This is a genomic window from Massilia timonae CCUG 45783 (assembly GCF_000315425.1).
Lineage (GTDB): Bacteria > Pseudomonadota > Gammaproteobacteria > Burkholderiales > Burkholderiaceae_D > Telluria > Telluria timonae.
Genome location: NZ_JH992923.1, coordinates 1 through 55,442, shown reverse-complemented (window position 1 = coordinate 55,442; position 55,442 = coordinate 1). Strand labels below are relative to the sequence as shown.

52 protein-coding genes, 1 tRNA gene and 2 pseudogenes are annotated in these 55,442 nt (G+C 63.4%); 21 read left to right on the top strand and 34 right to left on the bottom strand.

What is annotated here, in order from left to right:
* A pseudogene (locus tag HMPREF9710_RS10315) lies at positions 1-562 on the top strand (integrase core domain-containing protein); the annotation flags it as partial.
* A gap of 241 nt (positions 563-803) precedes the next feature.
* On the opposite strand, the gene HMPREF9710_RS27080 reads toward HMPREF9710_RS10315, so the two are convergent.
* From HMPREF9710_RS27080 to HMPREF9710_RS10300, 4 genes are all read right to left on the bottom strand, one after another.
* A complete protein-coding gene (locus HMPREF9710_RS27080) occupies positions 804-1,424 on the bottom strand; it encodes a DUF3304 domain-containing protein (protein ID WP_169331321.1) in 621 nt (206 codons plus the stop codon).
* A 56-nt stretch (positions 1,425-1,480) separates the two neighbouring features.
* Positions 1,481-2,308 carry a DUF4123 domain-containing protein gene (locus tag HMPREF9710_RS10310; RefSeq protein WP_005666143.1) on the bottom strand — a complete coding sequence of 276 codons (828 nt, stop codon included), beginning with the start codon at positions 2,306-2,308 and terminating at the stop codon, positions 1,481-1,483.
* On the bottom strand, positions 2,305-4,962 hold the full coding sequence (locus tag HMPREF9710_RS10305; protein ID WP_005666141.1) for a type VI secretion system Vgr family protein: 2,658 nt from the start codon (positions 4,960-4,962) through the stop codon (positions 2,305-2,307). The genes HMPREF9710_RS10310 and HMPREF9710_RS10305 overlap by 4 nt, the downstream gene beginning before the upstream one ends.
* Before the next feature lie 158 nt (positions 4,963-5,120).
* Positions 5,121-5,804, bottom strand: a complete 684-nt coding sequence (locus HMPREF9710_RS10300; RefSeq protein WP_040776078.1) for a Fe2+-dependent dioxygenase — start codon at positions 5,802-5,804, stop codon at positions 5,121-5,123.
* Between the two features lie 397 nt (positions 5,805-6,201).
* On the opposite strand from HMPREF9710_RS10300, the gene HMPREF9710_RS10295 reads away from it, so the two are divergent.
* Positions 6,202-7,455, top strand: a complete 1,254-nt coding sequence (locus HMPREF9710_RS10295) for a DUF2863 family protein (protein ID WP_005666138.1) — start codon at positions 6,202-6,204, stop codon at positions 7,453-7,455.
* Positions 7,456-7,461: 6 nt separating this feature from the next.
* Here the strand turns inward: HMPREF9710_RS10295 and HMPREF9710_RS10290 are convergent, their stop codons facing one another.
* Positions 7,462-8,436: a LysR family transcriptional regulator gene (locus tag HMPREF9710_RS10290; protein WP_005666136.1), complete on the bottom strand. Its 975-nt coding sequence runs from the start codon at positions 8,434-8,436 to the stop codon at positions 7,462-7,464.
* A 134-nt stretch (positions 8,437-8,570) separates the two neighbouring features.
* Here HMPREF9710_RS10290 and HMPREF9710_RS10285 point away from each other — a divergent pair, with 134 nt between their 5' ends.
* Positions 8,571-9,314, top strand: a complete 744-nt coding sequence (locus HMPREF9710_RS10285; RefSeq protein ID WP_005666135.1) for an SDR family oxidoreductase — start codon at positions 8,571-8,573, stop codon at positions 9,312-9,314.
* Between the two features lie 12 nt (positions 9,315-9,326).
* On the opposite strand, the gene glf is transcribed toward HMPREF9710_RS10285, so the two are convergent.
* From glf to HMPREF9710_RS10255, 6 genes are all read right to left on the bottom strand, one after another.
* The gene (gene glf, locus HMPREF9710_RS10280; RefSeq protein WP_005666133.1) at positions 9,327-10,481 is read right to left on the bottom strand and encodes a UDP-galactopyranose mutase; all 1,155 of its coding nucleotides are present in this window, start codon (positions 10,479-10,481) and stop codon (positions 9,327-9,329) included.
* Positions 10,482-10,686: 205 nt separating this feature from the next.
* A complete protein-coding gene (locus HMPREF9710_RS10275) occupies positions 10,687-11,856 on the bottom strand; it encodes a serine hydrolase domain-containing protein (protein ID WP_005666132.1) in 1,170 nt (389 codons plus the stop codon).
* Complete coding sequence (locus HMPREF9710_RS10270) at positions 11,856-12,332, bottom strand: CYTH domain-containing protein (RefSeq protein WP_005666129.1); 477 nt, start codon at positions 12,330-12,332, stop codon at positions 11,856-11,858. Before HMPREF9710_RS10270 ends, HMPREF9710_RS10275 begins: the two co-directional genes overlap by 1 nt.
* Positions 12,333-12,336: 4 nt before the next feature.
* Entirely contained in the window at positions 12,337-13,458 is a 1,122-nt protein-coding gene (locus HMPREF9710_RS10265) for a M14 family metallopeptidase (RefSeq protein ID WP_005666127.1), read from the bottom strand.
* A 139-nt stretch (positions 13,459-13,597) separates the two neighbouring features.
* Positions 13,598-14,002 carry a hypothetical protein gene (locus HMPREF9710_RS10260; protein ID WP_005666125.1) on the bottom strand — a complete coding sequence of 135 codons (405 nt, stop codon included), beginning with the start codon at positions 14,000-14,002 and terminating at the stop codon, positions 13,598-13,600.
* A 149-nt stretch (positions 14,003-14,151) separates the two neighbouring features.
* On the bottom strand, positions 14,152-14,478 hold the full coding sequence (locus HMPREF9710_RS10255; protein ID WP_005666123.1) for a KGG domain-containing protein: 327 nt from the start codon (positions 14,476-14,478) through the stop codon (positions 14,152-14,154).
* Between the two features lie 341 nt (positions 14,479-14,819).
* Here HMPREF9710_RS10255 and HMPREF9710_RS10245 point away from each other — a divergent pair, with 341 nt between their 5' ends.
* The 3 genes from HMPREF9710_RS10245 (at position 14,820) to HMPREF9710_RS10235 (ending at position 17,565) form a co-directional block, all read left to right on the top strand.
* Positions 14,820-15,755, top strand: a complete 936-nt coding sequence (locus HMPREF9710_RS10245; protein ID WP_005666121.1) for a hypothetical protein — start codon at positions 14,820-14,822, stop codon at positions 15,753-15,755.
* A gap of 184 nt (positions 15,756-15,939) precedes the next feature.
* Positions 15,940-16,959: a glycosyltransferase family 2 protein gene (locus HMPREF9710_RS10240; protein ID WP_005666119.1), complete on the top strand. Its 1,020-nt coding sequence runs from the start codon at positions 15,940-15,942 to the stop codon at positions 16,957-16,959.
* Between the two features lie 6 nt (positions 16,960-16,965).
* Complete coding sequence (locus tag HMPREF9710_RS10235; RefSeq protein ID WP_005666117.1) at positions 16,966-17,565, top strand: D-glycero-alpha-D-manno-heptose-1,7-bisphosphate 7-phosphatase; 600 nt, start codon at positions 16,966-16,968, stop codon at positions 17,563-17,565.
* Positions 17,566-17,605: 40 nt separating this feature from the next.
* On the opposite strand, the gene HMPREF9710_RS10230 is transcribed toward HMPREF9710_RS10235, so the two are convergent.
* Positions 17,606-18,334, bottom strand: coding sequence for a cation efflux transmembrane domain-containing protein (locus HMPREF9710_RS10230; RefSeq protein WP_005666115.1), 729 nt, complete (start codon positions 18,332-18,334; stop codon positions 17,606-17,608).
* A 61-nt stretch (positions 18,335-18,395) separates the two neighbouring features.
* On the opposite strand from HMPREF9710_RS10230, the gene cadR reads away from it, so the two are divergent.
* A complete protein-coding gene (gene cadR, locus HMPREF9710_RS10225) occupies positions 18,396-18,803 on the top strand; it encodes a Cd(II)/Pb(II)-responsive transcriptional regulator (protein WP_005666113.1) in 408 nt (135 codons plus the stop codon).
* A gap of 21 nt (positions 18,804-18,824) precedes the next feature.
* On the opposite strand, the gene HMPREF9710_RS10220 is transcribed toward cadR, so the two are convergent.
* Positions 18,825-19,112, bottom strand: coding sequence for a hypothetical protein (locus HMPREF9710_RS10220; protein ID WP_005666111.1), 288 nt, complete (start codon positions 19,110-19,112; stop codon positions 18,825-18,827).
* Positions 19,113-19,362: 250 nt separating this feature from the next.
* On the opposite strand from HMPREF9710_RS10220, the gene HMPREF9710_RS10215 reads away from it, so the two are divergent.
* From HMPREF9710_RS10215 to HMPREF9710_RS26550, 3 genes are all read left to right on the top strand, one after another.
* Positions 19,363-20,382, top strand: a complete 1,020-nt coding sequence (locus HMPREF9710_RS10215; protein ID WP_005666109.1) for a transporter — start codon at positions 19,363-19,365, stop codon at positions 20,380-20,382.
* 129 nt (positions 20,383-20,511) lie between these two features.
* The gene (locus tag HMPREF9710_RS10210) at positions 20,512-22,227 is read left to right on the top strand and encodes an FAD-dependent oxidoreductase (protein WP_005666107.1); all 1,716 of its coding nucleotides are present in this window, start codon (positions 20,512-20,514) and stop codon (positions 22,225-22,227) included.
* Between the two features lie 112 nt (positions 22,228-22,339).
* The gene (locus tag HMPREF9710_RS26550; RefSeq protein WP_051205065.1) at positions 22,340-25,168 is read left to right on the top strand and encodes a PAS domain-containing hybrid sensor histidine kinase/response regulator; all 2,829 of its coding nucleotides are present in this window, start codon (positions 22,340-22,342) and stop codon (positions 25,166-25,168) included.
* 55 nt (positions 25,169-25,223) lie between these two features.
* Here HMPREF9710_RS26550 and HMPREF9710_RS10200 read toward each other — a convergent pair.
* Positions 25,224-25,300 (bottom strand) — tRNA-Pro (locus tag HMPREF9710_RS10200).
* A 90-nt stretch (positions 25,301-25,390) separates the two neighbouring features.
* Entirely contained in the window at positions 25,391-27,280 is a 1,890-nt protein-coding gene (locus tag HMPREF9710_RS10195; protein WP_005666103.1) for an MFS transporter, read from the bottom strand.
* Between the two features lie 267 nt (positions 27,281-27,547).
* Here HMPREF9710_RS10195 and HMPREF9710_RS10190 point away from each other — a divergent pair, with 267 nt between their 5' ends.
* The gene (locus HMPREF9710_RS10190) at positions 27,548-27,727 is read left to right on the top strand and encodes a hypothetical protein (RefSeq protein ID WP_005666101.1); all 180 of its coding nucleotides are present in this window, start codon (positions 27,548-27,550) and stop codon (positions 27,725-27,727) included.
* Positions 27,728-27,784: 57 nt separating this feature from the next.
* Here the strand turns inward: HMPREF9710_RS10190 and HMPREF9710_RS10185 are convergent, their stop codons facing one another.
* A complete protein-coding gene (locus HMPREF9710_RS10185) occupies positions 27,785-29,104 on the bottom strand; it encodes a homoserine dehydrogenase (RefSeq protein ID WP_005666099.1) in 1,320 nt (439 codons plus the stop codon).
* 39 nt (positions 29,105-29,143) lie between these two features.
* Positions 29,144-30,367 (bottom strand): pyridoxal phosphate-dependent aminotransferase, encoded by a 1,224-nt coding sequence (locus HMPREF9710_RS10180; protein ID WP_040776070.1) that lies wholly within the window; start codon positions 30,365-30,367, stop codon positions 29,144-29,146.
* Positions 30,368-30,498: 131 nt separating this feature from the next.
* Between HMPREF9710_RS10180 and HMPREF9710_RS10175 the strand changes: the two genes are divergently transcribed.
* The 4 genes from HMPREF9710_RS10175 (at position 30,499) to HMPREF9710_RS10160 (ending at position 34,091) form a co-directional block, all read left to right on the top strand.
* On the top strand, positions 30,499-30,873 hold the full coding sequence (locus HMPREF9710_RS10175; protein WP_005666095.1) for an Mth938-like domain-containing protein: 375 nt from the start codon (positions 30,499-30,501) through the stop codon (positions 30,871-30,873).
* A gap of 188 nt (positions 30,874-31,061) precedes the next feature.
* Entirely contained in the window at positions 31,062-31,526 is a 465-nt protein-coding gene (locus HMPREF9710_RS10170) for a peroxiredoxin (protein WP_005666093.1), read from the top strand.
* Positions 31,527-31,789: 263 nt separating this feature from the next.
* Complete coding sequence (locus HMPREF9710_RS10165) at positions 31,790-33,622, top strand: PhoH family protein (RefSeq protein WP_005666092.1); 1,833 nt, start codon at positions 31,790-31,792, stop codon at positions 33,620-33,622.
* A gap of 82 nt (positions 33,623-33,704) precedes the next feature.
* Positions 33,705-34,091: a nuclear transport factor 2 family protein gene (locus HMPREF9710_RS10160; protein WP_005666090.1), complete on the top strand. Its 387-nt coding sequence runs from the start codon at positions 33,705-33,707 to the stop codon at positions 34,089-34,091.
* 17 nt (positions 34,092-34,108) lie between these two features.
* Here the strand turns inward: HMPREF9710_RS10160 and HMPREF9710_RS10155 are convergent, their stop codons facing one another.
* Together HMPREF9710_RS10155 and HMPREF9710_RS10150 are read right to left on the bottom strand one after the other, a co-directional pair.
* A complete protein-coding gene (locus HMPREF9710_RS10155) occupies positions 34,109-35,401 on the bottom strand; it encodes a hypothetical protein (protein ID WP_005666088.1) in 1,293 nt (430 codons plus the stop codon).
* An 8-nt stretch (positions 35,402-35,409) separates the two neighbouring features.
* Positions 35,410-36,942, bottom strand: a complete 1,533-nt coding sequence (locus HMPREF9710_RS10150; RefSeq protein ID WP_005666087.1) for an MBOAT family O-acyltransferase — start codon at positions 36,940-36,942, stop codon at positions 35,410-35,412.
* A 410-nt stretch (positions 36,943-37,352) separates the two neighbouring features.
* Here HMPREF9710_RS10150 and HMPREF9710_RS10145 point away from each other — a divergent pair, with 410 nt between their 5' ends.
* The 5 genes and pseudogenes from HMPREF9710_RS10145 to HMPREF9710_RS10125 all read left to right on the top strand — a co-directional run bounded on the left by HMPREF9710_RS10145 (position 37,353) and on the right by HMPREF9710_RS10125 (position 40,929).
* Entirely contained in the window at positions 37,353-37,709 is a 357-nt protein-coding gene (locus HMPREF9710_RS10145) for a YciI family protein (RefSeq protein ID WP_005666085.1), read from the top strand.
* Positions 37,710-37,820: 111 nt separating this feature from the next.
* Entirely contained in the window at positions 37,821-38,231 is a 411-nt protein-coding gene (locus HMPREF9710_RS10140; protein WP_005666084.1) for a YciI family protein, read from the top strand.
* 12 nt (positions 38,232-38,243) lie between these two features.
* A complete protein-coding gene (locus HMPREF9710_RS10135; RefSeq protein WP_005666082.1) occupies positions 38,244-38,660 on the top strand; it encodes a VOC family protein in 417 nt (138 codons plus the stop codon).
* A pseudogene (locus HMPREF9710_RS10130) lies at positions 38,657-39,929 on the top strand (RNA polymerase sigma factor). Before HMPREF9710_RS10135 ends, HMPREF9710_RS10130 begins: the two are co-directional and overlap by 4 nt.
* A gap of 109 nt (positions 39,930-40,038) precedes the next feature.
* Positions 40,039-40,929: an MBL fold metallo-hydrolase gene (locus HMPREF9710_RS10125; protein ID WP_005666079.1), complete on the top strand. Its 891-nt coding sequence runs from the start codon at positions 40,039-40,041 to the stop codon at positions 40,927-40,929.
* 64 nt (positions 40,930-40,993) lie between these two features.
* Here the strand turns inward: HMPREF9710_RS10125 and HMPREF9710_RS10120 are convergent, their stop codons facing one another.
* The 7 genes from HMPREF9710_RS10120 to rpsF all read right to left on the bottom strand — a co-directional run bounded on the left by HMPREF9710_RS10120 (position 40,994) and on the right by rpsF (position 45,787).
* Complete coding sequence (locus tag HMPREF9710_RS10120; protein WP_005666078.1) at positions 40,994-42,004, bottom strand: inorganic phosphate transporter; 1,011 nt, start codon at positions 42,002-42,004, stop codon at positions 40,994-40,996.
* 22 nt (positions 42,005-42,026) lie between these two features.
* A complete protein-coding gene (locus tag HMPREF9710_RS10115; RefSeq protein WP_005666076.1) occupies positions 42,027-42,653 on the bottom strand; it encodes a DUF47 domain-containing protein in 627 nt (208 codons plus the stop codon).
* 90 nt (positions 42,654-42,743) lie between these two features.
* Positions 42,744-44,141, bottom strand: a complete 1,398-nt coding sequence (locus tag HMPREF9710_RS10110; RefSeq protein ID WP_005666075.1) for a replicative DNA helicase — start codon at positions 44,139-44,141, stop codon at positions 42,744-42,746.
* 109 nt (positions 44,142-44,250) lie between these two features.
* Entirely contained in the window at positions 44,251-44,703 is a 453-nt protein-coding gene (gene rplI, locus HMPREF9710_RS10105) for a 50S ribosomal protein L9 (protein WP_005666073.1), read from the bottom strand.
* A gap of 38 nt (positions 44,704-44,741) precedes the next feature.
* A complete protein-coding gene (gene rpsR / locus HMPREF9710_RS10100) occupies positions 44,742-45,032 on the bottom strand; it encodes a 30S ribosomal protein S18 (RefSeq protein WP_005666071.1) in 291 nt (96 codons plus the stop codon).
* 30 nt (positions 45,033-45,062) lie between these two features.
* On the bottom strand, positions 45,063-45,353 hold the full coding sequence (gene priB, locus HMPREF9710_RS10095) for a primosomal replication protein N (protein WP_005666070.1): 291 nt from the start codon (positions 45,351-45,353) through the stop codon (positions 45,063-45,065).
* Between the two features lie 41 nt (positions 45,354-45,394).
* On the bottom strand, positions 45,395-45,787 hold the full coding sequence (gene rpsF, locus HMPREF9710_RS10090) for a 30S ribosomal protein S6 (protein ID WP_005666068.1): 393 nt from the start codon (positions 45,785-45,787) through the stop codon (positions 45,395-45,397).
* 284 nt (positions 45,788-46,071) lie between these two features.
* Between rpsF and lexA the strand changes: the two genes are divergently transcribed.
* Positions 46,072-46,701, top strand: coding sequence for a transcriptional repressor LexA (lexA, locus tag HMPREF9710_RS10085; protein ID WP_005666067.1), 630 nt, complete (start codon positions 46,072-46,074; stop codon positions 46,699-46,701).
* A 47-nt stretch (positions 46,702-46,748) separates the two neighbouring features.
* Here the strand turns inward: lexA and HMPREF9710_RS10080 are convergent, their stop codons facing one another.
* The 8 genes from HMPREF9710_RS10080 to HMPREF9710_RS10045 all read right to left on the bottom strand — a co-directional run bounded on the left by HMPREF9710_RS10080 (position 46,749) and on the right by HMPREF9710_RS10045 (position 55,304).
* Entirely contained in the window at positions 46,749-47,465 is a 717-nt protein-coding gene (locus HMPREF9710_RS10080) for a tetratricopeptide repeat protein (RefSeq protein WP_005666066.1), read from the bottom strand.
* A gap of 120 nt (positions 47,466-47,585) precedes the next feature.
* Positions 47,586-48,827, bottom strand: coding sequence for a cystathionine gamma-synthase family protein (locus HMPREF9710_RS10075; RefSeq protein WP_005666064.1), 1,242 nt, complete (start codon positions 48,825-48,827; stop codon positions 47,586-47,588).
* A 3-nt stretch (positions 48,828-48,830) separates the two neighbouring features.
* Positions 48,831-50,354: an amidophosphoribosyltransferase gene (gene purF, locus HMPREF9710_RS10070; RefSeq protein ID WP_005666063.1), complete on the bottom strand. Its 1,524-nt coding sequence runs from the start codon at positions 50,352-50,354 to the stop codon at positions 48,831-48,833.
* Between the two features lie 64 nt (positions 50,355-50,418).
* Entirely contained in the window at positions 50,419-50,907 is a 489-nt protein-coding gene (locus HMPREF9710_RS10065; RefSeq protein ID WP_005666062.1) for a CvpA family protein, read from the bottom strand.
* Positions 50,908-50,921: 14 nt separating this feature from the next.
* Positions 50,922-51,887, bottom strand: coding sequence for an SPOR domain-containing protein (locus HMPREF9710_RS10060; RefSeq protein ID WP_005666061.1), 966 nt, complete (start codon positions 51,885-51,887; stop codon positions 50,922-50,924).
* A gap of 27 nt (positions 51,888-51,914) precedes the next feature.
* Entirely contained in the window at positions 51,915-53,213 is a 1,299-nt protein-coding gene (gene folC / locus HMPREF9710_RS10055) for a bifunctional tetrahydrofolate synthase/dihydrofolate synthase (protein WP_005666059.1), read from the bottom strand.
* A 79-nt stretch (positions 53,214-53,292) separates the two neighbouring features.
* Complete coding sequence (accD, locus tag HMPREF9710_RS10050; protein WP_005666057.1) at positions 53,293-54,165, bottom strand: acetyl-CoA carboxylase, carboxyltransferase subunit beta; 873 nt, start codon at positions 54,163-54,165, stop codon at positions 53,293-53,295.
* A gap of 125 nt (positions 54,166-54,290) precedes the next feature.
* Positions 54,291-55,304 carry an IS110 family RNA-guided transposase gene (locus HMPREF9710_RS10045; protein WP_005664362.1) on the bottom strand — a complete coding sequence of 338 codons (1,014 nt, stop codon included), beginning with the start codon at positions 55,302-55,304 and terminating at the stop codon, positions 54,291-54,293.
* Positions 55,305-55,442: the final 138 nt, after the last annotated feature.

Genomic DNA, 55,442 nt, shown 5'->3' with positions numbered 1-55,442 from the left:
AGGCTTCGTTCACATCGATATCAAATACTTGCCCCAGATGCCTGACGAAACCTCGCGTCGCTATCTGTTCGTCGCGATCGACCGGGCCACGCGATGGGTTTTCATGCACATCTATGGCGACATGACGGACAAGAGCAGCGTCGATTTCCTGCGTCGGCTCAAGCTTGCTTCACCGATCAAGATCAGCAAGATACTGACAGATAACGGCTCTCAGTTCACTGACCGCTTCGCTACCAAGGACAAGAAGCCGAGCGGCAACCATGCCTTCGATGTGGCTTGTACCGCACTGCCGGCAGAGCATCGCCTGGCACCGCCACGGCACCCGCAAACGAATGGCATGGTAGAGCGCTTCAACGGACGAATCAACGAACTGCTACAGCAAACCCGTTTCGACAGCAGGGCTGATCTGGAGGCGACCTTGATGAACTACTTGAAGCTCTACAACCATCATATTCCGCAACGCGCCATCGACAGCAAAACACCAATTCTGGCGCTCAAAGAATGGCAGAAAAAGCGCCCCGAATTATTTGTCAAACGGGTTTATGAACAGGCGGGACTTGACACATACAGTCGACTATATCCTGTGTCGGTACTGTCTTTATATGTATCATACAATCTTACAATATTAGTATCCGACCGAATTTTTGCATCACGCTCCATATTGTTATTGGTTCCGTCGAAAAATATCCCTATGTTTATCTGAACCTCACATTTCTTAAAATCTGGATCAAACCGTGGCCTGACCAGCTTTATTTTTGATGCTGGAGAAATTTTAGAAGGAGATACAAGAACGTCGCTACGCATCATCGCCAATCTCCGTATTTCTTCCTATCACGATCGATTTCACGCCGGGCCTCAGCGATTTCCTCGTCTGTGAACATTGTTTCGATACGATAACCCATAGTCGCATTCTCGCCAGCATGGGTACCCTCCGTTTTAGCTGGATGTCCTTCGCCATTTGATGGTATCTCACTAACAACAATGCGTACGCGTTTTTCTGGAAAGAAATGCACATAAAAGCTACCTGATTCCGCATAAGGCTCAATTGGCACCTGCGCCCGATATATCCCTTCGACCTCTCCGGTATCGTGCGTAGTGGCATCAGGAGCTCTCAAAATGTGGATAACCTCCCAGCGAACATCCGCCGTCAATTCAGGACTCCACTTTTTTGGCAGGCTCAAACAACAAACGTTACTGCCCCCACCGCCGCCTTCACCTACGCTGTCGTTAATACCTTTATTAATGTAGAATCTCTTGATATAGTAGTCTGACCCAAGATGATGAACACCAGTCAGAGTAGTGGAAAAATTTTTATCCACCGAGAAGGTTTTATAAATCAGCACGCCAATCCCCAACATTGCCCCGATAAATATTAGTAGCACAACAATTCGCCACCAAACGAAACTCGGAATGAATAATTTCATCAGCTGCCCCATTATGACACCGAAGTAAAATTACTTGCCGCAATCAGCAGGCTAGCTCAACGACGCGCTATTCGCGCGACAAGTTCTTTCAATCGAGCAGCGAATGTATCAACATCGATTAGTGCAAGACAGTCTCGAGCCTCCTCCTTATTTAGAATGGTTCCTCGCGTTATTAACGCCGCCTCGGTCAAAAGTGTCAGGAACAGAGGATTCGAGTTGCCTACTGCGCGCCATACCTCAAGAGCGCCTCGTGCCCATGCATGCTGCTCCACGGCATTGCCAGGAAAATCGCCGCCGTGGCGCTTCAATTTCGCTTTCGCGATAAGGTGGTCAGGTTCACTGGCCTCGTCAAGCGCCGCCAACTGTTCCCAATCCAGAATAAAGGGCGTCGGTGCAGGAGCATCCGATTCGATCGGGGGTAACTGAATCATCGCTCCTGATCTATCGTGTATTGTCCAGCGCGCAATCGGCCCTCTCATTTCCGCCCATTGTGCCGACGTCAATAGAGATGCGAGCGGCGCGAGCACCGCACAATCGGCATACCTGAGCGTGAACTGCTTGCCGTTGGGGTCGACAATGAAAATAAAGCGGCGCAGATGATGGGCGAGCTCACCAAGTTTCAAGTTGCACTCGATGATCGACGCGTGCAATGCCGGCCTACCCGCACTCACATAACCCATGACTTTCTCGATGTCTCCGGCTTCATAAGCCGCCTCGACATCGATCAGGAGCGGACTAACCTCCAATGCCCGTTCCGCATAAACTGGTTCCAGCCAGACCGGGCGGCTCTTTGCATCGGCCTCTGCATAACCAGCCGACACGTCCTGCAACAGGCCGTTATCGATCAGAAGATATACGAACAGTTCTCCGTTGCTGGCACTCATTCCGCCTCCACCAGTGGACTATGCGCACGCGCCGCCGCGAGCATGCAGGGAATGCAGATATCGTGGTGCGGCAACTCGTCAGGGAACTGCACCTCGGAAGCCTTCTTCCCAAAGGTCTGATGATCGGCTGCGTACATATGGTTGTTGCCGGTCGTATTGCCGACAATGCCTTCAGCGCTGATCTTCAATTCACTGCCACCGCCGTAAATCCGAACACCCTTTCTGGCCTTGATGTTGATCCAGTCGGTATTGCTGATCAGCTCCATCACCTTCTTTGCAATCAGATTGAGGGCGCCATCCTGCGCCTCGGTTTGGACATCGCCTCGCGCCGCAACCTGCTTGATGCCACCGTCATTCGTAAAAGCGCTGAGCCCCATGGCCGCACGCATCAAGGTCCTGCCGCCGGCAGTCAGATGCGTGTCCGCAGCCGTAATCAGGTCGATATTCTTTTCGGCCCCCAGCGCCATGCTTTCCGAACTCGCCATGACAATTCCCGCTGGTCCGGTGACGGCGACGATGGGTGCGCCGCCCGCACTGCCCTCGGTCACATTGGTTCCGTGATCCAGATGCCTGAGTTTGTCCACAAGCTGATTCAGCAGAGGTCCATTGCCAGGATCCTTGGCATGGGTTTCGGCGAGTTTTGCCAGCTGGTCCGCGATATCGCGCAATCCGTCGGCAAGCCCAATCAGCTCGGCCCGATCCAGTTGATTGCCTTCAGCCTTGGCACTGCCATTGGCACTGATCAGCACACCTTTACCGCCGCGAATCGCCACGGCATGGTCGCTGCGCAGCTCCGCGCCTTCGCCACGGGGCTGGCGGCGCTCACCCCTCGGATGCGTCAGCCACCCCAGATTCAGTTGCGACGTGCCGTCGTCGCTCGCCAGTTGCGCGCTGATTTCACGAGGCGTGTCGTCGAACCGAAGTTGATTGGCGCGCCATCCCTGAATCTCCTGGCTTCGTATGCCGGACAAAAACCGCGTCGTCGGCAGGTTCGCGTTCTTGCTCAAAGGTGGCGGCAAGGCACGCGCGTTGTAAAGCTGAGAGATGATGATCGGTTTGTCCGGGTCGCCGCCGATGAACGCGACCAGCACCTCGGTCCCGACTCTCGGCAGAGTCAGATTGCCGCAATGTGAATCTCCCGTCCCAGCCCATTGGCTTGCCACCCTGACCCAGGCTGAATCCGTGTCCGTGTCCGACGCGCCGGCGCCGCCAGCGTGCTGATGATCAACCGGACGTGTTGCTGGAAACCGGATCTTGACGCGGCCATATTCGTCGCAGTGAACGACCTCGTTCTGTCCTCCGACCACGAGTGCGACCTGAAGACCAGGGTCGCGCAGATCATTCCATGGGTCGAATGCCGGGACAATCGGAATGGCTCGTCGTACGGCTTCGAATCGCATCTGGAATGGATTCGTGCTCCAGCCTTCGGCAGGCTCGCCTTGCTTGACCTCCCAGCCATTGCACGCGAACAGACGCTGCACCCGTTCTTCAAGGCTTCTCGGCAAGTTGTTTCGCGCCCTGACGTCGAGCGCGGTGATGACGAAATCGCGCTCTCCCACGGGATGGCTGTCAATCTCGGGATGATTCATGATCGTGAAGTATTCCCCTACGCGAAAATCGCGCACGGTTCCCTCACCGATAAAGCATTTCGAATCAAGTTCTTTGCGCTGCATGCGCAATAATCCGTGGCGGTACAGTTGGTCGCTGTCCGTTGCGACATGCGGAGATTCGACAATGTATTCCTGCACCGCGCAGGCCAGCGGGTTGCCTGATCGCCCTTGATCGATCTTTCCCGGCACCTCGGTAACCATGACCGGAACATTGCCCGGTTGTTTGTAGTCCCAGCTGAATACACTCGCATTGCCCGCCTGGAACTTGCGCACTGCTCCCCAACGCGTGACGGAATCGCGCTCTTCGGTGGCATCATCGCGGTGATAACGGACTACGCCCGCATCGTTCCGGGCAAGCGTGCTATGGGCGTCGAACAGCACCAGCGTGTGGGCTGGCGTGGATTCGCTCGCCTGACCGTTCTGTTGCAAGACGCGGCTACTGCCGGGTCGGAAGAACCAGGCAATGCCGGAACGGCCGAGAAGCCGCCGCACGAATGCCGCATCGGATTCGTTGAACTGTATTGTCTGCTCACGCTCGGGATAGTTTTCAAGACGAAAACCGTCTGCGAACTCGTAGTCGAAGGCCCCAGCCTGCGCACTATATATCTGAAGCCATTCTTTCAGCACGACCACTACGATTTGAGGCCAACTCAAGCGCCGGAAGACGCGCGTATTGACGCGCTGGTCCATGATCGTCATCACATCGCAAAGGATGACGCGATAGCTGGAGATCGCCCCGTCGGATTCACCTGAACTGGCTTGCGCGATGACCCCACTAACTTGTCTCAGCCGTCCCCGGTCAGTGACGAATTCGAGGGTAGCCGGCAGTCCGATAAATTCCTTCAGTGGGAGCCGGCACGAGCTTGCTACACAATCGATCTGGTATTTGAACCCACCGCATACGGTTTCCGTACCATGAATGGATTGAGGGAGCAGGATATTGCTGTTCTGTTTGTCCTGGCCAAATAGCCTCAGCCTGATTGGACGGTTATCGGCAGTCAGGCCGCTTTCATACTGCAGGAGACTGCTGAGGTCAGGAGCCATGCCCACGCTATCCTCCAGTTATTTCCCACCGGAACAAGCATAGATTCTGGCAACTCCTGAGAGAGCATCTTTGAGAACGGGCAAATTTCTCGACACTGCTTTACAGAACGAACTACCAATGTCTCAAAAACGAGCGGCGAAGGTCCGCCTTGTAGACATCACACCTCGGCCCACATCCTCAGCAGATTGTGATAATGCGCCGTCAGCCCCACCGTAATCTCCGACTCCCCGTGCTGCGCGCGCAGCTTCTGGATCTGGGTATCGAGATCGAACAGCATCGCCCGCTTGCCGTCGTCGCGCACCATGCTCTGGGTCCAGAGAAAAGACGCCACCCGTTCGCCACTTGTCACCGGCCGCACCTGGTGCACGCTGCCCGACGAATACACGATCGCATCGCCCGCCGCCAGCTTGACCTCGTGGGTGCCATAGAGGTCGACCACTTCGAGCTCGCCGCCCTCGTATTCTTCCGGCTCGCTCAGGAACACGGTGGTCGAGACGTCGGCCCGCACCGGCGCCCCCCCGCCGCGCTGGGCGCGGATGGCGCCATCGACGTGCAAGCCGTAGTGCTCGCCGCCGCCGTAGGCATTGAAGTAAGGCGTCAGCATCCGCAGCGGCAGCGCGCTGGAAAAGAACATGGGGTTCGCCATCAGGGCCGCGCTCACGATCTGGCCAAGCTCGACGGCCAGCGGCGTGCCCTCGCCCAGCTGGCGGTTGCGCTTGACCTTCGCCCCTTGCGGGCCGACGCTCTCGCGGCCATCGAGCCATTCCGGCGCGCCGGCCATGCGCGCGCGGAGATGGGCCACCTGGTCCGGCGTCAGCACGCCGGGAATATGCAGCATCATGTCGTTCTTCTTTTGTCGAACCAACAAAAAAATCCCTCCTGACATAGCCAGGAGGGCAGAATCCGGTTGCCCGGCGGGGGTGGTACTCCGTGAGAAACATCCGCCAGCGCTTTCCCGGTCGCCGGCGGCTACTGCAACACAAGCTGGAAACACAACTTGATGAACACTCCAATCGCTCTTCCCAAACATGTTTGAATGAGAATTATTCTCATTATGTACCCTGTTCGCGCATTGTGCAAGCGTTTGCGTGCGCGCCCGTCATATGGCTTTCGTCCTGCCTCCATGACAGCCATTGTTCATGACCTGTGGCCGAATCAACTACAATACCGGGGATATGGGTTTATCATCAACCCCTCGGACTTTCGAAACATTCACTGACAAGAGACCCACCAGCGCCATGCGTCGTCCTTCCAAAGATTCAACTCCAAAACTTTCCGCAGAAAGCCAGCGCCTCGTCAGCCTCTCGCAAGCCCTCATGCAAGCCGCCAGCCGTGCCGAAGAGCGGGCGTGGGAACGCCAACTCGACACCTGCCTGCAAAAGCTGCTCAAGACCAATCATCAGGACAGCATCGATGCCGCCCTGAACGCCCTGTTCAAGGACGACCTGGCCTCCTACGACGTGCTGATGGATACGGTCGAGGCCGTTAGCGAATCGGCCACCATGGTCGAACAAGGCGAGCACGGCGACGTCACGTGGCAGGCGCTGCTGGTCGCGGCGCCGATCCTGGCCTGGACCCGGTTCTCGATCGCCACCGGCGCCATCCCGAACGACCTGCTGTCGACCCTGGGCGCCCACTTCTCGGCGCACCTGCTGGCCGACGGCACCAAGATGGCAATTGCGCCTACCTTATATTCGCTCGACCAGCTGCCGCGCACCCACGCCGAAACCGCGGCGCTGACGCAGAAGCTGGCCGCCGCCGCCCACAAGGGCGGCACCATCAAGCCGGCCCAGCACCTGGACGAAACCGCGCCCTTCCTGGCCGATACCCGCTACCTCCTGATCGCGATCGTGGCCCCGGCCGGCGAGCCGCTGTTCCGCTGGCAAGAGCCGCAGCACCACGTGCGTTTCGCCGAAGAGCGCAATCGCAGCCTCGAGCAGTGGCGCGCCCAGGCCACCGCGAATATCGCGCGCCTGCTGCCGGGCTGCGGCATCGAGCTGCTGCTGCCGGAAGCCTATTACGTGGCCTGCCGCGAAGCCGATAAACTGATCCGCCCGATCTCGATCCGCGCCGCCGTGCACTACCTGACCAATACGCTGGGCGTGGAAGCGTCCGACCTGCGCGCCGTGATCGCCGGCTTCGGCGAAGAGTCGCCGGACATCCAGATCGACGAGTACCGCGTCTCGTTCACCATGCGCCAGAGCGCCGACGTGGTGTATGGCATCGTCTGGCCGCTGTATGGCCAGGAAGACGAGAACGGCACGCCGATGGAAGGCCCGCTGGCGGTCACCGCCACGCCGCTGTCCCCGATCAACGAGATCGCGGCCCACCTCAACGACGCCGGCATCGCCCACATCAAGCGCATTAACGAGCGCTACGTGGCCGAGTACTGCGACGACTGCGGCGCGCCGCTGTTCGCCGACCCGACCGGCGAGCTGGTGCATGCCGAAATGCCGGAAGACGCGCCGGCCGGCACCGAGCACTTCCACTGATGTCGTTCAGGCTCCCGCCGCGGCGGGAGCCTCTCCTCCCTCCCCTGCCGCACGCTCCGGCGTCATGAACTGCCGCGCCAGCCCCTGCTCCTCGAAACGTGCCACGACGAAGTCGATGAAGACGCGCGTCTTGGCCGGCAACAGCCTGCGGCTCGCGTAATACAGGCATAGCGCCCGCCCCTCCACGAACCAGCCCGGCAAGACGTCGACCAGCGCTCTACTGCGCAGGAATGCTTGCGCGTGCGGCAACGGCAATACCGCGATCCCGATGCCAGCCAGCGCCGTCTGCGCCATCGCCTCGGGATCGTCGCACACCAGCGCCGTGCGCAGGTCGACCGGTGCCTGCCGGCCGTCGCCATGGCGCAAGGTCCAGGACAGCAGCCGGCCGCTGCCCACGGCGCGGCGGGCGATGCCGTCGTGTCTTGCCAGGCCGTCCGGATCGTGCGGCCAGCCGCGCCGCTCAAGGTAGGCCGGACTGGCCACGACGACGCTGCGCACCCTGGTCAGTTCGCGCGCCACCATGCCCTCGTTCAGGTCGACGCCGCCGCCGATCGCCACGTCGAAGCCCTCCTTGACCAGGTCGACCTGGCGGTTATCGAAATGCAGGTCGGGAACGATGGCCGGATAGCGTGCGAGAAAATCTTCCAGCATCGGCACGAAATAGGTCCGCCCGACCAGCGGCGCCATGCCGATTTTCAGGGTGCCGCCGGGCTGGCCGGCGCCCTGGCGCGTGGCCTGGGTCGCCTCCTCGATCCGGCGCCAGGGCTCGGCCACTTCGTGCAGATAGCGTTCGCCCTCGGCCGTGAGCCGCAGCTGGCGCGTGGTGCGCTGGAACAGGCGCACGCCCAGGTGCTGCTCGAGGCGGGCGACGTTCTTGCTGACCGCGGCCGGACTCAGGCCGAGGCGGCGCGCGGCGGGCGAAAAGCCGCGCTCCTCGGCGCTGTAGATGAACGAGACGAGGTGACTGATCGATTCCGGCATGGCGGTGTCTGGATGGTGACGATCCGGAGATTTTATACCTCTGGTTGAAAGTCATACGACTTTGGACCGGCTAGTTTCAACTCCTGGTCGGCAGCATACTGCCGACTCGTCCAATCATTCTCAGGGAGTCCATCATGAACAAAGCATTCGAAGGCAAGGTTGCCGTGGTCACCGGCGGTTCGCGCGGCATTGGCGCGGCGATTGCGCGCCGGCTTGCCAGCCAGGGCGCGCACGTGGCGCTGACCTACCAGCAATCGGCCGGCGCCGCCGAGACGCTGGTGGCGGACATCCAGGCCCAGGGAGGCAGCGCCGAGGCGATCCGCAGCGATGCCGCCGATCCGGCCGCGATCGACGCCGCGATCGCCCATGTCGCGCAAGAACGTGGCCGCATCGACATCCTGGTCAACAATGCCGGCGTCGCCGTGTTCGGGCCGATCGACGATTTCACGCTGGAAGATTTCGACAAGACGGTGGGCGTCAACGTGCGCGCCGTGTTCGCCGGCGTGAAGGCGGCGCTGCCGCACATGAAGGAAGGCGGACGCATCGTCAACATCAGCAGCACCAATGCGCTGCGCATGCCGATGGTGGGCGGGTCGGTGTATGCGATGAGCAAGTCGGCGCTGAGCGGCCTGACCCAGGGACTGGCGCGCGAGCTGGGGCCGCGCGGCATCACGATCAATAATGTGCTGCCCGGCCCGGTCGACACCGACATGAACCCGGAAAAGACCGAGTTCGGCGCCGGCCTGCACGCCTATATGGCGATCAAGCGCCACGGCCGCCCCGAAGAGATCGCGGCCATGGTCGCTTACCTGGCCGGACCGGAAGCGGCCTACGTCACCGGCGCCGACCTGCTGATCGACGGCGGTTTCGCTGCGTGAGCTTGACGGCCTTTACGCCATCGGATCGATGGTGAAGGCCGGCATGCGCTCGCCGTTCTTCGCGGTCTCCAGGAATTTGTCGGAAGTGAGCAGCGCTTCGTGGATGGTGACGTCCATGTCCAGGTAGCGGTAGGTGCCCAGGCGGCCGACGAAGGTGACGTTGTCTTCGTTCTTCGCCTTGTTCACGTACAGCTCCAGCTGCGCCTTCTCGCGCGTCTGGCGGATCGGGTAGTACGGGACGTCCTTCTCTTCGCACTGGCGGCTGTACTCGGCGTAGCAGATGGTTTTCTCGTGCTTTTCCCACGGCGAGAAGTGCTTGTGCTCGGTAATGCGGGTGTATTTCTTTTCGTCGTCGCAGTAATTGATAACGGCATTGCCCTGGTAGTCACCATCGGCGCGGAAGGTTTCGAAGTCCAGCGTGCGGTAAGGTAGGCGGCCCTCTTCGTGCTTGAACCAGGCGTCGATCGGGCCGCTATAGAACACGTGGGCGTAGTTGCCCTTCTCAAGCGGGTCGAAGGCCGTGCTCAAATGCACGGTCACGCCCGGCACGTCGAGGATGTTCTGGACCAGCGCCGTGTAGCCGTCGGCCGGCATGCCCTGGTATTTGTGGTTGAAGTAATTGTCGTCGTAATTGAAACGCACCGGCAGGCGCTTGAGGATGCTGGCCGGCAGCTCGCTCGGGTGCAGGCCCCACTGCTTGATCGTATAGGTCTTGAAGAAGGCTTCGTACAGCTCGCGACCGACGAAGCGCAGCGCCTGCTCTTCGAAGGTGGTCGGGTTCTCGATCGACTTGTCGCCCAGGTTCTGCAGGAATTCCTGCGCCTCGGCCGGGCCCATGGTCTTGTTGAAGAACTGGTTGATGGTCAACAGGTTGATCGGCAGGGTGAATACCTTGCCACCGGTGATGGCCTTGACGCGGTTGACGTAGGGCTTGAACTCGGCGTAGCGGTTGACGAACTCCCAGGCGCGCTCGTTATCGGTGTGGAAGATGTGGGGGCCGTAGACGTGGACCATGACGCCGGTCTCGGCATCGCGTTCCGAATAGCAGTTGCCGGCGATATGGGGACGCGATTCGAACACGTCGACGGTATAGCCGGCCTGCGCCAGCTGGTTTGCGATCACGGCCCCGGAGAATCCAGCGCCAACGATGGCGATATTCTTGCTCATTCTTGTGTGTCCTGGTGGTGTTGGCAATGCCGGAGCGTATGCCTGACCTCGACCCGACCGGCCGACTGCAAGAACAAATTGTCGGGTCTAACCAGAGGACACACAACACCGCATCGCGGGTGGGATTAATGATAAAAATATATCATTCAAGTCCCGTTTTGCCCCGCACAATTGGAGCGGCCCACGTTGCGGATATAGAACGTCTTTACTTACGGATCGCGGCGATCACGCGCGTGGCGAACTCGGCCGCGTTACCGGCATGCCAGCGCCATACGATCACCAGGTCATGCTCGGGCGACACGACGATGTCGTTGCTGCCCGCGCCCAGCGCCGCGAAGGCGGTGGCCGGCATGCCCGGCAGGTTCTTGCCCTTGGTATTGAGCCACCATAGATAGCCATAATCCGGGCCGTGGGCGCTCGGGGCGAGCGCTTCCTTCACGTAAGAAGCGGGCAGGATCTGCTTGCCGGCCCAGTTACCCTGATGCAGCCACAGGTAGCCGAAGCGCGCCATGTCCCAGCTGTCGATCCACATGCCGCCGCCCCAGCGCGTGCCGCCGCTGACCGATGGCACCTGCTTGCCGTTCACTTCCACGTAGCTGTTATGGTAAGGAACCCACTTCCAGGTCGACGAGGCGCCGATCGGATCCATGACCTGCTGCTGGAACACGTCCGGCACCGACTGGCCGAACACGCGCAGCAGCGACAGGGCGAAGCGGTTCACGCGGGTGTCGTTGTACTCGTAAAAGCTGCCCGGCGCCTTGATCGCGCGCGGCTTCTTCTCGCCCTTGCCGAAAGCTTGCTTGCCGATGAAATTGGAATGCTTGCCCCACAACTCGCCTTCCCACTCGGATTCCTGCTGCAGGTGCTGCTTCCAGGTCACTTGCGCATTGTGCGGCGTGGCATAACCGCCGTCATCGACCGTCTTCGCGACCGGGTCGCCGACCCCGATGCGGCCGTCGCGCACCGCCACGCCGGCGACGGTGGCCAGCATGCTCTTGGCCACCGAATAGGTGGGGTCGACGAAGCGCGTGTCGCCGAACTCGGCCACCACATGGCCCTTGTAGATCACGACGCCGTTGGTATGGGCGCGCCTGGTGGGCATCGAGCCCAGGCGGGTACCGAAGATGGCTTCCTGGTCGGACAGGTCGAGCGGACGCTCGGTCTCGCGCGATTGCGCGAACTGGACGGCCGCGGCCAGGGCCGCCGGGTCCATGCCCAGCTGGGCCGGGTCCTTGCGGGCCCATTCGCCGGCCGGTGGAAAGTAAGCATTGTCGGCGGCAAACGCGCCGGCGGCCGGCAGCGCCAGGCCCAGTGCGGTGGTGAGGGAGAGTGCGAGCAGGCTGCGGCGTAGCATGGTGGGCGAAGCGGTCGTCATTATTCGGTATCGGTCCAGGTGGAATACGGAGAACGGATCAGGTTGGAGTTGTAATAGCGCTTGTCGCTGGTGACTTCCTGGCCGATCCAGTCCGGCTTGTCGAAGACGGCGTCTTCGGCCGGCAGCTCGATCTCGGCCACCACCAGGCCCGCGTTCTCGCCCAGGAACTCGTCGACTTCCCAAATGAAGCCGGCATGCTCGATGCGGCGCCGGTATTTTTCGACCAGCGGCCGCTCGCACAGGCGGTCGAGCAGCTCGGTGGCGTCTTCGAGCGGGATCGGATACTCCCATTCCCCGCGCGACGCCCCTTCGCTCTTGCTCTTGATGGTCAGGACGCCCTGCTCACCCTCGATGCGCACGCGCACCGTGCGCATCGGGTCGGCAGTCAGGTAGCCCTGGCGCAGCAGGACGGGCGTGCCCAGCTGGCGCCAGGCCTCGCTCGCGAGCAGGAACTTGCGTTCGATTTCGACGCCCATGGAATCAGCCCAGCGCCTGCAGGATCGGCTGCAGCATCGCCGCGCCCAGGCCGGCGCTGCGCGCGCCGTTCCAGCCGACGTGCGGGTCGGGCAGGTTGGCGTTGTCCTTGAACGGCATCTCGAGCGTCAGCGACAGGCATTTGTAGTGGTGGCCGACGTACTTCGAGGCCAGCGTCAGCAGCTCGTCGTTGTACTTGCTGGCGGCGTAACCGTATTCCTTCTGGAAGTCCGGGCTGCACGAGATATAGCGATCGATGAAGGTGCTCTGCTCCAGCGCGCGCTCGGCGGTGAAGTCTTCGAGCATCTCGCAGCCGGCCACGAAGTTGTAGGGCAGCGCCTCGTCGCCATGGATGTCGAAGAACATGTCGATGCCGACTTCCTCGATCTTCTTCTTGACGCAGTACACTTCCGGGCTGCGTTCGAGCGATGGGTTCATCCACTCGCGGTTCAGGTTGGCGCCGGCGGCATTGGTGCGCAGGTTGCCGCGCACCGAGCCGTCCGGATTCATGTTCGGCACGATGTAGAACACCGCGCGCTGCAGCAGCTTGCGCGCCACCGGATTGGCGTTGTCGAGCAGCGCATCCATCATGCCTTCGACGAACCACTCGGCCATCGATTCGCCCGGGTGCTGGCGGGCGATGACCCAGATCTTTTTCTCTGCCTGCGGATTGCCGATCACGACCAGGTTCATGTCGCGGCCGTCGACCGTGCTGCCGATGTCGTGCACGCGCGCGATCGGGTTCTCGGCCACTTCGCCCAGCAGGCGCAGGTGGCGTTCCCAGGTGTAGGGCTCGAAATAGGCGTAGTAGACGCTGTCCAGTTCCGGGGTGTGCTCGACCGTCATCACCTGGCCGTCGAAGCTGGTGGGAACGCGGAACCAGTTCTCGGTATCGTAGCTCGCGACAGCCTGGTAGCCCTCGAAGCCCTTCGGATAGGTGGCCTGGCCGGCGTTCAGGAAGCGCATCGTGACAGCCTGGCCGCGCGCGCCCTGCAGGCGGAAGTGGAACCACTGGTGGATGTCGGCGTGCGAATCCTTGCGCAGGTTCAGGTCGATCTGTTTGGGATTGTCGGCGCGGACGACGTCGATCGAGCCGGAGTCGAACATCGTGCTGATCTTGATGGGCATCGTGGGATCCTTTCATGGCCCGTCGCGGTGGACGGTGTGCAAATATCGGAAGCGTCGGGCGCCAGCCCGACGTTGGCCCGGCCATGATACCGGATCGGCCACGCCGACCGCCGATCCCGGGCCGGGTGGGAGCGCGTGTTTACTGCGCGTCGAGGTCGATCAGGTCCTTGGTGTACATGGCCATGATCTGGCGCATCAGTTCGACGTTGCCGCGGTCGAGGACGACGGTCAGCTCGGGCTTGCGGTCGAGCACGAAGGTCATGCGGATCGCGCCCGGCAGTTCCTTGCAGTTCACGTATTGCGCGCGCGGCACGTAGGGGCTGTCCCAATCGGCCTGGGTGATGCCGGGACCAGCGGGCGGCGCCTTCAGTTGCGGATCGCGGTTGACCGGCAGGTGCTTGAGCAGCCAGAACACGATCGAGGCCGGGATGTGGATGCACAGGTCGCTCGCGCCCTGGCTGGAGAACTTGGTGAGCAACAGGTTGCCGACCCGGTCGCAGGACATGGACAGGCTCTTGACTTGACGGATGACCGCTGGTTTCACGACTTGATCCTTGGGGAAGGTTGAAAAAGGCGCTGCGATTCTAACCTATCCCCTTCCCGTTTTGTGTGTATTAGAGGCAAAACCAAAGCAAAACGGGGAGCCCATGGCTCCCCGTTTCTTGGCTGTCGCCGGCTCAGCCGGCCGCATGCTTACTCTTTCGAGCCGCCGCTGCGGTTGCCGCCCTGGGCGCTCTGGCGGTTGCCGCTCTTGCTCGAGGAGCTCGAGCTGCGCGACGCGCCGCCGGCGCTGGCGTTGGCCGACTGACGATTACCGTGGCTCAAGCTACCGGCGCGGCGTGCTTCTTCCGACGTGAATTCGTGGGCGGTGCCCTTGGCATGGGCGGCCTTGCCGCCCTGGCTGGCGATTTCGCGCTGGCGCGCCGGATCCATCGAGGCGAAGCCGCGATTGCGGGTGCCGCTGCTCTGGCTGTTGCCTTGGTTGCCCGATTGCTTGTTACCTTGATTGCTTGAGGCCATGATGACGTTCTCCCTTATACAGCACTTGTGGAAACCGCCGCGTCCTGCGGCAGGCTTGAGACCCGATCGCCGCCGGCCATTCGCCGGCGAACGATGAGTCGAAGCCCATCTTAGGCAGCCATCTCCGATGCGGCTATAGGAGCATTTCAGATGACTTTGTAGGACTTTGAGCGACAAATAATGCACTTCGAAAAATAACTGCCAGTAGTCAACAAACTCGTCAGGACCAGTCCTACATACCTCCCCTACCTCTTCCTATTCTGTGCCAGGCTGTCGGCGCGCATCATGGTGTTATCCGGCAGGACTTCGACCTGCCCGCTCACCAAGCACAGGAGACCAACATGGACGCGAATCAACGTAGCGAAACCAATAACCAGACCAATAATGGCGCCAATGAAAAATGGACGCCAGGTTCCAAAGGAAATACCCAGAGCGGCCCGATGGACCATACCTACCCGCGCGGCGCCAGCGAACAGGGTGGCCAGTCGGGCACCGGCATGGCGCATGCCGGCGGCCACGACCAGGCCGGACTGGGCGGCAGCCCGGACGGCAGCGGCCAATCGCGCCAGGGCGACCTGCCGGGCGGCTCGATGCAGACCCAGCAGACCGGCGGCTCGGGACCGCAACAAGGCATCACCGACAGCCACCAGCGCCAGATGGAAATGCACTCGGATGCCTGGGGCAAGCTGGAGCAGCCGGTGGGCAACCGCCAGCGCGACACCGGCGTCTCGCTCAACGAAGACGTCGCCAACCGCCAGGGCGCGACCCGGACCACCGACACCCTGAATCCGCAAGACCCGGCGCAGCCGGAACTGCACGGCAACGAGCCGGGCCGCGACGGCCGCGTGCCGGGCACCGTGGCGCCGGACCCGCTCGGCACCGAGGCCGGCGTGCCGGGCGTGCAGCACGGCGACATCTACGGCAACCGCCAGGGCGCCGACGACAACCGCGCCGACACCCAGGACGCCAGCGCCAGCGCAGTCCAGCAAAGCACCGACCGCCAGGGTTCGCAGACCGGCGCCGGCGCGCGCGATACGGGCAGCGAGAACGTGCACCAGTCGAACAATGTGTCCGGCGGCCTGCCGCGCAGCCCGGGCAACTCGGGCCCGCGCACCGAGGGCGAAGGCTACCAGGTGGGCGGCAGCATGCATGCCGATCCGAATCCGGTGCACCAGTCGAACGACGCCGCCGGCGGCTACCCGCGCAGCCCGGGCGGCGCCAACAAGCTGGCGGGCGACCGCAAGATGGACGACGACACCGGGTTCTCGCGCGGCTGAGCGGCCGATCTACCGTAGGGTTGGCGGGTCGCCCGCCGACCCTACGATACCGCCCCTTCCTTGATCCATCTCCAAGCCGTACCGGAGCGCAGGAACCGCGTCGTACGCAAGGCAATCGAACCGCTCGACATCGCCACGCTCGCGCCGTGGCGCGAGACCAGCGGAGAGAACGAGGAGACCTCGCATGCCTGCAACGGACGACACCTCAAATAACGCCACGCCCGCCGCCATCCCCACGGTGTCGGTCGTGCTGCCCGCCTGCGGCCGCATGGACTTGCTCGACCGCAGCCTGGACGCCCTGATGCGCCAGAGCGTCGATCCGCGCAGCGTCGAAGTCATCGTCGTGGACGACGAACCCAACCACAATACGCTGCACCTGGTGGCCGGCTGGCGCACCCGCACGCTCGAACGCGGGCCGCGGCTGGCCTATGTCGCCAACACCGGCCCGCGCGGCCCCGGCGCCGCGCGCAACCGCGGCTGGCGCGCGGCGCGCGCCAGCGTCATCGCCTTCACCAGCGACGACGCCGTGCCCAGCCCCGACTGGCTGGCCCAGGGGCTGGCCGCCTTCGACGGCGGCGCCGCCGTCGTCTGCGGCCGCATCGAGACCCCGGTGCCGGCGCGCCCCACCGACCGCCAGCGCAGCGCACATGCGCACGAACTGGCCGATTTCACCAGCGCCAACTGCTTCTTCCACAAGCCGGTGCTCGAACGGCTCGACGGCTTCGACGAGCGCTTCAGCGTCCAGCGCGGCAGCGACGCCGACCTGCACTTCCGCCTGCTCGAACAAGGCATCCGCATCGTGCGCGCGCCGCAGGCGCTGGCCGTGCACCCGGTGCGTCCGGCGCCCTGGGGCGCGAGCCTGCTGCAGATCCGCCATGCCGTGTTCGACGCGCTGCTGTACAAGAAGCACCCGACGCTGTACCGCGAACGCATCGAGGCGCGTCCGTGCTGGGACCACTACGCCATCGTCGCGGCCCTGCTGCTGGCCCTGCCCTGCTGGGCGCTGGGCGTGCGCTGGCTGGCCCTGGCCGCCACCCTGGTCTGGCTGGCGCTCACGGTGCGCCTGTGCCTGCGCCGCCTGAAGGGCACGGCCCACAGCGCCTCGCACGTGGCCGAGATGGCGATCACCTCGGTCCTGCTGCCGCCACTGTCGGTGTTCTGGCGCCTGGCCGGCGCGGTGCGCTACCGCGTGCGCTTCGCGTAAGCGCGCATGAAAGCCATCTTTCTCGACCAGGAGGGCACGCTGGTCGACGACATCCCATTCAATGCCGAGCCGCGCCGCATCCGCCTGGTGAGCGGCGCCGGCGCGGCGCTGCGTCTGCTGGCCGAGCTCGACTATCGCCTGTTCGTGGTCTGCAACCAGTCCGGCATCGCGCACGGCTGTTTCACCGAAGCGGCGATGGGTCCGGTCTCCGACCGCCTGCACGACCTGCTGTTTCGCGAGCAGCTCGCCCTCGCGGGCTATTACTATTGCCCGCACCATCCGCTCGGCACCGTCAGCGACTATGCCTTCGCCTGCGCCTGCCGCAAGCCCTCGCCCGGCATGCTGCTGCGCGCGGCGCACGAGCATGCCATCGACCTGCGCGCATCCTGGATGATCGGCGACATCCTGCACGACGTCGAGGCCGGCAACCGCGCCGGCTGCCGCACCTTGTTGATCGACAACGGCGGCGAGACCGAATGGCGCCTGGGGCCACGCCGCCTGCCCACGCGCATCGCGCCGGACCTGTACAGCGCGGCCATGCTGATCGCCGAGCACGGCGAGCGCGAGGACCTACGGCCGCAGGCGGGTTCACGGTCGCCGGGCTGACGGGGACTGGCGGCATTTGCTGGCGCCCGGATGCCCCCGTTCAGCGGCGCCGGATCTCGACGATCGACACCGGCGACGACGCCGGCGCTGGTGTGGGCAGGGTCGCTGGCACGGGAATCGGCATCGGCGTCGCCACCGGCGAGCGTGCCGCCGCCTGCGCCCGCAGCTCGGCGCGCGCCTGCCGCATCACTTGGCGCGCCGCCGACAGGCCGAGGCACGCCATGATGCTCGCCACCACGATGTCCGGCCATCCGGCGCGGGCGCCGAACACGCCCAGCGCCGCCAGCATCACGGCCAGGTTGCCGATCATGTCGTTGCGGGTGCACAGCCACACCGAGCGCATATTGGCGTCGCCGTTGCGAAACGCGTACAGCATGGCCGCCACCGCGCCGTTGGCGGCCAGCGCCAGCAGGCTGACGGCTCCCATGGTCTGGGCATGCGGCAGGTGGCCGTCAAGGCCGAGCCACAAGGCGCGCGCCAGCACCAGCACGCCGAAGACGCCCATCACGACGCCCTTGGCGTAGGCCGCGCGCGAACGCCACACCACGGCCATGCCCAGCACGAACAGCGACACCCCGTAATTGGCGGCGTCGCCGAGAAAGTCGACCGAGTCGGCCAGCAGCGACACCGAGCCTGCCGCCAGGCTGCTGGCCAGCTCGACGCCGAACATGATGAAATTGATGAGCAATGCCGCCCACAACACCTTGCGGTAGCGCCCGTCGGGCGGCGGCGTGGTCGGACTGCAGGATCCGGAACAGCAAGCGGACATGATCGCACCTCCAATGGCAATAACTCCATTAGAATCCCTGTAGTAACTACAAGGTCAAGGGATGAACATGCTGATGCGTATTGGTGAACTGGCGAAACTGACGGGCTGCCAGTCCGAGACAGTCCGTTTCTACGAGCAAAAGGGATTGCTGCCGCCGCCGGTCAGGTCGCAGGCGAATTACCGGATGTATGGCGCCGACCACGCCGAGAGGCTGCATTTCATCCGCCGTTGCCGGTCGCTGGGCATGTCGCTCAGCGAAGTGGAAACCCTGCTCGGCTACCAGGACCAGCCGGAACGTTCCTGCAGCGGCGTCAACGCGCTGGTCGACCACCAGCTGTCCGAGATCGACCGCCAGATCCTGGAGCTGAGGGCGCTGCGCGCCGAACTGTCGCGCCTGCGCGCGCGCTGCGATTCGACGCGGCCCGCCGGCCAGTGCGCGATCCTGCGCGAACTGACCGAGCACGCCTGAACCCCGGCTGCAGGCCCTCGACTACATCCTGGGATCGTCGATCACCGCACGATCGTCGAGCGCCGCCCGGTCGCCGAGCGACGCGTGGTCATCCTGGCGCACCTGCTCTCCCAACAGCACGCGGTGGATCACCGCGCCGTGCACGCCATGCTGCTTCAGGAATTCGACGGCGCTGCGGGTGCCCAGGCTCGCCTGGATCAGGATGCCCTGGCGCACCACGTGGGTTGCGCCCGCATAGGGATTGGCAAGGCTATTGTCAGCCATGTCGCCCGGCGCCGCGCCGCGGCGATCGATCTGAGAGATGTGCATCTGTTTCCTTTCCTCGAGACATCCCATGCGCGCCGGGAGCCTCACATAAAAAAAATCCGCCGACCGTGAGGCCGACGGAAAAACGCAGTATCCGGTTGAGGGATCACGCGGAGAGACACAGCGGCAATCTTAGCGGCCCATGGTTTCAACTTGATGACATCGCAAGGTTTCCAAGCACGTCGCCGACAGCCAACATCACGCCGTCAGAACGCTCTACAATTGCCCATCGTTCATTCATCCAGGAAGGTCAATGGCGCAGATGGCGGCTCCCGGCTTCAGTTACGGCTCCGACGATTCGGGCCTGGTATGGGGCTTCCTGTTCCGGCGCGACACGACCGCGACGCCGATCGGCGTGCACGAGGCCCTGGCCTGGATGCGCGAACCGCAACCGGAACAGTTCATCTGGCTGCACTTCAACCTGTCGAATACCGCCAGCGAACGCTGGCTGCGCGGCCACGCCATGCTGGCCGACGAATTCTACGAGACGCTGCACCAGGGTTCGCGCTCGACCCGCCTCGAGCTGGCCGACAATGCCCTGATCGCCGTCGTCAACGACGTGCTGCATGGCTTTTCGCTCGACAGCGCCGAGATCTCGACCTTGTGGGTCCACGTCACGCCGCAGGTCGCGATCAGCGCGCGCAGGAAGCCCCTGGCCTCGATCGAGCGCCTGCGCCAGGACGTGCGCCAGGGCGCCCCGCTCCGCTCATCCAGCGAGTTCCTGATCCACCTGCTGCGCGACCAGGCCGACGTGCTGGTGAACATCGTGCGCGAGGCGGTGGCGCGGGTCGACGCCATCGAAGACCGGCTGCTGGCCGGGCGCCTCACCCGCCAGCGCGAAGACCTCGGCTCGCTGCGCCGGGTGCTGGTGCGCCTGCAGCGATTGCTGGCGCCGGAACCGGCCGCCCTGTTCCGCCTGCTGCAGCGCCCACCAGGCTGGGTCGACGGCGACGACCGCCAGGACCTGCGCCAGGCGACCGAGGAATTCACGGTGGTGCTGAGCGACCTGGCCGCGCTGCAGGAGCGCATCAAATTGCTGCAGGAAGAAATCGCCGCCCGCGTCAACGAGGACAATGCCCGCAGCCTGTACCTGTTGACGATCGTGACCGTGATGGCGCTGCCGATCAACCTGATCGCCGGCCTGCTCGGCATGAACGTGGGCGGCATCCCGCTGGCCGACGAGCGCCACGGCTTCTGGATCGCGCTGGGCCTGGTCGCGGCCTTCACCACGGTGGCCGGCTGGCTGCTGTTGCGACTGCAGCGCCAGCGCTGAACCGGCGGCGGCTTACCAGTAAAAATAAACCATGGCGCACCCACCCCAGGAGATAGCGCACAAAACGGCCCGGCTGCATTACCATGCATTCGCCTGCGTCAGATCCGACGCGACCAGCCGAGAGCCGCCATGAACGACACGCCAGAATCCCTGCCGGAACCGTCCATCATCGATCCGCTCTACCTGATCGACCTGAAGACGCGCGGCCACCAGGTCTATCCCGTCCTCGGCGAAGACGATCTCAAGCGCATCCGCCGTTTCGCCACCGAGCGCGCCTGGCACGACGGCGACGTCGTGTTCCGGGCCCTGGTCGATTCTCCCGGCATGGTCGTGGTGCTGTCCGGCCAGTTGCGCTGCAGCCGCAGCAATGCCCTCGGCCACCGGGTCGAGGTGCACCTGTTCGAACCGGGCCAGTTCACCGGCGAAGTGTCGCAGCTGTCGGGCCGGCCGCCGCTGGTCGACGGCGTGGCGGTCGGCCGCCTGGAAGCCCTGGTGCTCGATCCCGAGGCGCTGCGTGCGCTCCTGATGGCCGAGGCGGTGATGGGCGAGCGCGTGATGCGCGCCTTCATGCTGCGCCGCGCGCGCCTGATCGGCGAACAGCCGACCGGGCCGATCCTGATCGGGCCGTCCGGCCATGCGCGCCTGTTCGAGCTCGAGAGCTTTTTGTCGCGCAATGCGCAACCCTATACCCGGCGCGACCCGGACGCCGACCAGGACGCCGCCCAGCTGGTGCGCGAGCACTGGCGCCAGGAGCACGACTGGCCGCTGGTCGCCATGCCCGACGGCTTCGTGATCAAGAACCCGAGCCTGCTCGAGATGGGCCGCTTCCTGGGCACCATGCCGCGCATCACGCGCGACATGGTCTACGATGTGCTGGTGGTCGGCGCCGGCCCGGCCGGCCTGGCCACGGCCGTGTACGCGGCCTCGGAAGGCCTGTCGGTGCTGGTGCTGGAACAGCGCGCCTATGGCGGCCAGGCCGGGGCCAGTGCGCGCATCGAGAACTTCTTCGGCTTCCCCACCGGCATCTCGGGCCACGCCCTGGTCAGCCGCGCCTTCGTCCAGGCCAGCAAGTTCGGCGCCGAGATCGCCATTCCGGCGCCGGCGATGCGGCTGCTGTGCCGCGAACGGCCGCTGCGCGTGGAACTGGACGACGGCGCCTGCGCGCGGGCGCGCAGCGTGGTGCTGGCGGCCGGCGCGCGCTACCGCAAGCCCGACCTCGCCGACCTGGCCCGCTTCGAGGGTCGCGGCGTGTACTACTGGGCCTCGCCGGTCGAAGCAAAGGTGTGCCGCCGGCAGACCGTGGTGCTGGTCGGCGGCGGCAACTCGGCCGGCCAGGCCGCCGTCTACCTGGCCGCGCACGCCAGCACCGTGCACCTGATGGTGCGCGGCAACGGTCTCGAGGCCAGTATGTCGAGCTACCTGATCGAGCGCATCCGGGCGAGCGCGAACATCGTGCTGCACACCCGGCTCGAACTGGCCGCACTCGAGGGCACTGACGCCGGCCTGGAGCGGGTGCACTGCCGCAGCCGCAGCGGCGGTCCGCCAGTCGTGTTCGATAGCCACCACCTGTTCCTGTTCATCGGCGCCGATCCCAACAGCGATTGGCTGCGCGAATGCGGCGTGGAACTGGACCGCAAGGGCTTCGTGCTGACCGGCTATGAGGCCACGGGGCGGCATGGCGGACGCGATCTCGAGACCAGCGTGCCGGGCGTGTTCGCCGTGGGCGACCTGCGCGCCGGCTCGACCAAGCGCGTCGCCGCGGCGGCCGGCGAAGGCGCGGCCGTGGTGGCCCAGATCCACAGATACCTGGCCGAGCAGCAGCAGGCCGACGGGGCGACCGGCTGAGCACCGCACCGGAGGACGGCCGCCGAGCAGGTATTACCGCACACCATTACAATTGCCGGTGGATCAGTCACCCCGTATCGTTTACGGTTTCCCACCTTTTATTCCCCACACTTTGAATTCGAGTTTCAGCTTCCTGGCCGGTGGCGGCGAGATGGGCGCCCTCATGCGCGCCTACGATTGGAACAACAGCCCTCTCGGCCCGCCAGATGGCTGGCCCTCGACCCTGAAGACCGTGCTGCGGGTCCTGCTGTCGAGCAATCATCCGATGTTCATCTGGTGGGGCGACGACCTGATCCAGTTCTACAACGACGGCTATCGCCAGACCCTGGGCCCGGAGCGCCATCCGGTCGCCCTCGGCCAGCCCGGCCGCCCGTGCTGGGAAGAAGCCTGGGACCTGATCGGACCGGACATCGAGCGCGTCATGCGCGAAGGCGCCAGCGCCTGGTACGAAGACCGCCTGGTCCCGCTGACCCGCAACGGCCGCCGCGAAGACGTATGGTGGACCTACGGCTACAGCCCGATCGAGGACGAAGCCGGCATCCACGGGGTGCTGGTGATCTGCAACGACGTCACCGAAGACCACCTGCTGCGGCAGCGCCTGGAGCAGACGAACCATGCGCTGATCGAAACCATGGACGATGCGTTCTGCCTGATCGACCTGGTGCACGATGAACAGGGTCATGCGGTCGACTATGTGTTCGTGGAAGCCAACCACGCCTTTGCCCGCCATACCGGTCTGGTCGACAGCGTGGGCAAGACCGCGCGCCAGCTGGTGCCGGACCTGGAACAGCGCTGGATCGCCACCTACGACGAGGTCGCGCGCACCGGCGTGGCGCGCCGCTTCGAGGAATACTCGCAGGCGATGGGCCGCTGGTTCACCGTCTACGCCAGCCCGATCGCCCATCCGGTCAAGCGCCGCGTGGCCCTGCTGTTCACCGACATCACCGACCAGAAGAACGCCGAGCGCGCGCTGCAGGCCAGAGAGATGGCGGCGCGCGCCGCGGCCAGCCAGGCCGAGGCCGACCGCCGCCGCCTCGACGCCCTGCTCAGCTCGGCCCCGGTGGGGATCGTCTACGTGGACGAGCATGGGGCGCTGTCGTCCGTCAATCGCATGAACCGCCAGCTGTGGGGCGATCACCCGATGCCGACAAGCCAGGACCAGTACGCCGAATGGCGTGGCTGGTGGGCCGACGGCTCGGAGCGCCACGGCAGGCAGATACGGTCGGACGAGTGGGCGCTGGCGCGCGCGCTGCGCGGCGAGCAGGTCGAGGCCGACGTGGTCGAGATCGAACCCTTCGGCCGCCCACTCGAGCGCCGCATCCTGCTCACCCGGGCCACCGCGATCCGCACCGAGGATGGCGCCATCACCGGCGCGGTGGCCGCTTCGATGGACCTCACGGCCCAGGTCGACACACAGCGCGCGCTGCGCGAGAGCGAAGAAAAATTCCGCACCATTACCGATGCGATGCCGCAGATGGTGTGGTCGTGCCGGGCCGACGGCGCGAACGATTATACGAACCGGCGCTGGAGCGACTTCACCGGCTTGTCGAACGTGGATCCGACCGGCTGGACCGCCGCCATCCATCCCGACGACCTGCCCGCGTTGCTGGCGCTGTGGGCCGGCAGCGTGGCAAGCGGCGCCTTGTTCGAGCTCGAGCACCGGCTGCGCCACCATGGCGCCGAATACCGCTGGGTGCTGAACCGCGCGCTGCCGGTGCGAGACGAGGCCGGCCGCATCATCCGCTGGATGGGCACGGTCACCGACATGCACGACCAGAAGCTGGCCGCCGAAGAACTGAAAGCGGCGAACGCGCGCAAGGACGAGTTCCTGGCCATGCTGGCCCACGAGCTGCGCAACCCGCTGGCGCCGATCAGCACCGCGGCCCAGATGCTGAAACTGTCCGGCGCCGACCCGAAGCGCATCGCCCACGCCAGCGACGTCATCGGGCGCCAGGTGCGGCACATGGTCGAGCTGGTGGACGACTTGCTCGACGTCTCGCGCGTGACACGCGGCCTGGTCGAGCTGGAACGCGAACCGGTCGCCCTCAAGTCGGTGATCCAGAACGCCATCGAGCAGGCGCGCCCGCTGATCGAAAAGAAGGGCCACACGCTGTCGACCCGCCTCGGCGCGGCCAACGTCACCGTCACCGGCGACCGCAAGCGGCTGGTGCAGGTGATGGCCAACCTGATCAACAATGCGGCCAAGTACACGCCGGACGGCGGCGAGATCACAGTGTGCGCCGACGCCGTGCCGGACGCCGGCCAGGTGAAGCTGAGCGTGAAGGACAATGGCATCGGCATCGATGCCGCGCTGCTGCCCGATGTGTTCGAGTTGTTCACGCAGGCCAAGCGCACGCCGGACCGCGCCCAGGGCGGTCTCGGACTGGGGCTGGCGCTGGTGCGCAGCATGGTCAGCCTGCATGGCGGGCAGGTGCAGGCGCACAGCGACGGGCCGGGAAGTGGCAGCTGCTTCAGCGTGGTCCTGCCGCTCGGCGTGGATGGCGCTGGTGACGACGCGAGCCGGCGCGAGGACGACGCCGCGCTGGCGGCGCATTCGACGCTGCGCATCATGATCGTCGACGACAACCGCGACGCCGCCGAATCGCTGGGCATCGTCCTGTCGGCGGTGGGGCACCGGGTGCAGGTCGAGGATTCGTCGACGGCGGCGCTGCGGCGGGTGCAGAAAGACAGTTTCGACGTCTGCTTGCTGGATATCGGCTTGCCGGATATGGATGGCTATCGGCTGGTGCGAGAGCTGCGCGCGGCGCCGCTGGTGGCCGGCGCCGCCATGATCGCGCTGAGCGGCTACGGCCAGCCGCAGGACATGGCGGCGTCGAAACGGGCCGGGTTTACCAGGCACCTGGTCAAGCCGGTGGACGTCGGCCAGTTGCTGGGCGTACTGGACGAGCTGGCGCCGGGGTCGCGAGGATTAGGGTCTTGACGTGAAAATGGACGTAAAAAAGCCAGCTCGAAAGCTGGCTTTTTCACTGATACTTTGGTCGGGGCGAGAGGATTCGAACCTCCGACCCCGTGCACCCCATGCACGTACGCTACCAGGCTGCGCTACGCCCCGACTAGTCGATAATTATATCAGAGCCAGCGAAAAAATCTTGCGTTTTTGCCATACCGTGCAAGATCTTCACTGGACAGGGTTTGGCAGGCTCTACTTCCACTCTCCACGCAGCGCCATCACCTGCTGTTGCAGGTAGGCCGGCGTCGCCAGCTCGGGCGCGACCGGCTGGCCGACCGCCAGCGCCAGCTGCGAGCGCATGCCGCGCGAAATCCTGCGCTCGAACAGATTGCTCTTGTCGCGCGTGAACCAGCTGCCCCACAGGCCGCGCAGCGCCATCGGGATCACCGGCACCTTGCTGCGCTCCATGACTTTCGTGATGCCATGGCGGAACTCGTTCATTTCGCCGGTCGAGGTCAGCCGCCCTTCCGGGAAGATGCACACCAGCTCGCCGTCATGCAGCGCATGGGCGATGTCGACGAACGCCTTTTCCATCGTCCACGGGTCTTCCTTGGCCGGCGCGATCGGAATCGCGTTCACAGCGCGGAAGATCCAGCGCAAAAACGGCGTCTTGAAGATGCGATGGTCCATCACGAAGCGGATCGGCCGCGGGCTGGCGGCATTGATCACGATCGCGTCCACATAGCTGACGTGGTTGCATACCAGCACCGCCGGGCCTTCGCTCGGGATGCGCGCCGTGTCGATGGTGCGCACCCGGTACACGGTGTGGATCAAGAGCCAGGCCAGGAAGCGCATCAGGAATTCCGGCACCAGCGAGAAGATGTACACCGCCACCACCGCATTGAGCAGGGCCGTGGTCAGGAACAGTTCCGGGATGCTGAAGCCCTGCCCCAGCAGCAGGATCGCCACGCCGGCCGAGGCGACCATGAAGATCGCGTTCAGGATATTCATGCCGGCGATCGTGCGCGACACGTGCTTCTGGTCGCAGCGGGTCTGGATCAGGGCGAACAGCGGCACGATGAAGAAGCCGCCGAACACGCCGATCATCACCAGGTCGCCCAGGATGCGCCAGGCGCCGGGCTGGTTCAGCAGGCCGGTCCAGTCCACCACCGTCGTGCTGGCAACAAAGGCTTCGCTGGCGAAATACAGGTCGATGCCGAATACCGACAGGCCGATCGAACCGAACGGCACCAGGCCGATCTCGACCTTGTGGCCCGACAGGCGTTCGCACAGCAGCGAGCCGAGGCCGATGCCGAGCGAGAACACGGTCAGCAGCAGCACGAACACGCTGTGGTCACCCATCAGATAGTCTTTCGAGAACACCGGGAACTGGGCTAGCAGCAAAGCACCGTAGAACCAGAACCAGGAATTACCGAGCATTGACAGGAACACGGTGCGGTTCTGGCGCGAATACGCCAGGTTGCGCCACGATTCGGCGATGAAATTGCGGCTGATGCGCAGCTCGGGCGCCGGCGCCGGCGATGGCGGGATGCGCCAGGCGGCGGCCAGGCCCAGCACGGCGAAGAGCAAGGTCGCACCGGCCACCAGCATGATGCCGTTCGGCTTGTAGCCGACCAGGATCGCGCCGGCCACCTCACCCAGCAGGATGCCGACGAAGGTCCCCATCTCGACCACGCCATTGCCGCCCACCAGCTCGTCGGGCTTCAGGTTCTGCGGCAGATACGCGTATTTCACCGGACCGAACAGCGTCGAATGCATGCCCATGCCGATCACCGCCGCGATCAGGAGCCACAGCGTGTGCGTCATCCAGCCGATGCCGGCCACCAGCATGATCGCGATCTCGGCGATCTTGACGATGCGCGCCAGCTTCGCCTTGTCGAACTTGTCGGCGATCTGGCCCGAGGTGGCCGAGAACAGCACGTAGGGCAGGATGAACAGCCCCGGGATCAGGTTGTTGAGCAGGGAGGGATCGAGCGTGGTCCAGTTGATCGCGTCATAGGTCATGACGACCAGCAGCGCGGTCTTGAACAGATTGTCGTTGAAGGCGCCCAGGAACTGGGTCCAGAAGAACGGGCCGAAACGGCGCTGGGTCAGCAGGGAAAACTGATTCGGTTGGCTCATGCTCGAAAGCTCGGCTGTGATGGAGTGCGTAATGTACAACGGCAGGCATGGCGGAACAAACGGTGTTTCTCACATTCATGCTTGCGTATCCGCATGTAATACCGCCGGTCTTGCTCTACAGTACGAAGCATTTGCGCGAGCACAAACCGCGGCCGACGGCAAGCGTGCGCACCGAAACAGTGCCATGCGGGCGATTGACGATTGAAGCCGGTCAAATTGGGCTTGATCTGGCACATTGGTGCAATGCAGCGCAGGTAGAATCCGCGGATGACTTCCGCCAACTTCCACATCAGCTACGCCAGCGTTGCCAATGCGCTGTTCGAGCACATCGAGCAGGACTTGCTGCTCCTCACCACCGCCCTCCTCGACGATGACGAGGAATTGCCGCGCCGTTTCGAGCCGTATCCAGCGACGTTGCTGGCCCATGAAGGCATGCCGCCGCCATGAAAAAACCGCCGTTGCCCAGCACGGGCAACGGCGGCTCCAGTGGCATGGCCGGTCAGGTCAGCCCAGCGTTTCCAGGCGAATCCGCGTCACCTTGCCGATCACCGCCGGTAATCCTTCGATCTTGGCGATCGCCGCGTCGATGTTCTTTTCGCGCGTCTGGTGCGTCAGCATGATGATGTCGATATCAAGCTGGTCGCCCGGCTCCTTCTGCAGCACGGCGTCGATCGAGATGCCGGCGTCGGCCAGGATGCGGGTCAGGTCGGCCATCACGCCCAGCTTGTCCTGCACGTGCACGCGCAGGTAATAGCTGCTGGTGATCTCGGACATCGGCATGATCGCGACGTCGGTCATCTGGTTCGGCTGGAACGCCAGGTGCGGCACGCGGCTGTACGGGTCGGCGGTCAGGAGGCGGGTCACGTCGACCAGGTCGGCGATCACGGCCGATGCGGTCGGCTCCGATCCGGCGCCCTTGCCGTAGTACAGCGTGGCGCCGACCGCGTCGGCCTGCACCAGCACCGCGTTCATCGCGCCTTCGACATTGGCGATCAGGCGCGCGGCCGGGATCAGGGTCGGGTGCACGCGCAGCTCGACGCCCTCGCCCGACTCGGTATGGGTGCGGCGCGTGATGCCCAGCAGCTTGATGCGGTAGCCGAGCTGTTCGGCGTAGCGGATGTCGGCCGCCTGCAGCTGGCTGATGCCTTCCACATAGGCCTTGTCGAACTGCACCGGAATGCCGAAGGCGATCGCCGACATGATGGTCAGTTTATGGGCCGCATCGACGCCCTCGATGTCGAAGGTCGGATCGGCCTCGGCATAGCCCAGCTCCTGCGCCTGCTTGAGCACGGTCGCAAAATCCAGACCCTTCTCGCGCATCTCGGTCAGGATGAAATTGGTGGTGCCGTTGATGATGCCGGCCACCGATTCGATGCGGTTCGCGGTCAGGCCTTCGCGCAGGGCCTTGATGATCGGCACGCCGCCGGCCACGGCCGCCTCGAAGGCCACCATCACGCCCTTTTCCTGGGCGGCGGCGAAGATCTCGTTGCCGTGCAGCGCCAGCAGCGCCTTGTTGGCGGTCACGACGTGCTTGCCGTTGGCGATCGCCTTCAGCACCAGCTCGCGAGGCAGTTCGTAGCCGCCGATCAATTCGACGACGATGTCGATGTCCGGATGGTTGACCACCGCAAACGGGTCGCTCACGATCTCGACCGCACCGCCGGTCACTTCGCGCGCGCGTTCAATATTGCGCGCCGCAATCATTGCAATCTCGATGCCGCGTCCGGCGCGGCGGCGGATGTCTTCCTGGTTGCGTTGAAGGACGTTGAAGGTACCGGCACCCACGGTGCCGATGCCCAGGAGGCCAACTTGAATCGGTTTCATAAAATCTGTATCTCTTGATGGTCAGGACGCCCGTCCGGTTCAGGCGTGGCGTCGTCGGTAACCGTCGAGGAAGCGCGCGATGCGTCCGCAAGCGTCGGTCAGGTCGTCGGAATTGGGCAGGAACACCAGCCGGAAATGGTCCGGGGCGATCCAGTTGAAGCCGGTGCCTTGCACCAGCAGCACTTTTTCCTCGGACAGCAGTTCGCAGATGAACTGCTGGTCGTCCGTGATCGGATACATCTTCGGATCGAGGCGCGGGAACATGTAGAGCGCGGCTTTTGGCTTGACGCAGGACACGCCCGGTATATCGGTAAGCAATTTATGCGCGAGGTCGCGCTGCCTCAAGAGGCGTCCGCCCGGCCCCACCAGGTCGTTGATGCTCTGGTGGCCGCCAAGGGCGGTCTGGATGGCGAACTGCCCCGGCGCATTGGCGCACAGGCGCATCGAGGCCAGCATGTTCAGGCCGTCGATATAGCCTTTCGCGTGGCGTTTCTCGCCCGAGACCACCATCCAGCCGGCGCGGTAGCCGCAGGAACGGTAGTTCTTCGACAGGCCATTCAGGGTCACGAACAGCACGTCGTCGGCCAGCGAGGCGATCGAGACGTGTTGGGCGCCGTCGTACAGGGTCTTGTCGTAGATCTCGTCGGCGTAGACGATCAACTGGTGCTGGCGCGCCAGCTCGATGATGTCGAGCAGCACTTCGCGTGGATACAGCGCGCCGGTCGGGTTGTTCGGATTGATGACGACGATCGCGCGCGTGTTCGGCGTGATCTTGCGCCGCATGTCCTCGATGTCGGGCAGCCAGCCGGACTGCTCGTCGCACACATAGTGCACCGGCGCGCCGCCGGCCAGGCTCACGGCCGCGGTCCACAGCGGGTAATCGGGCGCCGGCACCAGCACTTCGTCGCCGTTGTTCAAGAGCCCCTGCATCGACATCACGATGAGTTCCGAGGCGCCATTGCCCAGGTAGATGTCGTCCATGCCCACGCCGGCGATGTTCTTCTCTTGCGTGTAATGCATGACCGCCTTGCGCGGCGCGAACATGCCTTTGGAATCGGTATAGCCGGCCGCGCCATGCATATTGCGGATCATGTCGCTGACGATCTCGTCAGGCGCGTCGAAGCCGAACACGGCGAGGTTGCCGATGTTGAGCTTGATGATCTTCTGGCCGTCTTCTTCCATCTGGCGCGCCTTGTCCAGGGCCGGACCACGGATTTCGTAGCAGACGTCGTCGAGCTTGTTGGATTTGGCGATCGGTCTCAAAATTTCCTCAGATGTGAGCGTGCTCTGTTGCAGTGCGAAAAATACCATTCTGCCGAAAGCGCCCCGTTTAGGCAACCTTGCCGATCCGGTTACAATGGGCCTTTGCCAGCCCACCGGATTCAGCCAACGCCATGAAGCTTCATTCCGACAACACCCAACAATACCAGACCGTGACCGGCTATGACGCCTCGGGCGTGGAAATCAATGCCGAACGCTTCAATTACAGCCTGACGGTGCTCCCGGAGATCCCGCCGCGGCCGTGGAACGTGACCCGCTTCGACGACCTGACCGCCGCCCACTTCGAAGAGATCGCGAAGGACGCGCCCGACGTCGTCATCCTCGGCACCGGCGAGCGCCAGCGCTTCGTGCACCCGCGCCTGGTAGCCAGCCTGTCGGCCATGCACGTCGGCGTCGAAAGCATGGACAGCCAGGCCGCCTGCCGCACCTATAACGTGCTGATGGGTGAAGGACGCAAGGTAACGCTGGCCCTGATTATCGGCGCCTGATTTCGTTAGCCGGATCTTAAATCTCCAGAAACATTTCCAAATCGGGGTAAATAGTGTGATTCTGGCCAGCCGGAGCACTAGCGGCAGGTGGCACCGCCGGATTATCATGCCAGTGCCGCTCCCCGCCACCATGCGCCGGGAGGTTAATATTTGCAGCGCAGCGCGCTGTCACTGCCCAGGAGAAGCCCGTGGCCGAGAGCCAAGCAACCATCGCCCCATTTTCCGCCCCGATGACCGGTGGCCAGACTTTCGAGCTGGCTGGCCGTCCCGCCAGGTACACCGTGCTGTACTTCTACCCCAAGGACAATACGCCGGGCTGCACCACCGAGAGCATCGCCTTTCGCGAAGCCTGGCCCGAGTTCCAGGCGCTGGGCGCCGAGATCGTTGGCCTGAGCCGCGATTCGCTGCGCTCGCACGAGAACTTCAAGGCCAAGCTGGGCCTGCCCTTCGAACTGATCTCCGATCCGGACGAAACCGTCTGCACGCAATTCAATGTCATGAAGATGAAGAATATGTATGGCAAACAAGTGCGTGGGGTCGAGCGCAGTACGTTTGTCATTGACGCTCAAGGCCGATTGGTGAAAGAATGGCGTGGCGTGAAAGTCAATGATCACGTCACCGAAGTGCTGGAATTTTTGAAGAGCCAGCCCTGAATTACGGATGGCTCCAGTTTGTTCAACCTGCTGGATCGCTACCCCTTATTTTGAGTCAACCCGTAATTCATCCACATTCTTCCAATCTGGTTTCCCGCCGGGCCGGAGCATTTCCGGGCTCGGCCGTACTGCAGACATTTTTCCTCGCAATCACCCCGGCGGCTCATCCGCCATTCCCGTTAGTAGCATCGACTCCGTGCGGCAGCGCGCCACGTGGCCCGCGCGCGCACGGCCATCCAGACTTTTTTTAGATTGAGAACCTGATGCCACTGCCAAAGATGCCTACCCAGCCAGCGACCATGCTGCTGGCAAAAGATTACCCGAAGGCCGAACCCGGCAAATCGCCGGTACGTCCCGTCTCGGCCCAGGCCAACGACGACGTCGAAGACCTGATCAGCGGCCAGGCCGTGCCGACGCCGAAATCGCGCGCACGCCGCAAGGCGCAAGACACCCTGGCCGCGGCGCAAGCGCCCGCGGCTGCCAAACCCGTCGCAGCCGTTCCATCCGTCGCCGAACAGGCCGGGCAACCGGCCCGCAAGACCACCAGGCAAGGCAAGCAGAACTGGCCTGAAGCCGCCCCTGCACAAGCCAGGCTGCGCGAGACCGACGCCGATCAACCGCATCCGGCCAAGCACAAGCCGGTCGAGGTCACCATCAAGTCGTCCACCAGCCGCAAGGCCGACCGCTCCGGCGCCACCAAGGTGTTCGTGCTCGACACCAATGTGCTGATGCACGATCCGACCTCGCTGTTCCGCTTCGAAGAGCACGACGTCTACCTGCCGATGATGACGCTCGAGGAGCTGGACAACCACAAGAAGGGCATGTCCGAAGTCGCGCGCAATGCGCGCCAGGTCTCGCGCACGCTCGACGCCCTGATCGCCAACGTCGACGACGACGCCATCGAGTCGGGCATTCCGCTGTCCAAGCTGGGCAACAAGGATGCCAAGGGCCGCCTGTTGTTCCAGACCCGCCTGAACAGCGCCGCCCTGCCCGAGGGTCTGCCGTCAGGCAAGGCCGACAACCAGATCCTGGGCGTCGTGCGCGCGCTCGAGCAGCAGATGGCGGGCCGCGCCATCGTGCTGGTGTCGAAAGACATCAATATGCGCATCAAGGCGCGCGCCATCGGCCTGCCGGCCGAGGATTACTTCAACGACCACGTGCTGGAAGACACCGACCTGCTGTACTCGGGCATCGTCCAGCTGCCGGACGACTTCTGGGACAAGCACGGCAAGGACGTCGAATCCTGGCAGGAAAACAAGAACGGCAGCTCGGCGACCTACTACCGCGTCACCGGCCCCCTGATCCCGACCCTGCTGGTGAACCAGTTCCTGTTCCTCGAGCCGAAGGATGGCCAGTCGCCGCTGTACGCGCAGGTCAAGTCGATCAACGGCAAGACCGCCGTGCTGCAGACCCTGCGCGACTATAGCCACAACAAGAACAACGTCTGGGGCATCACGGCGCGCAACCGCGAACAGAACTTCGCCCTCAACCTGCTCATGAATCCCGAGGTCGACTTCGTCACCCTGCTGGGCCAGGCCGGCACCGGTAAAACCCTGCTGGCCCTCGCTGCCGGCCTGGCGCAAGTGCTCGAGACCAAGCTCTACAACGAGATCATCGTCACCCGCGTGACGGTGCCGGTGGGCGAGGACATCGGCTTCCTGCCGGGCACCGAGGAAGAGAAGATGTCGCCATGGATGGGCGCCTTCGACGACAACCTCGAAGTGCTGATGAAGTCGGACGGCGATGCCGGCGACTGGGGCCGCGCCGCCACGCAAGACCTGATCCGCTCGCGCATCAAGATCAAGTCGCTCAACTTCATGCGCGGCCGCACCTTCGTGAACAAGTTCCTGATCATCGACGAGGCGCAAAACCTGACGCCGAAGCAGATGAAGACCCTGGTCACGCGCGCCGGTCCCGGCACCAAGATCCTGTGCCTGGGTAATATCGCGCAGATCGACACGCCTTACCTCACCGAAGGTTCGAGCGGCCTGACCTATGTGGTCGACCGCTTCAAGGGCTGGAGCCACGGCGGCCACGTGACCCTGGCGCGCGGCGAACGCTCGCGCCTGGCCGACCACGCCAGCGACGTGCTGTGAGCCAGACGGTCGCCTGACCATCGACGCCCGCCCTCACCGGCGGGCGTTTTTTTGGGGGGGGAAGCCATCGAGTGGAGATCATATGTCGACTATCGAACAAAACAAGGCCAACCTCGTTGCCTTCTACAAACTGATGTTCAACGACTGCCGGCCGCGTGAGGCGATCGAGCGCTATGCCGGCGACGTCTACATCCAGCACAATCCCCACGTGCCGGACGGAACAGACGGCTTCATCGCCTATTTCGAGCACATGGCGCGCGAATGGCCCGGCAAGCGCGTGGACGTCCGGCGCGTAATCGCCGAGGGCGACCTGGTCGTGCTGCACTGCCACCAGCACTGGCCGGGCGACCATGACTACGCCGCCATCGACATCTTCCGGCTGACGCCTGAAGGAAAAATCGTCGAGCATTGGGATGTGCTGCAGATCATCCCCTCCGAGGCAGCCAATACCAACGGCATGCTGCCTTGATACCGATATGCAGAAAGTCAGCGCAGTTGCTTGCGCGCCCTGATGACCAGGTTCTGCGCGCTGGCGAATACTTCCGGATACATGCCGGCGCACTGCGCGCGCTCGGCAGCGACGCGCTGCGCGTTCTGCTCCAGGGTCGTGGCCGTCAGGAGAAAACCGGCATCCGTGCCCCCCCCAAGCATTCGCCGCAGCATCAGTTCGCCAAGCGTCGATTTGAAGTGCCCGCCCTCCCAATACCATTGGGTGGTGCTGCGCCGGTCCCCCGCTGAAGGAATGCGCTCGCACTGGATCGGGCCATAGCCGCTGAAATCCCAGACTGTGATGCGCGTGCCGTCGTGGCGTGCACGCGCCATGTCGGTTTCGCGCACGAGCAGCCGTTTCCACTCTTCCAGCGCGCCCTGCAGGCCTGCTGCCTCAAACATCGCCATCAGTTGGGCATGGTAGGGATAGATGACCACATGCACTTCGGTACTTTCGCGCGCCATCCTGTCGAGCATCGCGCGCAGGCGCTCGGTGCTGTCCGAGTCGGCCGCGCCGGGCAAAAACAGATCGCGCGGCCGGGCCGCCAGATTCTTGGCATTTTCCTGTGCGCGCTGCTGGAAGATCGAGAAATATCCCTCCTTGCGTGCAAACCCATGGTATTCGCGCAGCGGGTTATGGCCGCGATGCGACATGACCTGGGCCTCGGGAACGTCCTGAATGCGCAGGGTCGCGAACGAGTCGGCCAGGGCGTTCAGCGAAAACACGGTATCGAAGCGCCATTGCCACGGCATGCTCTGGAAACCGTGTTCCGCCGCCGGCGCGGGTAGTGGCAAGGCCGATGCATCGACGAGAAAGTCGAGGAACTCGACGCCGACGATCGCCATGGCCGGCGCCGGCATCGAGTCGCGCGCATCGTCGAGCATTCGCTGCGAAGCCGCCAGCCGGGTACCCGCCAATCCCATGTTGTACGCGGAAAGTCCTCGCTCCCGGAGTATCGGACTGTCGGGATCGAACCCGATTTCAGTACGCGAATTACCGAAGAACAGCATATTCGGCTGGACCGCACGAGCGTGCGCCAGCTTGATCTCTTCCCGGTAACGTTCCGGCTGCGGCTTGATGCGATTGATGCCGTCGATCTCGGCTAGTCCGAATAGGCGATACGGGTCGACCAGCACGGTACACGCCAGCACGAGCGCTATCCCGGCGGCGACCACGCCGGCGCCGCATGCCATGAAGCGTACAAAGAGGTGCCCGCCATCGTCCGCAACATGATGGAGAGCCGCGCTGCCCGCAGACGCATCCACGACAAAATCCTGTGCTCTATTCATGGATGCACCTAGAACTGGAAGTAAAGGAATTCTGTTGGCCGGCTAAGCGACAGCAGGCTGCCGAGAAGGATCGCGCCGAGATACACACCCCAGCGCCGGGAGGGCTGCCATGTCATCCAGACAGCCAGGCGACCCTTGATGGCGTCAGTCGGACGGGACTCGTAATGGCGCATGATCTGCTGCGTGTTGGGGCACAGGAAGGCGATTGCTCCGGCGATCACGACCCAGCCCCAGGTGCCGAGGAAGCGCGCACCGCCGCCCAGGTAGAAGTCGACGCCGGCACGCTCGAGTAATGGCGTGAGCCCGCCAAGTCCGGCGCCGATCGAGGCCGGCAGGCCGACGCCGTACTGTCCTGACATCCCTTGCAGGATGAGCGCCGCCTTGTTGAAATCGGTGGCGCGGAAAAACACCCAGGCCACACACACGCAGATGAATGTGAGTGCAATACTCGCGACCCGCCAGACGCGCGATGTGCGTGGAAAACGGATCGCTTGCGCCAGCGCCTGCCATCCGTGATTGAGCACCAGGTAGATTCCGTGCAAAGCTCCCCACACGACGAAGTTCAGCCCGGCGCCATGCCACAAGCCGCCGAGAACCATGGTGAGGGCAAGGTTGATATAGCGACGCACCGGTCCCTTACGGTTTCCTCCGAGCGGGATATACAGATAATCGCGAAGAAAGCGCGAGAGGGTCATGTGCCAGCGGCGCCAGAAATCGATGATGTTGACGGCCTTGTAGGGCGAGTCGAAATTCAGGGGCAAGCGGATGCCGAACATGAGCGAAATGCCGATCGCCATGTCCGAGTATCCGGAAAAGTCGAAGTACAGCTGGAACGCGTAGGCCAGCACCCCGCCCCATGCCAGCAGCAGGGAAAATTGGTCGGACTGGTCGAACAGGAAGCTCGCGTGCGGCGCGAGGCTGTCGGCAATCAGCACTTTCTTGGCCAGCCCGATGATGAAAATACTCAGTCCGATCGCCAGGTTACGGTGCGAAAACCGGTAACTGCTCGGTCGGTCGAACTGCGGCATCATCTCTGCATGGTGCAAGACTGGGCCGGCGATCAGGTGCGGGAAATAAGTGATAAACAGCAGATAATGGATAAAACGCCCCTCACGTACTTTGCCCTGATAGGTATCAACGAGGTAGGCGATTTGCGTGAATGTGTAAAATGAGATTCCGATCGGGAGCACAATGTTTAATTGTGGAAACTCCGTCGAAGCAGCAAGGTTAACACCGGATATAAAGAAGTCGGCGTATTTGAAATAGGCGAGCAGCGCCAGATCCGCAGCGATAGCGAATGTCAGCCAGCATTTGCGGCTCGCCCCCACTGCGGCGCCGATTCGCTGTCCCGCCCAATAGTTGAATAGTATCGAGCCCAGCAACAAAGGAATGTAGGCGAGACTCCACCCTCCGTAGAACACCAGCGACGCCGCGGCCAGCCAGACGGCTGCCTTCACATGGCTGATGCGGGCGATTGCAAAATAGCCGAATAGCGTTATCGGCAAAAAAAGGAAAAAGAAGGTGAAGGAGTTGAAGAGCATGCTAGTAAGTCAAACCGATGGCTTTAAACTCCCCGCCGGTAGACAGGCGATGATTAATAATGCAAAAACTTCCGGATAGAGTAGCTTCGGGAGTCATACACCTAGGACAATCCGCCAAGAATAAATTCAAGCTTTTATTATTGCAACAATTTTAATTTAATTTATTTTTAGTTGTTGGATGGATGGTACAGCCAAATGTCAAACTTTCATAAGAAACATTCAATCAATTACTCAATATGTTAGAGGTCAATTTTTTTATTTTATAATTAACATTCCAAAGATTTCATGAAATTCGTCAATTGATACTGCCTTTTCGACAGTCCTGGCGCTTGGTACTCCCTGCTCGGATGACAATAATCGTGGTTTCCTTAGTAAAATCAGCTGAACCATCACACTGAAGGAGAGAGCCCATGCCCCACATGCTGCTCATTCACGAGCCAATCGGCCAGCGCGCCACCCGCAGCGATGTCGAAGGACGCGCAGTCTACGAGCGCATGATCCGCTGGGGCGAGGACCTGAAGGAACGCGGCCTGTTGCTGGCGGCCGAATCGCTCGCATCGACGGACAGCGCCGTCCGGGTGACCGTCCCGGCCGGCAAGGCGCGCCTCATCGATGGGCCGTTCGCCGAGGCCAAGGAAATGGTGGGCGGATTCTTCATGGTCGACGTCGATTCACGCGACGAGGCGGTCGCCCTGGCCGCCGAGTGTCCGGCTGCCGAGTGGGCCACGGTCGAGGTGCGCGCGCTGGCGCCCTGCTTTATGCGTTAGAAAAAAATTGCATGATTCGTCGTCGCCGATGTCGAAAACGGCGATGGCCGTTCGTCGTCATCGATGAAGGATCCGGATCCGGGTCTTTTTCGACAACAACAGGAGAACGACATGCGTTTCATGATCATCGTCAAGGCCAACGCCGACTGCGAAGCCGGCGTCATGCCCGACGAATGGATGTTTGCAGCGATGGGCGAGTACAACCGGCAACTGGCCGAAGCCGGGGTACTGCTCGACGGCGCCGGCCTCAAGCCCAGCAGCCAGGGCTGGCGTATCCACTACGATGGCGAGCAACGCCGCGTCATCGACGGTCCCTTCGCCGAGACCAAGGAGCTGGTCGCCGGCTACACGATGATCCAGGTCCGCTCGCGCGAAGAAGCGATGGAATGGAGCCGCCGCTTCCCCAATCCGCGCGGACCCGGCGCCGAGGCCCAGATCGAGGTCAGGCCGCTCTACGAACTGGAGGATTTTCCCCCTTCGGCAGCGATCGAACGCATGCGCAAGCTGTCCACCACCACATAAGGAGCAAGCACGATGGCCAACCAGCAAATCTACGTCAACCTCCCGGTCAAGGACCTCGAACGCAGCAGGTCCTTCTTTGCCGCCCTCGGCTTTGAGTTCAACCCCCAGTTCAGCGACGACAACGCCGCCTGCATGATCGTCAGCCACGACCACATCTATGTGATGCTGCTGGCCGAGCCCTTCTTCCAGACCTTCATCAACAAGAAGATTGCCGACGCCCGCACCAGCACCGAAGTGCTGCTGTGCCTGTCGCGCGACAGCCGCGCCGCCGTCGACGATATGGTGGCTAGGGCGGTGGCGGCCGGCGGCAGCATTCCGCGCGAGGCGCAGGACCATGGCTTCATGTACCAGCATGCCTTCGAGGATCCCGATGGCCATATCTGGGAACTCGCTTATATGGAAAGCATGCCGCCGAGCGAAGGGCAATGACGGCCAGGGTCGAGGACATCATCGCGGCGGCGTGGCGGATCGAATCCGGCCGCATCGTCGGCAGCGTCGCGCGCATCGTGCGCGACGTCGGGCTGGCCGAGGAGCTGGCCCAGGACGCCCTGGTGGCGGCGCTGGAGCGCTGGCCGCACGACGGCATCCCCGACCGTCCCGGCGCCTGGCTGCTCACGGCCGCGCGCAACGGCGCCTTCGACCTGCTGCGGCGCGACCGCAGCCTGCGCCAGAAACTGGAACAGATCGGCCTCGACCTCGAGGCCCAGGAGGCCCTGACAGTGCCGGATTTCGTGGACGACCTCGACGCCCGGCGCAACGACGTGGTCAAGGACGACCTGCTGCGCCTGATGTTCACCGCCTGCCACCCGGTGCTGTCGCTCGACGCGCGCCTGGCCCTGACGCTCAAGCTGCTCGGCGGCCTGGCCACCGCCGAGATCGCGCGCCTTCCTGGTGCCAGAGAGCACCATGGCCCAGCGCATCGTGCGCGCCAAGCGCACCCTGGGCGAGGCGAAGGTGCCGTTCGAACTGCCGCCGCCTGCCGAGCTGGGCCAGCGCCTGGGCGCCGTGCTGGAGGCGGTCTACCTGATCTTCAACGAAGGCTATACCGCCACGGCGGGGGACGACTGGATGCGCCCGGCCCTGGTCGACGAGGCGCTGCGCCTGGGCCGCATCCTGGCCGAGCTGGCGCCGAACGAACCCGAGGTGCATGGCCTGGTGGCGCTGATGGAACTGCAGGCGTCGCGCATGGCGGCGCGCCTGGACGCGGCCGGGCGGCCGGTGCTGCTGCTCGACCAGGACCGCGCGCGCTGGGACGGCGTGCTGGTGCGGCGCGGCCTGGCCGCCCTCGAGCGCGCCGCGCGCATTGGCGCCCCGCGTGCTTCCTATGTGCTGCAGGCCGAGATCGCCGCCTGCCACGCGCGCGCCCACCGTGCCGGGCTGACCGACTGGCGCCGCATCGCCGACCTGTACGGCGAACTGGCCGTGGTCCAGCCCTCCCCCGTCGTCGAGCTCAACCGCGCGGTGGCGGTGGGCATGGCCGACGGCCCCGCGGCCGGCCTGGCGCTGGCCGACCGGCTGCTTGCGGATGGCCGGCTGGACGGCTACCACTGGCTGCCGAGTGTGCGCGGCGACCTGCTGTTCAAGCTCGGCCGCCGGCCGGAAGCCCGCGCCGAATTCGCGCGCGCGGCCGCGCTCGCCGCCAATGCGGCCGAGCGCGAACTGCTGCTGGCGCGGGTGCGCGATGCGTCCGATGCCTGATCCTGAACAAATACTGCGCGTTAATTGATGTCTATGCCGGAAGGATACATACCGCTATGATCGAGGCTGGATAGAATAAAACTCAAGTGATCGTGACGGGAGAGCAGCAATGAAATTCCGGTTCTGGGGAGTGCGTGGATCGATCCCTTCGCCGGGTCCGCGCACCGCGCGCTACGGCGGCAACACCACCTGCATCGAGGTGCGCACCGACGCCGGCGCCCTCCTGATCCTGGACGGCGGCACCGGGCTGTTCCCGCTGGCCCAGCACCTGGTCCAGCAAGGGCCGGTGGCGGCCAATATCTTCATCACCCACAGCCACTGGGACCACATCCACGGCCTGCCCTTCTTCGCGCCGCTGTTCGTCAAGGGCAACCGGGTGCGCCTGCACGGCGCCCACGACGAAATCACGGGCCACGGCATCGAGCACGTGATGAACGCGCAGCTGCAGAACAGTTATTTCCCTGTCGGCGAAGCGCAGATGAGCGCCACCCTCGACTACCGCACGCTCGATGTCGGCGTGCCGATCGCGCTGCACGACGCCGTGGTGTCGAACGTGGCGATGAACCATCCGGTGCTCAACCTCGGCTACCGCATCGACTGCAACGGCAAGTCGCTGTTCTTCACCGGCGACCACGAGCCCTGGCCCAACCCGCACCCGGCCGGGAGCGCCGGGCACGCCGCCTGCGAAGAGCAGCTGCGCGAGCGCGAACGCCGCATGGACGCCGTCATGCGCGGCGTGGACGCCCTGATCGTCGACTGCTCCTACACGCGCGAGGAATACCCGTCCAAGCTCGGCTGGGGCCACGGCACCTTCGACGGCGCGTTCGACATGGCGCTGCGGGTGGGCGCGCGCACGCTCTATTGCACGCATCACGAACCGACGCGCGGGGACGACGAACTGGAAGCGGTGTTTGCCGGGGTGATGGCGCGCTACGAGGGGCGGCTGGATGGCTTGCAGGTCTTCCTCGCCTACGAGGGACTGGAAGTCGATCTCGGGTAGATCGCGCAAGGCGTAAAAAAAGCGGAGCCATTCAGCTCCGCTTTTTCGTTGCGCCCAGCGCTTGTCACATGATGTGGGTGCCGATCCACCACGCCACCGCGGCGATGAACGCCGATGCCGGAATGGTGAAGATCCAGGCCCATACGATGTTGCCGGCCACGCCCCAGCGCACGGCCGAGGCCTTCTGCGCGGCGCCCACGCCGACGATCGCGCCGGTGATGGTGTGGGTGGTCGACACCGGAATGCCGAAGGCGCTCGACATCAGGAGCGTCATCGCGCCGCCGGTCTCGGCGCAGAAGCCGCCCACCGGCTTGAGCTTGGTGATCTTCTGGCCCATGGTCTTGACGATGCGCCAGCCGCCGAACAGCGTGCCGAAGGCGATCGCGGCGTAGCACGAGATGATGACCCAGGCCGGCGGATGGGCGTCGTTGGCGCTGACATAACCGGCGGCGATCAGCAGCATCCAGATGATGCCCATGGTTTTTTGTGCATCGTTGCCGCCGTGGCCCAGCGAGTAGGCCGCGGCCGAGACCAGCTGCAGTTTACGGAACAGGCCGTCGACCTTGCGCGGCGTCGCCTTCACGAAGACCCAGGCCACGATCAGCATGATGACCGAACCGAGCACGAAGCCCAGCAGCGGCGCGACGACGATGAAGGCGACGGTCTTGAGCAGGCCGCCGGAGATCAGCGAGCCGGTGCCGGCCTTGGCCACCGCGGCGCCCACCAGGCCGCCGATCAGGGCGTGCGAGGACGAGGACGGGATGCCGTAGTACCAGGTGATCAGGTTCCAGGAAATCGCGCCGACCAGGGCGCCGAAGATGACATAGTGATCGACCACGCTCGGGTCGATGGTGCCCTTGCCGATGGTCTGCGCGACCTTCATGTTGACCACGAAGATCGCGATGAAGTTGAAGAAGGCGGCCATCGCGACGGCATGCTGCGGCTTCAGGACGCCGGTCGACACGACGGTGGCGATCGAGTTCGCCGAGTCGTGGAAGCCGTTCATGAAGTCGAAGATGAGTGCCAGCACCACCAGCATGCCCAGCACATAAATGCTGATGTTAACAGTATCCATGGTTGTTTCGCTCGAACGACGCTTACGCGTTTTCGACGATGATGCCTTCGATGATGTTGGCCACGTCTTCGCAGCGGTCGGTCACGGTTTCCAGGATCTCGTAGATCGCCTTCATCTTGATCAGGTTGCGCACGTCCGGTTCGTCGCGGAACAGCTTGGACATGGCGGCGCGCATCACGTGGTCGGCGTCCGACTCGAAGCGGTCGATCTCTTCGCAGATGGCGACGATCTTTGGCGCATTGTCCATATCGTGCAGCATCGAGACCGCTTCCTGCACCTTCAGGCAGCACGACAGGCACAGCTCGGCCAGGCGTTTCGCCTCCGGCGTCACCGCATGCAGGTCGTACAGCGACACGGTCTGGGCCGCGTCTTCCATCATGTCCAGGATGTCGTCCATGCGCGTGATCAGCTTGTGGATGTCGTCGCGGTCGAGCGGAGTGATGAAGGTCTTGTGCAGCAGGTCGACCGTGGCGTAGGTGATCTTGTCGGCCTGTTTTTCGATCGTTTCGACCGCATGGGTACGGGTTTCCAGATCGTCGAAATTGGTCATCAGGCCGACCATTTCATGGGCACCCTTCACGCACAAGGCCGCGTGCTGGTTGAACAGTTCAAAGAAATTGCCTTCTTTAGGCAAAAAGCGTCCAAACATTGTTTTTCTCCGTTTTTCTCTCGGTATTGCCGACGCTCCGGGAAAAGCGACGGCATGGTATGCGGCGTGACGCTGGCCGCGGTATGCGGCTTAGTCGCCCTGGTAGATAGACAGGTTGCCGCTGTAATTGCCAAATTTGGTGTATTGGCCAATCCAGGTCAGACGAATCGCCCCGATCGGGCCATTACGCTGCTTGCCGATGATGATCTCGGCGGTGCCTTTGTCAGGCGAATCCGGGTTATAGACTTCGTCGCGGTACAGGAAGATGATCACGTCCGCATCCTGTTCGATAGCGCCGGATTCGCGCAGGTCGGACATCACGGGACGTTTGTTGGGGCGTTGTTCCAGCGAGCGGTTCAGCTGCGACAGCGCGATCACGGGGCACTGCAGTTCCTTCGCCAGGCCCTTGAGCGAGCGCGAGATCTCGGAAATCTCGGAGGCGCGGTTGTCGCCCGGCTTCGAACCCTGCATCAGCTGCAGGTAGTCGACGATGATCAGGCCGAGCTTGCCGCACTGGCGCGCCAGGCGGCGTGCCCGCGCGCGCATCTCGATCGGGTTCAATGCGGGGGTTTCGTCGATGTACAGCTGGGCATCGTTCATCTTCTGGATGGCGTGCGTCAGGCGCGGCCAGTCCTCGTCGTGCAGGCGGCCGGTACGCAGGCGGTGCTGGTCGAGCTGGCCGACCGAGCCGAGCATACGCATGGCCAGCTGGGCGCCGCCCATCTCCATCGAGAACACGGCGACCGGCAGGCCGGCCTCGATCGCGACGTTCTCGCCGATGTTCACCGAGAACGCGGTCTTGCCCATCGATGGACGGCCGGCGACGATGACCAGGTCGCCCGGCTGCAGGCCGGAGGTCATGCGGTCGAGGTCGATGAAGCCGGTCGGCACGCCGGTGATCTCGCCCTGGTTTTCGCGCGAGTACAGTTCGTCGATGCGCTCGACCACCTGGGTCAGCAGCGGCTGCACCGCCAGCCAGCCCTGGGCGCCACGGGCGCCCTGCTCGGCGATGGCGAAGATCCGCGATTCCGCTTCGTCGAGCATCTGCTTGACTTCCTTGCCCTGCGGATTGAAGGCATTGCCGGAAATCTCGTCGGCGACGGTGATCAGCTGGCGCAGGATGCCGCGGTCGCGCACGATCTCGGCGTAGCGGCGGATATTGGCGGCCGACGGCGTGTTCTGCGCCATCGCGTTCAGGTATTGCAGGCCACCCACTTCCTCGGCCTTGCCGAGCTGGTTGCAGGCTTCATAGACCGTGATCACGTCGGCCGGCTTGCCGGCGTTGATCAGGCGAACCATCTGTTCGAAGATGATGCGGTGATCGTAACGGTAGAAGTCTTCCGCATGCATGAAGTCGGCGATGCGGTCCCAGGCGGCATTATCGCGCAGCAGGCCGCCGATGACGGACTGCTCTGCTTCGATGGAGTGCGGGGGAATGCGCAGGGCTTCGATCTGCGGGTCTGAGGGTGCTGCGTTCATGGGCGGCATTATACCTTCTCCTGTCACACGGCTGTCATAATTGGTGAGTTTCAAAAGCAAAAAAGCCGGGAGAACCCGGCTTTTTCGTGTGCTGCTTTTACTTCAGTTCAGCATTCGCTTAGGCAGCTTCGCCCACGACAGCGATGGTGATTTCCGACACGACGTCGGTGTGCAGGGCGACTGCAACCGGGAATTCGCCGGTGGTCTTCAGCGGGCCGTTCGGCAGGCGAACGGCAGCTTTTTCGACCGGGAAGCCCTGCTTGGTCAGCGCTTCAGCGATGTCCGCGTTGGTGACCGAACCGAACAGACGGCCGTCGACGCCGGCCTTCTGGCCGATGGTGACGGTCAGGCCGCTCAGCTTGTCGCCTTGGGCTTGGGCGGCTGCCAGTTTCTCGGCGGCTGCTTTTTCCAGTTCGGCGCGCTTGGCTTCGAACTCGGCCACTGCCGACGCGGTAGCGCGGCGTGCCATCTTTTGTGGGATCAGGAAGTTACGTGCGTAACCATCCTTGACTTTGACGACGTCGCCCAGGTTGCCGACGTTGATAACTTTTTCCAACAGAATAACTTGCATGTTTTATCTCCAGGATATCTGACTGTCGTGACCGACGATTAACCGTGGTGCAGGTCGGTGTACGGCAGCAGCGCCAGGTAGCGGGCGCGCTTGATGGCGGTGTCGACCTGACGCTGGTAGTGCGCCTTGGTGCCGGTCAGACGTGCTGGCATGATCTTGCCGTTTTCCTGGACGAAGTCCTTCAGGGTATCGACGTCTTTGTAGTCGACCTGCTCAACGCCGGCGGCGGTGAAGCGGCAGAATTTCTTGCGCTTGAACAGCGGGTTCTGCTGCTTGCGCTTCAGTTTTTCTTTGGCTTTGTTTTTGTCGAACTTTTTACCGAATGCCATTTGAGGCTCCTGTATATCTAAATTGCCGAACTAGGCGGCACTGAAATCAATGATGTGAAACACCAGGGCTTTGCTGTTGCGATTTTTTCGTGCGAGGAATCCATCGAAGCGGTAGCTGGCGCCGAGCTCGGCGTTTCCGAACCTGCCCGAAATCTCGCCCGCGGCGAACGCGGGAACTTCGAACTCGACCAGGCGATCGATCCCCGCCTCGCGCTGATGCGAACTGTGCATCAGGACGGCTGAAACGATCGGCACGCCGGCCGGGGTGTAGCGCAGGACATCACGCTCGGCGATGGTCGCCACGAGCTGGAGCTGGTTCACCCGGTTCTACTACTGCTTGCTACGAATTCCTGGAAAAAATCTTAGGCAGCGGCGGCCGGGGCAGCTGCAGGAGCGGCTGCTTCTGCACGGTGGCTCTTGGCTGCGTCTTCGCGCTGCACCGATTTCATCATCGGCGACGGTGCGGTTTCTGCTTTCTTCATCTTGACGGTCAGATGACGCAGAACGGCATCATTGAACTTGAATGCGGTTTCCAGCTCGACCAGGGTCTCGTTGTCGCACTCGATGTTCAGGCAGATGTAGTGAGCCTTTGGCAGCTTCTGGATCTGGTAAGCCATCTGGCGGCGGCCCCAGTCTTCCACGCGATGGATGTTACCGCCGCGGCTGGTCACCGTGGTCTTGTAACGCTCGATCATCGCCGGGACTTGCTCGCTCTGGTCCGGATGGACGATAAAAACGATTTCATAATGACGCATGCATTACTCCTTGAGGACGTTTTACATAAATGCCCACCTCGGCGTCAAGACGAGTGTGGGAAGGGAACAGCCAGCTAGTATAGCGTGAAATGGGCAAAAAGGGAACTTGGCTGTCACGCGCCCCATCGCGGCGCCGCGCTCACTCGACAATTAGGCCCATGGACGCCCTGTTTTTTGTCTTGTGCGCGCTTTTTTTGCGCTTTTTCGTGTATATCACTTGCGTATAGCAGAATACTGTACAAAAATACAGTCTACCTCTACAACCCGTTGCTGCAAGATTATTTATGCTCAAGCTCACTGCAAGGCAAGAACAGATCCTTAACCTGATCAAGGAAGCGATCGAGAACACGGGTTTCCCTCCGACCCGGGCCGAAATCGCGGCCGAACTGGGCTTCCGTTCGGCCAATGCGGCCGAAGAACACCTGCAAGCCCTGGCGCGCAAGGGCGCGATCGAGATTTCGCCGGGCACTTCGCGCGGCATCCGCCTGGTCGGCGCCAGCGTCGAGCAGATCCCGATGCCGCCACCTTCCCTGATGTCGCTGCCGCTGGTCGGTCGCGTCGCCGCCGGCAATCCGATCCTGGCGCAAGAACACGTCGAAGCGACCTATAACGTCGACACCGCGATGTTCGCGGCGCGGCCCGACTTCTTGCTCAAGGTAAAAGGCTGGTCGATGCGCGACGCCGGCATCATGGATGGCGACTTTTTGGCGGTCAAGAAAATCGACAGCGCCAAGAACGGCCAGATCGTCGTCGCCCGCCTGGGCGAGGAAGTCACCGTCAAGCGCTACCGCAAGACCGGCGACCTGGTCGAACTGCTGCCCGAGAACCCCGACTTCAAGGTCATCGAAGTCACGCCCGACGAAGAGTTTGCGCTCGAGGGACTGGCGGTTGGGTTGATGCGCAGCTGGAACTGATCGGCTTCACCTCTTGAGCACGCCGGCCTGCGGGCCGGCATTCACTATTATTGCTTGGCCTTGTTGACCACCGCATTATGCTGGTCCACGAAGGCCTCGGTCGCGCTGCGCCAGGCGGCGAAATCGGCCAATACCATCTTCGAATTGACTTTCGCTCCCTCGGCGATGTTCTGGCGCACCGCCTCCAGATAGGCGGTCGAGGCCTCGGTTTCCTGCTTGTTCATCAGCTTGGCGATGTCGGGCGGGATGCGCTTGGTCAGCGGCGACTGCGCGTTCAGGTTGGTCACCATCTTGTTGTAGCAATCCTGCCAGCTGGTCACGGCGTTGTTCACGCGCTCGATCTCTTCATTGATCTTCGACACCGCCGGGATGCGCGGCGACGGGCAGCGGTATTCGCCCGACTGCAGCTCGGCGCCATCGTAGCCCTTGATCCAGTAGTCGATCTCGGCGCGGCGAAGGACGCGCTGCTGCATGATCACGAGCGAGTCGGCGGCGACCTTGTTGCCCTTGGCGGCCGACTTTTCGAACCACTCCTTCGCCTTTGCCTCGTCGACCGCGCCGGCTTCGCCATACCAGTACATCTGGCCCAGCTGCTGCTGGGCCTGTGGATTGCCGGCATTGGCCAGCTTGGTGTACAGCTTGAGCGCGCCCGCATAGTCCTTCTTCTCGAACAGGGCGTTGGCATCCTCGAGTTCGCCGGCGAAGGCGGCGCCACCGCTTGCGAAGGACACCGCGAGGAACAGGCAGGACAGGATTCGTTTCATGGGCATACCGTAAGGCTGGGCTGGTAAAAGTCCATGATAGCCGTGTTTTACGGCTGGGCTCAACCGCAAAAATGACGAGGCCGGCATTTGCCGGCCCGATCAGGACAGTTTTACCTGGCTTTACGCATCCAGCGCCTGGCGGAAGTCGCCGACCAGGTCGGCGGTGTCCTCGATGCCCACCGACACCCGGATCAGGCCTTCCGCGATGCCCATGCTGGCGCGCCGCTCGGGGCCCATCTCGAAGAAGATCGTGTGCGCCACCGGAATCACCAGGGTGCGGTTGTCGCCCAGGTTCGAGGCCGGGATCGCCAACTTGAGGCGGTTCAGGTAGTCGAACGGGTCGATCTCGTCCTTCAGCTCGAAGCTCAAGAGCGAGCCGCCGGAGCGAAACAGGGTCTCGACGATCGCGTGCTGCGGGTGCGAGGCCAGGCCCGGATAATGCACGGCGGCGACCCGGTCATCGGCTTCGAGCATCGTCGCCAGCGCCAGCGCATTGGCGCAGGTGCGCTCCATGCGCAGGGCCAGCGTCTCGGCGCCGACCGCGATGTGGTGCGCCGCTTCCGGCCCCAGCGCGGCGCCAAAGTCGCGCAGCGCCTTGGCCCGCAGCTGCGCCATGCCTTGCGCACTTGCTGTCTGCTTTCTGAAGTTCTGGGCGATGTTCGGATACGCGGCCCAGTCGAACAGGCCCGTGTCGGTCAGCGCGCCGCCCAGCGCGATGCCGTGGCCGCCGATCGACTTGGTCAGCGAATTGACCACCAGCCCGGCATGCACGTCCCTCGGACGGAACAGCCAGGGCGTGGTCATCGTGTTGTCGACCACGTACAGGATGCCGCGCGCGCGGCACAGTTCGCCGATGCGGGCCAGGTCCGCCACCTGCGTGCGCGGATTGGCGATGGTCTCGACGAACACCATACGGGTGTTCGGTTGCAGCGCCGCTTCCACCCGGGCCACGTCGGTGGCGTCGACGAAAGCGACGTCGACGCCCTGCCCCGCCACCGTCTGCCACAGGCTGTTGGTGTTCCCGAACAGGAAGCTCGACGAGACGATGTGGTCGCCGGCTTTCAGGAGCGCCTGGAACAGCGCGCCGATCGCCGCCATGCCGGTGCCGAAGCACAGGGTGGCGACGCCGTCTTCCATCCTGCTGATCTTGTCTTCCAGGGCCGACACCGTCGGGTTGCCCTGGCGGCCGTAGCGAAAGCCCGGCTCCTTGCCCTGGAATACCGACGCCAGCTGGCGCGCATCGGCATAGCCGAAGGCGACCGAGGTGTGCACCGGCTTGTGCAGCGAACCCTGCTCGATCGTCTTGCGGCGATCGTTGTGCAGGATGGTGGTCGTGAAACCGTAGTGCTTGTTATCCGACATGGTTTACTCGGCCGCCACCGGCGGATTCAGGTTGAGCTGGGTGCGCACCTTGTCCTCGGCGTCCTTCGACTTCGGATTGTGACGCGCCGATTCCTGGCGGTCCAGGTATTCGGGGGTCACGTCGCCGGTGACGTAGACGCCGTCGAAACACGAGGCCTCGAAGTTCTTCAGCGCCGGATTGACGTCCGAGATCGCGCGCTTGAGCGCGTCGACGTCCTGGTACACCACGCGGTCGGCCGTGATCTCGCGGCACACTTCCTCGACCGTGCGGCCATGGGCGATCAGCTCGTCGCGGGTCGGCATGTCGATGCCGTACACGTTCGGGTACAGCACCGGCGGCGCGGCCGAGGCGAAGAACACCTTGCGGGCGCCGGCTTCGCGCGCCATCTGCACGATCTCGCGGCTGGTGGTGCCGCGCACGATCGAATCGTCGACCAGCAGCACGTTCTTGTCCTTGAACTCGGAGCTAATCGCGTTCAGTTTCTGGCGCACCGATTTCTTGCGCATGCCCTGGCCCGGCATGATGAAGGTGCGGCCGATGTAGCGGTTCTTGATGAAGCCTTCGCGGTATTCGACGCCGAGCTTCAATGCCAGCTGGATCGCGGCCGGGCGCGAGGAATCGGGGATCGGCATCACCACGTCGATCTCGTCGACCGGGATCTCCTTGCTGACCTTGTCGGCCAGGTACTCGCCCATGCGCAGGCGGGTGGCGTACACCGAGGCGCCGTCGATCACGGAATCCGGACGGGCCAGGTAGACGAACTCGAAGGCGCACGGGTTGAGCGACGGGTTCTCGGCGCACTGGCGCTCGTGCAGCTGGTTGTTTTCGTCGATGAAGACCGCTTCGCCCGGCGCGATGTCGCGCACGAAACGGAAGCCCAGGCCCTCCAGGGCGACCGATTCGCTGGCCACCAGGTACTCGTTGCCCTGCTCGGTCTCGTTGACGCCCAGGCACAGCGGGCGGATGCCGAACGGATCGCGGAAGGCCAGCATGCCGTGGCCCGATATCTGCGCCACCACGGCGTAGGCGCCGCGCACGCGGCGGTGCACGGCGGCGACCGCCTTGAACACCGCATCGGCGTCGAGCGTATAGCCGTCGGCCGCTTCCTGCATCTCGTGGGCCAGCACGTTGAGCAGCACTTCGGAGTCGGAATCGGTGTTGATGTGGCGGCGGTCGTTGCGGAACAGCTCGTCCTTCAGCTGGGCCTGGTTGGTCAGGTTGCCGTTGTGGGCCAGCGTGATGCCGAACGGCGCATTGACGTAGAACGGCTGCGCTTCTTCCTCGCTCGACGAACCGGCGGTCGGGTAGCGGCAGTGGCCGATGCCGCTGTTGCCCGACAACGAACGCATATTGCGGGTGCGGAACACGTCCCGGACCAGGCCGTTGGCCTTGAACATCGAGAACATGCTGCTGTGATTGGTCGCAATGCCCGCCGCATCCTGGCCGCGGTGCTGCAGCAGCAGCAATGCGTCATACAGCAACTGGTTGACGGGAGAGTGAGAGACGACGCCGACGATGCCACACATGGTGTGCTCCTAAAAGCTTGAGTGCTTGATTACAGAAAAAAGTTCTACGACTGAGGAATGCTGGTCAAAAATTCACGTGCTGCGCCATGGCAGCGGGCAGGAAGGGCTTGACGGTACGGGCGCCGGTCTCGGCGATCGGCGACAACAGGGCCTCTTGCCAGAATGCCTGCTTCGGAATGTCCGTCATCCCACACAATATGACGCCGGCCAGCACGATTACAACGCCGCGCGCCAATCCAAACAATCCCCCGAGGCCGCGGTCCGCCAGCGAGAGCCCGGTGGCTTCCACCAGGGCGCCGATCGCCAGCGACAGCAGGCCCATCAGGATACGCACGCCCAGGAACAGCGCGATGAAGGCCACGATCAGGCGCGCCGTGTCGCCGGGAATCACTTCCGGCAGCAGCGGCGCGAGCCCGGCGCCATAGGCATTGGCCACCACGAAGGCGACGATCCAGCCCAGCAGCGACAGGATTTCCTTGACCAGGCCGCGCAGGGTGCTGATGACGACGGAAGCGATCAGCACGAACAGCACCAGGTAATCGAAAATCGTCACGCTTCAGAGCAAGATCAGAGCGGCACCATGGTGCCGGACAGGCCGATGCCGCCCAGCTTGGCGCGCACTTTCTCGGCTTCTTCCTTGCTGAACGGACCGATCCGCACACGGATCAGTTCGCCCGACTTCTGGGTGAACGACGCGATACCGGCGCCGCGCAGGCGCTCCTGCAATTCCGTGACCTTTTCCTGGCTGGCCAGGGCGGCGACCTGCACCACGAAGCGCGGCGCCGGGCCTTGCGCCTTCTGCGGCTCGGCCGGCTTGCCTTCGAGGATGGCCATGGCGCGCGCGGCGTCGTCCTTCGGCGCGGGCTTGGCGACCTGCTCGGCCTTCGGATGGGTCTCGGCCGGTTTCTTCGCTGGCTCGGGTTTCTTCTCGGGTTTCGGTTCCGGCTTCGGCTCGGGCTTCACCGGCTCGGGCTTCGGTTCGGCCTTCGGCTTCACCGGTTCGGGCTTCGGCTCGGGTTTTGGCTCCGGTTTCGGCGGCTCGGCCTGTTCCAGCATGCGCATCGGCGGCGGATCGTTGGCCGCCGGGGCCGTCACGCGGGCGTCGGTTGCGGGGACACCGGCCGCAGGGCCGGTGGCCGCAGGCGCCGGCTCGATGATCTCTTCGTCGCTGTCGACGCTGGCCATCGGCGCCACCTGCTCGGACGGCACCGGCAGCGGCGCTGCCTTGTCCTTGTCCGGGATGTGGATGGCGATGTCGGTGGCCAACGGCTTGGGCTCGGAATCGAGCAGCATCGGCAGCGCGACGACGGCCGCCAGGACCAGCGCGATGGCGCCGACGAGGCGGCGGCGGGCGCGCTTCTTTTCGGGCAGGATCGGGTCGCCGCGGCTGGTGCGGCGACCCGCCTCGCCCGCGGAACTTGCACGCTTGGAGCGGGCGCGCTCGGTATAAGCGGCGTCGTCGTCCTTGACGAAGTGCCCGCTGTCCCGGACAGTTTCTTGCTTGTTTTTATTGCCGAACGAGAACAAGCCCATGTGGTTCAGGTAATAGGGTGAAGAAGGTCAGTGAAGACTCGATTTACGCGCCGCCATGACGCCTGCAACCGTGTAGAAAGAGCCAAAGACCACAATTCTATCATTCTCCCCTGCCCGGCTCAGCGCATTCGCATAGGCCTCGGCTGGCGTTGCGAAACTGCTCACAGAAAAATCGTCATCCTTGGCGCCGGCCGGCTTCAGTTCGCGCAGCTTGTCGGCCAGCGCTTCCGGCTCGGCCGAGCGCGGCGAATCGAGCCCGGTCACGCACCAGTGATCGATCAAGCCGGCCATCGGCGCGATCACCGCCTCGATGTCCTTGTCGTCCATGATGCCGAACACGGCGTACGTGAAGCGGTGGAAGCCCATATTGCCCAGGTTCTGGGCCAGGGTGGCGGCGGCGTGGGGATTGTGGGCGACGTCCAGCACCTGGGTCGGACGGCCCGGCAGCACCTGGAACCGGCCCGGCAGTTCGACCAGGGCCAGGCCGGCGCGGGTTTCCTGGGCGCCGCACGGCAGCTGCATGCGCAGCGCCTCGAGCGCGGCCAGCGCGGCCGAGGCGTTGAGCAGCTGGTTGGCGCCGCGCAGGGCCGGATAGGCCAGCGAGTTGCGGCGCTGGCCGCGGCCGCCATAGCTCCACTGCTGCTGGTCGCCCTGGTAGTTGAAGTCGCGGCCGAGCAGCCACAGGTCGGCGCCGATTTTCTCGGCATGGTCGATCAGCGATTGCGGCGGCACCGGGTCGCTGCAGATCGCCGGCTTGCCAGGACGGAAGATACCGGCCTTCTCGAAGCCGATCTGCTCGCGCGTATCGCCCAGGTAGGCCGTGTGGTCGATATCGATGCTGGTGACGATGGAAACGTCGGCGTCGATGACGTTGACCGCGTCCAGGCGTCCGCCCAGGCCGACTTCGAGGATGGCGACGTCGACGCCGCTCTTCGAGATCAGGTGGGCGATGGCCAGGGTGGTGAATTCGAAATACGTCAGGTCGGTGCCGGCGCGGGCGGCTTCGACCGCGTTGAAGGCGCCCACGAGCGCCTCATCGGATGCCATCTCGCCGTTGATGCGGGCGCGCTCGTTGAAGTCGAGGAAGTGCGGCTTGATGTAGAGGCCGACACGGTAGCCGGACTGCAGCAGCACCGATTCGAGCATCGCGCAGGTGGAACCCTTGCCATTGGTGCCGGCGACCATGATCACCGGGCAATCGAAGGCCAGCTGCAAGCGCTCCTTGACGGCGCGCACGCGGTCCAGGCCCATGTCGATATGGGTTTCGGCATGGCGCGACTCGAGCAGGGCCAGCCAATCGGGCAAGGTGGTGGGAAGTGGGGACATGGTGAATACGATCGATGTGCTCGGCGGCCCTGCGCGGGCGCACAAGCTGAAAGGGCGACCGAAGTCGCCCTTGTGTCTATCAGGCCAGGACTTCGGTCGCCTGGTTTTGCAGCAGGGCCAGCAGGCGCGCGATTTCTTCGCGCATCTTGCGGCGGTCGACGATCATGTCGACGGCGCCCTTGGTGACCAGGAACTCGGCGCGTTGGAAACCTTCTGGCAATTTCTCGCGCACGGTGTTCTCGATCACGCGCGGACCAGCGAAGCCGATCAGGGCCTTCGGTTCGGCGATGACGACGTCGCCCATGAAGGCGAACGAGGCCGAGACGCCGCCCATGGTCGGGTCGGTCAGCACGCTAATGAACGGCAGCTTCTTTTCGGACAGCTTGGTCAGCATGGCGGTGGTCTTGGCCATCTGCATCAGCGACAGCAAGCCTTCCTGCATGCGGGCGCCGCCGGTGGCGGTAATGCAGATGAACGGCACTCTCTGCTCGAGCGCCACTTGCGCGCCGCGCACGAAACGCTCGCCAACGACGGAACCCATCGAACCGCCCATGAATTCGAATTCGAAGCAGGCGACGACGACCGGCAGGCTCATGATCGAACCGCCCTGCACGATCAGCGCATCGGTTTCGCCGGTGGCGTCCATGGCCGCCTTCAGGCGATCCGGATACTTCTTGCTGTCCTTGAACTTCAGCGTATCGACCGGCAGGGTCTCCTGGCCGATATCGTAGCGGCCGCCTTCATCGAGCAGGGCGTCGAGGCGGTCGCGGGCGCGGATGCGCATATGGTGGTCGCACTTCGGGCACACGTGCAGATTGGACTCGATGTCCGCACGGTACAGCACCGACTCGCACGACGGGCACTTGACCCAGAGGCCTTCCGGCATGGTCTTGCGGTTAGCGGCATCGGAGCGCTGGATCCGAGGGGGCAGCAGCTTTTCCAACCAACTCATGTTCTCTCCTTTGCGGCAAATCTTTCAGGTGGCGGTAGTGTAGCCGCTCAAGCCCGGCTTGTCGAATCGTAGCAAGCTGCCAATTGCCTGTTTGACATCCCCACCTTCCCGCCCGCAAAGCAGGGTCAGATACCGTCTTGGATTGCAAGGTTTTTGTGAAGGTAATTGGCGTCAAATGGCTTGCCGGTTCGAACGACGCCGTAGATCAGATGCGCTAGCTTATGGGTAACAGCGCTGATCACTGCTCGCTTGGCCATGCCGTTCGCTAATAGGCGTTCGGCGAATTGATGCAGGATTGGATTGTGTCGGCGTGCGACCATACTGGGCATGAAAAGCGCTGCCCGTAGCGATGTGCTGCCGGTTTTGCAGAGCATTGTGCGGCCTTTGAGCGACGTGCCCGAGGTTCGCTGTTTGGGTGTGACGCCCAGGAAGGCAGCGAAGGCTTTCGCGTTTTTGAAGCGACGAATGTCGCCAAGATGGCCAAGTATGCGGGCAACCGTCGTCATCCCCAGCCCAGGGATACTGGCGATGAGTGCGGCATCGTTCTTCAATCCTGGATGGCGATCAATGTGATCGTCGATATCATCCTGCAGCTTTCGAATCTCGGCATCAAGCCATTTGATGTGCTCAGCGACGTTGTCGGCAACGTCTTGTAAGCCTGCCACGATGTGCGCTTCTATGCGGTTCTGTTCCTGCTGCCGAATGTCCTTCAGGGACTGCACGCGCAAGGTCCATGCACGCAGCTGGCGCTGCTCAAGCGGCGGCGCAACCCAAGGCTCCGGATTCATCGCCGCGCAATAACGCGCGATCAAGGCAGCGTCGATTTCGTCATTCTTGTTGCGGATGTTCTCGCCCGATCCAAAGCCCTTGATACAGGCTGGATTAACCACGCTGACCTTGAATCCCTCAGCGTGGAGCGTCGTGGCGATCGCCTCGTAGTACACACCTGTCGCCTCCATACAGATGTGCAGCGTCGCCAGCGATGCTTTGGAGTCACGTAACCACTCCACCAGCGCACGATGCCCTGCGGATGTGTTATCGAATACCTTCGCCTTCAACTTCCCATTGATCAGCAAGGCCAAGTCTAGCTTCTTCTTGCTGACATCGATTCCCAGCACGTCATTACGTGTCGTGTTCATTTTTGGCCTCTCTCGTATGCGGGCTCCACGCCGTGTGCGATGGCCCAAGATACCGTTCGGACTAACAAAATGAAACGGGCAGAGGCACCTATCTGACCCACGTGCTCAACGGCACTCGAGTCGTTCGGCATCACTCCG

Bases quoted from the DNA above. Each gene is read 5' to 3' on its own strand.
- rpsF (WP_005666068.1), bottom strand. From the start codon at position 45,787: ATGCGTCATTATGAAATCGTTTTTATCGTCCATCCGGACCAGAGCGAG.
- HMPREF9710_RS27080 (WP_169331321.1), bottom strand. From the start codon at position 1,424: ATGAAATTATTCATTCCGAGTTTCGTTTGGTGGCGAATTGTTGTGCTA.
- HMPREF9710_RS10295 (WP_005666138.1), top strand. From the start codon at position 6,202: ATGCGTCGTCCTTCCAAAGATTCAACTCCAAAACTTTCCGCAGAAAGC.
- HMPREF9710_RS10245 (WP_005666121.1), top strand. From the start codon at position 14,820: ATGGACGCGAATCAACGTAGCGAAACCAATAACCAGACCAATAATGGC.
- HMPREF9710_RS10285 (WP_005666135.1), top strand. From the start codon at position 8,571: ATGAACAAAGCATTCGAAGGCAAGGTTGCCGTGGTCACCGGCGGTTCG.
- HMPREF9710_RS10125 (WP_005666079.1), top strand. From the start codon at position 40,039: ATGAAATTCCGGTTCTGGGGAGTGCGTGGATCGATCCCTTCGCCGGGT.
- glf (WP_005666133.1), bottom strand. From the start codon at position 10,481: ATGAGCAAGAATATCGCCATCGTTGGCGCTGGATTCTCCGGGGCCGTG.
- rplI (WP_005666073.1), bottom strand. From the start codon at position 44,703: ATGCAAGTTATTCTGTTGGAAAAAGTTATCAACGTCGGCAACCTGGGC.
- HMPREF9710_RS10195 (WP_005666103.1), bottom strand. From the start codon at position 27,280: ATGAGCCAACCGAATCAGTTTTCCCTGCTGACCCAGCGCCGTTTCGGC.
- HMPREF9710_RS10140 (WP_005666084.1), top strand. From the start codon at position 37,821: ATGCGTTTCATGATCATCGTCAAGGCCAACGCCGACTGCGAAGCCGGC.
- HMPREF9710_RS10215 (WP_005666109.1), top strand. From the start codon at position 19,363: ATGGCGCAGATGGCGGCTCCCGGCTTCAGTTACGGCTCCGACGATTCG.
- HMPREF9710_RS10110 (WP_005666075.1), bottom strand. From the start codon at position 44,141: ATGCCGCCCATGAACGCAGCACCCTCAGACCCGCAGATCGAAGCCCTG.
- HMPREF9710_RS10145 (WP_005666085.1), top strand. From the start codon at position 37,353: ATGCCCCACATGCTGCTCATTCACGAGCCAATCGGCCAGCGCGCCACC.
- HMPREF9710_RS10220 (WP_005666111.1), bottom strand. From the start codon at position 19,112: ATGCACATCTCTCAGATCGATCGCCGCGGCGCGGCGCCGGGCGACATG.
- HMPREF9710_RS10175 (WP_005666095.1), top strand. From the start codon at position 30,499: ATGAAGCTTCATTCCGACAACACCCAACAATACCAGACCGTGACCGGC.
- HMPREF9710_RS10240 (WP_005666119.1), top strand. From the start codon at position 15,940: ATGCCTGCAACGGACGACACCTCAAATAACGCCACGCCCGCCGCCATC.
- accD (WP_005666057.1), bottom strand. From the start codon at position 54,165: ATGAGTTGGTTGGAAAAGCTGCTGCCCCCTCGGATCCAGCGCTCCGAT.
- HMPREF9710_RS10160 (WP_005666090.1), top strand. From the start codon at position 33,705: ATGTCGACTATCGAACAAAACAAGGCCAACCTCGTTGCCTTCTACAAA.
- cadR (WP_005666113.1), top strand. From the start codon at position 18,396: ATGAACATGCTGATGCGTATTGGTGAACTGGCGAAACTGACGGGCTGC.
- HMPREF9710_RS10155 (WP_005666088.1), bottom strand. From the start codon at position 35,401: ATGAATAGAGCACAGGATTTTGTCGTGGATGCGTCTGCGGGCAGCGCG.
- HMPREF9710_RS10045 (WP_005664362.1), bottom strand. From the start codon at position 55,304: ATGAACACGACACGTAATGACGTGCTGGGAATCGATGTCAGCAAGAAG.
- lexA (WP_005666067.1), top strand. From the start codon at position 46,072: ATGCTCAAGCTCACTGCAAGGCAAGAACAGATCCTTAACCTGATCAAG.
- HMPREF9710_RS10235 (WP_005666117.1), top strand. From the start codon at position 16,966: ATGAAAGCCATCTTTCTCGACCAGGAGGGCACGCTGGTCGACGACATC.
- HMPREF9710_RS10300 (WP_040776078.1), bottom strand. From the start codon at position 5,804: ATGATGCTGCATATTCCCGGCGTGCTGACGCCGGACCAGGTGGCCCAT.
- HMPREF9710_RS10115 (WP_005666076.1), bottom strand. From the start codon at position 42,653: ATGTTTGGACGCTTTTTGCCTAAAGAAGGCAATTTCTTTGAACTGTTC.
- HMPREF9710_RS10310 (WP_005666143.1), bottom strand. From the start codon at position 2,308: ATGAGTGCCAGCAACGGAGAACTGTTCGTATATCTTCTGATCGATAAC.
- HMPREF9710_RS10135 (WP_005666082.1), top strand. From the start codon at position 38,244: ATGGCCAACCAGCAAATCTACGTCAACCTCCCGGTCAAGGACCTCGAA.
- HMPREF9710_RS10190 (WP_005666101.1), top strand. From the start codon at position 27,548: ATGACTTCCGCCAACTTCCACATCAGCTACGCCAGCGTTGCCAATGCG.
- HMPREF9710_RS10270 (WP_005666129.1), bottom strand. From the start codon at position 12,332: ATGGGCGTCGAAATCGAACGCAAGTTCCTGCTCGCGAGCGAGGCCTGG.
- HMPREF9710_RS10305 (WP_005666141.1), bottom strand. From the start codon at position 4,962: ATGGCTCCTGACCTCAGCAGTCTCCTGCAGTATGAAAGCGGCCTGACT.
- HMPREF9710_RS10255 (WP_005666123.1), bottom strand. From the start codon at position 14,478: ATGGCCTCAAGCAATCAAGGTAACAAGCAATCGGGCAACCAAGGCAAC.
- HMPREF9710_RS10075 (WP_005666064.1), bottom strand. From the start codon at position 48,827: ATGTCGGATAACAAGCACTACGGTTTCACGACCACCATCCTGCACAAC.
- HMPREF9710_RS10165 (WP_005666092.1), top strand. From the start codon at position 31,790: ATGCCACTGCCAAAGATGCCTACCCAGCCAGCGACCATGCTGCTGGCA.
- rpsR (WP_005666071.1), bottom strand. From the start codon at position 45,032: ATGGCATTCGGTAAAAAGTTCGACAAAAACAAAGCCAAAGAAAAACTG.
- HMPREF9710_RS10290 (WP_005666136.1), bottom strand. From the start codon at position 8,436: ATGCCGGAATCGATCAGTCACCTCGTCTCGTTCATCTACAGCGCCGAG.
- HMPREF9710_RS10210 (WP_005666107.1), top strand. From the start codon at position 20,512: ATGAACGACACGCCAGAATCCCTGCCGGAACCGTCCATCATCGATCCG.
- HMPREF9710_RS10185 (WP_005666099.1), bottom strand. From the start codon at position 29,104: ATGAAACCGATTCAAGTTGGCCTCCTGGGCATCGGCACCGTGGGTGCC.
- HMPREF9710_RS10120 (WP_005666078.1), bottom strand. From the start codon at position 42,004: ATGGATACTGTTAACATCAGCATTTATGTGCTGGGCATGCTGGTGGTG.
- HMPREF9710_RS10150 (WP_005666087.1), bottom strand. From the start codon at position 36,942: ATGCTCTTCAACTCCTTCACCTTCTTTTTCCTTTTTTTGCCGATAACG.
- HMPREF9710_RS10275 (WP_005666132.1), bottom strand. From the start codon at position 11,856: ATGACGACCGCTTCGCCCACCATGCTACGCCGCAGCCTGCTCGCACTC.
- HMPREF9710_RS10060 (WP_005666061.1), bottom strand. From the start codon at position 51,887: ATGGGCTTGTTCTCGTTCGGCAATAAAAACAAGCAAGAAACTGTCCGG.
- folC (WP_005666059.1), bottom strand. From the start codon at position 53,213: ATGTCCCCACTTCCCACCACCTTGCCCGATTGGCTGGCCCTGCTCGAG.
- purF (WP_005666063.1), bottom strand. From the start codon at position 50,354: ATGTGTGGCATCGTCGGCGTCGTCTCTCACTCTCCCGTCAACCAGTTG.
- HMPREF9710_RS10230 (WP_005666115.1), bottom strand. From the start codon at position 18,334: ATGTCCGCTTGCTGTTCCGGATCCTGCAGTCCGACCACGCCGCCGCCC.
- HMPREF9710_RS10265 (WP_005666127.1), bottom strand. From the start codon at position 13,458: ATGCCCATCAAGATCAGCACGATGTTCGACTCCGGCTCGATCGACGTC.
- HMPREF9710_RS10080 (WP_005666066.1), bottom strand. From the start codon at position 47,465: ATGAAACGAATCCTGTCCTGCCTGTTCCTCGCGGTGTCCTTCGCAAGC.